Source organism: Kamptonema sp. PCC 6506, from assembly GCF_000180455.1.
Classification (GTDB): domain Bacteria; phylum Cyanobacteriota; class Cyanobacteriia; order Cyanobacteriales; family Microcoleaceae; genus Kamptonema; species Kamptonema formosum.
Window position 1 is genome coordinate 1 of the sequence record NZ_CACA01000030.1, and the last position, 46,897, is coordinate 46,897.

35 protein-coding genes, 1 tRNA gene, 1 rRNA gene and 1 pseudogene are annotated in these 46,897 nt (G+C 42.1%); 26 read left to right on the forward strand and 12 right to left on the reverse strand.

Annotation, left to right across the window (positions count from 1 at the left end; all coding sequences use genetic code 11):
- The 7 genes from OSCI_RS01655 to sufB form a co-directional block, all read right to left on the reverse strand.
- Positions 1–1,290, reverse strand: a 1,290-nt coding sequence (locus tag OSCI_RS01655; RefSeq protein ID WP_039961530.1) for an energy transducer TonB, incomplete at its 3' end; no start/stop codon positions are given.
- A gap of 570 nt (positions 1,291–1,860) precedes the next feature.
- Positions 1,861–2,340, reverse strand: a complete 480-nt coding sequence (locus OSCI_RS01660) for an NUDIX domain-containing protein (RefSeq protein WP_007353108.1) — start codon at positions 2,338–2,340, stop codon at positions 1,861–1,863.
- A 281-nt stretch (positions 2,341–2,621) separates the two neighbouring features.
- Positions 2,622–2,768: a hypothetical protein gene (locus OSCI_RS01665; RefSeq protein WP_019487600.1), complete on the reverse strand. Its 147-nt coding sequence runs from the start codon at positions 2,766–2,768 to the stop codon at positions 2,622–2,624.
- 87 nt (positions 2,769–2,855) lie between these two features.
- Entirely contained in the window at positions 2,856–4,115 is a 1,260-nt protein-coding gene (locus tag OSCI_RS01670) for a SufS family cysteine desulfurase (protein WP_007353110.1), read from the reverse strand.
- 204 nt (positions 4,116–4,319) lie between these two features.
- On the reverse strand, positions 4,320–5,660 hold the full coding sequence (sufD, locus tag OSCI_RS01675; protein ID WP_007353111.1) for a Fe-S cluster assembly protein SufD: 1,341 nt from the start codon (positions 5,658–5,660) through the stop codon (positions 4,320–4,322).
- Positions 5,657–6,448 (reverse strand): Fe-S cluster assembly ATPase SufC, encoded by a 792-nt coding sequence (gene sufC / locus OSCI_RS01680; protein WP_007353112.1) that lies wholly within the window; start codon positions 6,446–6,448, stop codon positions 5,657–5,659. The genes sufD and sufC overlap by 4 nt, the downstream gene beginning before the upstream one ends.
- A gap of 139 nt (positions 6,449–6,587) precedes the next feature.
- A complete protein-coding gene (gene sufB, locus OSCI_RS01685; RefSeq protein WP_007353113.1) occupies positions 6,588–8,027 on the reverse strand; it encodes a Fe-S cluster assembly protein SufB in 1,440 nt (479 codons plus the stop codon).
- Between the two features lie 332 nt (positions 8,028–8,359).
- On the opposite strand from sufB, the gene sufR reads away from it, so the two are divergent.
- The 21 genes from sufR to cheB all read left to right on the forward strand — a co-directional run bounded on the left by sufR (position 8,360) and on the right by cheB (position 35,425).
- Entirely contained in the window at positions 8,360–9,022 is a 663-nt protein-coding gene (gene sufR, locus OSCI_RS01690) for an iron-sulfur cluster biosynthesis transcriptional regulator SufR (RefSeq protein ID WP_007353114.1), read from the forward strand.
- A gap of 66 nt (positions 9,023–9,088) precedes the next feature.
- Positions 9,089–9,496 (forward strand): hypothetical protein, encoded by a 408-nt coding sequence (locus tag OSCI_RS01695; RefSeq protein ID WP_007353115.1) that lies wholly within the window; start codon positions 9,089–9,091, stop codon positions 9,494–9,496.
- 17 nt (positions 9,497–9,513) lie between these two features.
- Positions 9,514–9,813, forward strand: a complete 300-nt coding sequence (locus OSCI_RS01700; RefSeq protein WP_007353116.1) for a tetratricopeptide repeat protein — start codon at positions 9,514–9,516, stop codon at positions 9,811–9,813.
- A gap of 287 nt (positions 9,814–10,100) precedes the next feature.
- A complete protein-coding gene (locus tag OSCI_RS01705; protein ID WP_007353117.1) occupies positions 10,101–10,586 on the forward strand; it encodes a chemotaxis protein CheW in 486 nt (161 codons plus the stop codon).
- Positions 10,558–11,916: a CheR family methyltransferase gene (locus OSCI_RS01710; RefSeq protein ID WP_007353118.1), complete on the forward strand. Its 1,359-nt coding sequence runs from the start codon at positions 10,558–10,560 to the stop codon at positions 11,914–11,916. The genes OSCI_RS01705 and OSCI_RS01710 overlap by 29 nt, the downstream gene beginning before the upstream one ends.
- Before the next feature lie 91 nt (positions 11,917–12,007).
- Complete coding sequence (locus tag OSCI_RS01715; protein ID WP_007353119.1) at positions 12,008–13,651, forward strand: methyl-accepting chemotaxis protein; 1,644 nt, start codon at positions 12,008–12,010, stop codon at positions 13,649–13,651.
- Positions 13,652–13,876: 225 nt separating this feature from the next.
- Complete coding sequence (locus OSCI_RS01720) at positions 13,877–15,196, forward strand: methyl-accepting chemotaxis protein (protein WP_007353120.1); 1,320 nt, start codon at positions 13,877–13,879, stop codon at positions 15,194–15,196.
- Between the two features lie 40 nt (positions 15,197–15,236).
- Entirely contained in the window at positions 15,237–15,926 is a 690-nt protein-coding gene (locus OSCI_RS01725; RefSeq protein WP_007353121.1) for a chemotaxis protein CheW, read from the forward strand.
- The gene (locus tag OSCI_RS01730) at positions 15,923–18,892 is read left to right on the forward strand and encodes a response regulator (RefSeq protein ID WP_007353122.1); all 2,970 of its coding nucleotides are present in this window, start codon (positions 15,923–15,925) and stop codon (positions 18,890–18,892) included. The genes OSCI_RS01725 and OSCI_RS01730 overlap by 4 nt, the downstream gene beginning before the upstream one ends.
- Positions 18,893–19,079: 187 nt before the next feature.
- Complete coding sequence (locus tag OSCI_RS01735; protein ID WP_019487594.1) at positions 19,080–20,117, forward strand: chemotaxis response regulator protein-glutamate methylesterase; 1,038 nt, start codon at positions 19,080–19,082, stop codon at positions 20,115–20,117.
- A gap of 67 nt (positions 20,118–20,184) precedes the next feature.
- Positions 20,185–21,465: a SpoIIE family protein phosphatase gene (locus OSCI_RS32200; RefSeq protein ID WP_407635897.1), complete on the forward strand. Its 1,281-nt coding sequence runs from the start codon at positions 20,185–20,187 to the stop codon at positions 21,463–21,465.
- Between the two features lie 81 nt (positions 21,466–21,546).
- Complete coding sequence (locus OSCI_RS01745; RefSeq protein ID WP_007353125.1) at positions 21,547–22,137, forward strand: DUF6272 family protein; 591 nt, start codon at positions 21,547–21,549, stop codon at positions 22,135–22,137.
- 46 nt (positions 22,138–22,183) lie between these two features.
- Entirely contained in the window at positions 22,184–22,531 is a 348-nt protein-coding gene (locus OSCI_RS01750; protein ID WP_007353126.1) for a slr1659 superfamily regulator, read from the forward strand.
- A 167-nt stretch (positions 22,532–22,698) separates the two neighbouring features.
- Entirely contained in the window at positions 22,699–24,492 is a 1,794-nt protein-coding gene (locus OSCI_RS01755) for a mechanosensitive ion channel family protein (protein ID WP_007353127.1), read from the forward strand.
- Between the two features lie 316 nt (positions 24,493–24,808).
- A 5S ribosomal RNA gene (rrf, locus tag OSCI_RS01760) occupies positions 24,809–24,926 on the forward strand.
- Positions 24,927–25,065: 139 nt separating this feature from the next.
- Positions 25,066–25,938 (forward strand): carboxylating nicotinate-nucleotide diphosphorylase, encoded by an 873-nt coding sequence (nadC, locus tag OSCI_RS01765; RefSeq protein ID WP_007353128.1) that lies wholly within the window; start codon positions 25,066–25,068, stop codon positions 25,936–25,938.
- 94 nt (positions 25,939–26,032) lie between these two features.
- On the forward strand, positions 26,033–28,249 hold the full coding sequence (locus tag OSCI_RS01770; RefSeq protein ID WP_007353129.1) for a protein-arginine deiminase family protein: 2,217 nt from the start codon (positions 26,033–26,035) through the stop codon (positions 28,247–28,249).
- Between the two features lie 128 nt (positions 28,250–28,377).
- Positions 28,378–29,829, forward strand: a complete 1,452-nt coding sequence (locus OSCI_RS01775) for a methyl-accepting chemotaxis protein (RefSeq protein WP_019487593.1) — start codon at positions 28,378–28,380, stop codon at positions 29,827–29,829.
- Positions 29,830–29,908: 79 nt separating this feature from the next.
- Positions 29,909–31,357, forward strand: a complete 1,449-nt coding sequence (locus OSCI_RS01780; RefSeq protein ID WP_019487592.1) for a HAMP domain-containing methyl-accepting chemotaxis protein — start codon at positions 29,909–29,911, stop codon at positions 31,355–31,357.
- Between the two features lie 50 nt (positions 31,358–31,407).
- Positions 31,408–33,981, forward strand: coding sequence for a hybrid sensor histidine kinase/response regulator (locus OSCI_RS01785; RefSeq protein WP_324603632.1), 2,574 nt, complete (start codon positions 31,408–31,410; stop codon positions 33,979–33,981).
- A gap of 352 nt (positions 33,982–34,333) precedes the next feature.
- Positions 34,334–35,425 (forward strand): chemotaxis-specific protein-glutamate methyltransferase CheB, encoded by a 1,092-nt coding sequence (cheB, locus tag OSCI_RS01790; RefSeq protein WP_007353133.1) that lies wholly within the window; start codon positions 34,334–34,336, stop codon positions 35,423–35,425.
- 137 nt (positions 35,426–35,562) lie between these two features.
- On the opposite strand, the gene OSCI_RS01795 is transcribed toward cheB, so the two are convergent.
- On the reverse strand, positions 35,563–35,949 hold the full coding sequence (locus tag OSCI_RS01795) for a response regulator (RefSeq protein ID WP_007353134.1): 387 nt from the start codon (positions 35,947–35,949) through the stop codon (positions 35,563–35,565).
- Positions 35,950–36,609: 660 nt separating this feature from the next.
- Between OSCI_RS01795 and OSCI_RS01800 the strand changes: the two genes are divergently transcribed.
- Positions 36,610–40,908 (forward strand): PAS domain S-box protein, encoded by a 4,299-nt coding sequence (locus OSCI_RS01800; RefSeq protein ID WP_007353135.1) that lies wholly within the window; start codon positions 36,610–36,612, stop codon positions 40,906–40,908.
- Between the two features lie 103 nt (positions 40,909–41,011).
- A tRNA-Gln gene (locus OSCI_RS01805) sits at positions 41,012–41,083 on the forward strand.
- Positions 41,084–41,262: 179 nt separating this feature from the next.
- Here OSCI_RS01805 and OSCI_RS01810 read toward each other — a convergent pair.
- Together OSCI_RS01810 and purB are read right to left on the reverse strand one after the other, a co-directional pair.
- On the reverse strand, positions 41,263–42,000 hold the full coding sequence (locus OSCI_RS01810; protein WP_019487591.1) for a M15 family metallopeptidase: 738 nt from the start codon (positions 41,998–42,000) through the stop codon (positions 41,263–41,265).
- A gap of 106 nt (positions 42,001–42,106) precedes the next feature.
- A complete protein-coding gene (purB, locus tag OSCI_RS01815) occupies positions 42,107–43,402 on the reverse strand; it encodes an adenylosuccinate lyase (RefSeq protein WP_019487590.1) in 1,296 nt (431 codons plus the stop codon).
- Between the two features lie 119 nt (positions 43,403–43,521).
- Between purB and OSCI_RS01820 the strand changes: the two genes are divergently transcribed.
- Positions 43,522–43,770: a helix-turn-helix domain-containing protein gene (locus OSCI_RS01820; RefSeq protein WP_007353138.1), complete on the forward strand. Its 249-nt coding sequence runs from the start codon at positions 43,522–43,524 to the stop codon at positions 43,768–43,770.
- Between the two features lie 66 nt (positions 43,771–43,836).
- On the opposite strand, the gene OSCI_RS01825 is transcribed toward OSCI_RS01820, so the two are convergent.
- Positions 43,837–44,550, reverse strand: a complete 714-nt coding sequence (locus OSCI_RS01825) for a DNA cytosine methyltransferase (protein WP_007353140.1) — start codon at positions 44,548–44,550, stop codon at positions 43,837–43,839.
- Positions 44,551–44,564: 14 nt separating this feature from the next.
- Complete coding sequence (locus OSCI_RS01830; RefSeq protein WP_007353141.1) at positions 44,565–46,094, reverse strand: YifB family Mg chelatase-like AAA ATPase; 1,530 nt, start codon at positions 46,092–46,094, stop codon at positions 44,565–44,567.
- A 199-nt stretch (positions 46,095–46,293) separates the two neighbouring features.
- On the opposite strand from OSCI_RS01830, the gene OSCI_RS01835 reads away from it, so the two are divergent.
- Both OSCI_RS01835 and OSCI_RS29495 read left to right on the forward strand, forming a co-directional pair.
- Positions 46,294–46,641 carry a histidine triad nucleotide-binding protein gene (locus OSCI_RS01835; RefSeq protein ID WP_007353142.1) on the forward strand — a complete coding sequence of 116 codons (348 nt, stop codon included), beginning with the start codon at positions 46,294–46,296 and terminating at the stop codon, positions 46,639–46,641.
- Positions 46,642–46,789: 148 nt separating this feature from the next.
- Positions 46,790–46,897: pseudogene (locus tag OSCI_RS29495) on the forward strand (photosystem II q(b) protein); the annotation flags it as partial.

A 46,897-nucleotide genomic window follows, 5' to 3' on the forward strand; every position in this document is an offset into this window, starting at 1 on the left:
TTGAGGCGAACCGGTGGGTGATGGCTGAGTTGACGGCTGCGGTTGAGGCGATGGAGTTGGCCCGACAGGAAGTGAAGCGCAGATTTTCTCATCATACTTAAAGTCAAAAACCAACGGGTACAGCTTCGGATTGCTGCTTGCTGGAAATTTATAAGTGGTAGCAGCATTTCTGGCTGCCAGATTGAGAATGCTATAACCTTGTGTTGCTAACAGTTCAGGAACAGCAGCGATCGCACCTTCCGGCTTGACAACTACCCCATAAATAACTCTGTCCTCAAGTTTTTGGGAACAGGCTTCTTTGGGGTAAGCCACTGGTACAGAAACGTACCGCGTCGGTTCCAAATTAGGATAAGCCTGCTGAAATCTGAGCAACAGAGAATTATATGTATTGACAAAAGCGATATTCTTTTCATCTGTTGCTGAAGTTGAGCCGCCTTGAGTACCAGCGTTCGGCGTTTGTCTAGCCTGACGTTCCGCCTCCATCTTTTGCCGCATTGCAGTTACTAAAGGACTTTCTGCCAGCCGATTTCTCTTAGTCGGATCTTGCACTGTTGGCGAAGGCGTTGTCGCAGCAGGATTTGTCCCTGAATCTGGAACTGTTGGGGGAACCTGTTTCGGATCGGGATTTGCAGCCGTTTTATTTGGGTTAGAGGCGTTTCCCCCTTGGGGAAAGTCTTCGGGTGTGTAGATTCTCGGAGGGTCAAACTGCGGTCTTCTATTATCTGTATTTCCTAGCCGCTCTAGGTCGCTTTCCATTTGGGGATCTGTTCGGCCTGGGTTCGGTTCTGGCAGAGGAAATCCTTGCAACGGTGGGGGTGGAATCACAGGATTTGGCTGCGATCGCAGGGAAGGCGGATTGATGAATGAGGGAAAATTTGGGGTTGGCGCAAATGCAGTTTGATTAGAGGGTGGGGGCGAATTTAATGGGGGTAAAGGCGCTGTGGGCGAAACAAAAGATGGCATCCCCGGCGGTAAGGAAGGTAACTGAATATCAGGGGGTTCCGGGGGCAAGGGTGGTATTAAATTAGGGGGTGCTGGAATGGGTGATATTGAAAATTGTGGTGGGGAGATTGGGGAAGGTAATGTTTGCGGTAAGCGCTTCATTTCTTCGGGAGTTAATTCCAGTACCTCAACTTTGCCGGCAGACTTTGGTTGTGGGGAAAATATGGATAGTACAGGGGCGCTTACTCCCAGTATTCCGTGAATGCCTACAGAGGCGATCGCTGCCCACCATGTCGGTTGGCGCAGTTGTTCAGTTAGACCAGTAAAGAGGGATGGAGAGTAAGACATACTAAATTGGGAATTGGTAATTGGTAATTGGTAATTGGTAATTGGTAATTGGTCAAATCGGTTACAGAATCCGTTGCCTAATTGATAATTTTTCTGCTATTGGGAGTGTTAATAATAATTTTGGATAATGAAATCAGCATCTTAGCATGGTTTATCTGGGAGTTGCCGGAGCTGATTTTAGGATGAGAGAGCGGTCTGGACTACCCTTGAGGGAAATAGGGTAATTTTAAGTGGGGCGATCGCGCAGTAGGTAATCAACTACTAGAGTGGGTAATGCGATTGGTTCTACCACAAAATGGCGATCGCTCAACTCATACCCCTGGAATAGCGCCGAAACCTACTGGTAGACACAACTTACTATTAAAACTACTACATCAGACTAATAGAGCGCTGTTTCCAATTTTGTTACGCGATCGTCTCTCTGAGTTCAGCCATATAGCAGTTGCCAAGGCAGTTAGGACATTCTGAATTTAAAACCCTGATTCTAAACCCTTCTTCCGTCTTCCCTAGCCCCTAGCCCCTAGCCCCTAGCCCCTATTAAACCGCCTTGGCGGTTGCCATACATCTTGATTACCACCGATATCGATGGCGCTTAAAGGGCGCACCCTCGAAACTGAGTACCTCTAGGGGGTAAATGGGGGCACCGCTTGCCATGTAATAAATCATTTCCCGCACTTCCTCTCCCCGTAGGGACAGTCGATCTAATTCTTTGAGAGAATACCATTGTGCGCCCAAGGTATATTCGTCAGGTTTGCTTTTGGGGGGGGTGCTGTCTTCTGGGCGGGCGACGAAAATTACTCTAACACGAGATCTACCCTTGGGCATGACTGTATGCTCAAAGCGGAGAATTCCTTCGAGTACGATGGGGATACCTGCTTCCTGTAAAGTGTTTCGCTGTGCTGCTTCCAGCAGGTTCTCTCCTGGTTCGACTCGGCCCGCAGGAAGATACCACTGCTGCTCATGCTTGCGCTCGTGTACCATTAGAAAACGGTTTTCTAAGTGAACGACAACTAGGGTAAAATACCATGTAGGAATTGGCTCGCGAGCCATAGAATCTTAGCTCAGTTGGATGTAAAGATCGGTAAACATATCCTGCAACTATAGTAGGGCTTTGGTGCGATCGCCAGTTTTCTAATATAAGATTTAGGCGAAGCGATCGCGAAACCCATAAACAGGGGGTTTTGAGATTCCTCCGTTTTTGAAGTGCTGTTGCTGAAATTTGAGGGGTGCGATCGCTCTTTACCTTTGCTGAGTCTCCACTTTATAATCGAGTACCCGCACTCAGCGATCGGGATACTGAAAGTATACTGATGGCAATATTCCCCCTATCTTTATTCCTCACTCACCGTTGTACTTAAACCTGCGGCTAAGTAAATCTGATGCGCTACCAAATGCCAGATAATTCCAATACCAATTACTCCCAAACCAACTAACCAGACTTGCCAATCCAGACAAAAAGCCAAAACTACGGAAGACAAAAGAGCTATCCAAGTTATTCCTATTGGATACAAACGTTCGTAATATAGGATAGGCAACACCTAGCTTAAAATCATAGCACAATTTACTCAAAAATTACTACCAAAAAAATCGATTGCATCCTTTAAAGCTGCAATAAATACATCAATTTCTTCACGAGTATTGTAAAAATACAAACTCGCCCTTGCACTAGCTCTAATACATAAATAACGGTGCAAAGGCTGGGTGCAATGATTACCAGCGCGAATCGCAACTCCCGCTTGGTCTAACATCTCAGATAAGTCATGAGGATGCAAATCTCCAACATTAAAAGCGGCTAAAGCTGCTCGACCTTCCCCATTAATATCAGGCTTCGGGCCATACAGCTTAATATCGGGAATTTCGCGCAATTTTTGGAAGAGATAAGCAGTCAATTCTACCTCATAAGCATGAATTTTATCCATACCAATGTTAGTTAAATAATCGACGGCTGCACCCAGAGCAATCGCCTCCCCAATTGCCGGAGTACCCGCCTCAAACTTATGGGGTAAATCGGCATAGGTAGAATGGTCAAGAAATACGTCGGCAATCATCTCACCACCGCCCATAAATGGAGGCATTGACCGCAATAAATCTAACTTGCCGTAAAGAAACCCAATGCCTGTAGGAGCGCACATTTTGTGACCAGAAGCTACTAGCCAATCACAATCTATTTCTTGCACATCTACGCTCAAATGTGGTAAACTTTGACAACCATCAATTAAAACTTTTGCACCATAATGGTGAGCGATTTGGCAAATTTCTTGGACGGGATTAATGCAGCCTAGAGTATTAGAAACGTGAACTACAGATACTAATTTAGTTTTGTCTGAAATTAGCTTTTTAAATAGTTCTAAATCAAATTCTTGGGTGTCGGTAAGTTCTACAAACTTCAGCACCGCGCCTGTTCTTTTTGCCACAAATTGCCAAGGGACAATATTGCTGTGATGTTCCATCACTGAAAGGATGATTTCATCCCCTGGTTCTAGATTACTAAATCCCCAAGAATAGGCGACTAAATTAATCGCTTCACTGGCATTGCGGGTGTAGATGATTTCTTGACGAGAAGCAGCATTTATAAAGGCAGCAATCTTGTCTCGCGCCGCTTCATAAGCATCTGTAGCTCTACCGCTGAGCGTATGCGCTCCTCGATGCACGTTAGAATTATCTTGCTGGTAATAATCCCGGAGAACATTGAGGACAGCTAAAGGCTTTTGAGAGGTGGCTGCATTGTCTAAATAAACCAGCGGTTGACCGTTAACGTCCTGTTGTAAAATTTGGAAGTCGGGGCGAACTTTAGATGCTAGGGTTTTTTCTTGAGTGATAGTCATTTTTTTGGTAATAGGTAATGAGGAATTAAAACTTTATGCTTCAGTACCGCCGGAGGTTAAAACCCCCGTCTAATAGTTAAAGTCGGTTGAAACCGACTGAAAACTTTAGTTAAAAATCGCTTGATGTTTAGTCCTCTTAATAGGACTTTAGCGATGAGACGGGGTTTTAACCCCAGCGGGTTGACAGCTTAGCAGGGAGGAAAATTAAGTACGACTCGCGACAATACGAGCCAGCATTACCCGCACCGCAGCCACAGGTAACTGATTGAGAATTTCGGCTGCAAAGGCATCAATTAACAAATGCCGACTGGTTGTTTCATCTAAACCGCGACTTTGCAGATAAAACATCTCATCATCTTCTAATTGACTGACAGTTGCACCGTGCGAACACTTAACATTATCCGCAACAATTTCTAACTGAGGCTTAGTATCAACCCGTGCTTTTGGTGATAGCAATAAATTGCGGTTTAGCTGTCCTGCATCAGTCAATTGTGCAAGCTTCGGTACAAAAACTTTGCCGTTAAATACAGCATGAGCTTTATCATCAACAATGCACTTATGTAGTTGGCGACTCATGCCGTGAGGATAATTAAAACCGATTACACTGTGAGTATCTGCCAACTGTTCGCCGCCAATTAGGGTTAAACCATTTAGCGTTGTCTCAGTTCCCTCACCTGCCTGAGTAACTTCTAAATTATGCCGCGATATTTTCGCACCCAAGCTAATAGCATGGCAGGTATAACGGCTATGTCGAGATTGCGATATCGTACTCTTGCCAATATGAAAGGCATCTCCACCTTCCCGCTGAATGCGAAGGTGATTAACAGTAGCATTTTCACCAACTACTATCTCTGTCATCGCATTCGTGAAAGTAGAAACATTGCCAATGGTTGCATAATCCTCAACCAATGTGATACTACTACCTGGTTCAGCTATTACTAAACAATGTGGCTGGCACATCACTGGAGTTGCACCAGCAATAGTAAAAAATAGCAAATGAATAGGAGTATCAATCGCCTTATCTTGGGGTACAAATACCACCGCCGCATCCACTAAACCCGCTATATTTAGAGCAGAAAAAACTTCACTTTGCTGCTGGTGCTTACTCAAATGCTCTCTAATTCGAGCATGGTAAGGGCCAGGTGCATTAGATAAATTTCCGGCATAAAACTCTAGCGCCAAAGTTGGCAGTAGGGAGGATTGAACGCTGGATAATTGGGGGGCATAATAACCATTGACGAATACTAATCGTAATGGCAAATCCTCCTTAGAGCTGACGGGTAAAGTGATATCAGACAAACCAATATCTAACTGCTTATTTTCAGCTACCTGAAAAGGAATTTCTAACAACGGCGACAAATTTGTAAACCGCCATTCCTCATCTTTTGTAGTTGGAAAAGCAGCAGCAAGCACGTACTCTGTTGCTATATCCCGCAAATCTTTTAACCCGTAAGCGCAAGTTTCACGCTTACCTTTACCAAGTTGGCGAAACTGACTAACTAAATTAGGTAAAAACTTTTCTCGATTAATAACTTGTGTAGTCATCGCGCCGCCACCTCTGATGCTTCAGCTTCTACTACCCAATCATAACCGCGTGCTTCCAATTCCAGCGCCAAATCTTTATTGCCAGTAGTCAGAATTCGCCCGCCTTCCATGACGTGAACATAATCGGGGACAATGTAATTTAACAACCGCTGATAATGGGTAATTACTAACATGGCATTCTCAGCATTTGCTAAGTGATTTACGCCAGTTGCGACAATTTTCAGCGCATCGATATCTAAACCCGAATCAGTCTCGTCTAAAATTGCTAATTTCGGTTCTAATAGCGCCATTTGCAGAATCTCATTCCGCTTTTTCTCGCCGCCAGAAAAACCCTCATTCACGCTGCGGTCGAGAAAAGCTGGATTCATCTTGACAATCTCCAGCTTTTGCTCTACTAAATCTTGAAAATCAAAAGTATCAAGTTCTTCTAATCCCTGATGCTTGCGACGGGAATTGTAAGCTACGCGCAAAAAGTCAAGATTACTCACTCCCGGAATTTCCAAGGGATATTGGAAAGCCAAAAATACACCCGCTAAAGAGCGTTCTTGCGGTGATAATTCCAGCAAATTTTGTCCCAAGAAAATTACCTCGCCACCCGTGACTGTATAAGCAGGATGACCAGCTAAAATTTTAGAAAAAGTGCTTTTCCCAGAACCATTTGGCCCCATAATCGCGTGAATTTCACCTGCTTTAATTTCTAGGTTCAAACCTTTAAGGATTTTCGTCCCATCAACATCAGCCGTTAAATTCTGAACTGACAATATAACTTGACTATTTTCAACAATCATTTCTCTTTTTTTCTCCTTTGCGCCTTCTGCGCCTTTGCGGTTCAATTTTACTTCACTTAAGAAGCATTCTAGTAGTTGCTTTTTTCATCTAAATTAACCCTCTTGATGAGGATGAAGGTGGGCAAAGCCCACCCAACAATTAACCAACACTGCCTTCTAACTTCAAGCTCAATAACTTGTCAGCCTCCACAGCAAATTCCATCGGCAATTGATTGAAAACATCCTTACAGAAACCGCTAATCATCATCGAAATCGCATCCTCTGGGGAAATTCCCCGTTGTGCAAAAAAGAACAATTGATCCTCTCCAATCTTGGAGGTAGAAGCTTCATGCTCAACCTTCGCGGTGTGATTTTGCACTTGAATATAAGGGAAAGTATTAGCCTGAGCATTATCGCCAATCAACATGGAATCGCACTGAGAATAATTCCGAGAACCCTTAGAATTGGGGCCCATTTTCACCAAACCACGATAGCTATTGGATGATTTTCCCGCCGAAATCCCCTTAGAAATAATTGTACTGCGGGTATTTTTGCCAATATGCACCATCTTAGTACCGGTGTCAGCTTGCTGCTTGTGATTGGTCAGGGCTACTGAGTAAAATTCTCCCACAGAATTGTCACCTACGAGCACGCAACTGGGATACTTCCAAGTAATTGCCGAACCGGTTTCAACTTGCGTCCAAGAAATCTTAGAATTGACTCCCTGACACAACCCGCGCTTGGTGACAAAGTTGTAAATGCCGCCTTTACCATTTTCGTCGCCTGCATACCAATTTTGCACTGTTGAATATTTGATGTCAGCATTATCTAATGCTACCAATTCTACAACAGCGGCGTGTAATTGGTTAGTATCAAACATCGGGGCGGTGCAGCCTTCCAAATAGCTAACACTGCTACCTGCTTCGGCGATAATTAATGTGCGTTCAAATTGCCCAGAATCGCCGTTATTGATGCGAAAATATGTAGATAATTCCATCGGGCATTTTACGCCTTTGGGAATATAGACGAAGGAACCGTCGCTAAATACGGCAGAATTGAGGGCGGCGAAGTAGTTATCACCTACGGGGACAACACTACCGAGATATTTTTCTATTAGTTCGGGGTAGTCTTTGACTGCTTCGGAAATCGAACAGAAAATTACGCCATCTTTGGCGAGTTTTTCTCTAAAGGTGGTAGCGACGGAAACGCTATCAAAAACTGCGTCAACGGCAACGTTACTAAGCCGTTTTTGCTCAGACAAGGAAATGCCTAGTTTCTCGAAGGTTTCTAACAAAACTGGGTCAACTTCTTCGAGACTATTTAGCTTTTTAGGTTTTTGCCGGGGTGCCGAATAATAAATGATTTCTTGGTAGTTGATGGGGGGGTAGCTGACGTGGGGCCAAGTGGGCTCGGTCATTTTCAGCCATTGCCTATAGGCCTTGAGCCTAAATTCCAGCATGAAGGCGGGCTCATTTTTCTTGGAGGAAATCAGGCGGACGACATCTTCGCTTAGGCCGCGAGGGATGGTGTCTGACTCGATTTCGGTGACAAAGCCGTATTTATAGGGCTGATTGACTAAGGTTTGGACGGTAGCGCTCATTATCTTGTGTTCTCTAGTGTTCTGGACGATTCTCTGCGGATGGCAGACGGTGAAGGCCGTCTGGGTAGAGCTTGTTCTGGGGGAAGGCTCTGGGTTAAACAACAGATTTGTTGCTTAAGTATATTTTAAGCTACATTAACAACAGCGATCTTGTCAAAGTCAAAGAGATTATATTAAGAGTTACCAGGGATTACTTGTCATTGCGAGCCAAGCGAAGCAATCCCAGCCGCAACGAGATTGCTAAGCCCTAACAGGCCGGCTATGCCAACGCTTGGCTCGCAATGACGTATTTTCGTCAAAATGTGTAAATCCTGTATATTTTTGTAAACAAGATGATGACGACTACTCAGCAGCATTCCACGAAACAAGATATCCTGCAATATTTGCTTAGGGAAGGTAAGGGGACGGCCCTAGAGTTGGCGGAGTCTCTGGATGTAAGTCCGCAGGCAATTCGTCGCCACCTCAAGGACTTGGAAACTGAAGGGTTGATTCAGTATCAATCGCTACAGGTAGGGATGGGGCGACCCCAGCATATTTATGAGCTTACAAGTCAAGGGCGCGATCGCTTTCCTAACCGTTATGGCGAGTTTGCAGTTTCCCTTCTTGATACTTTAGCCGAAACTGTGGGCCGTGAGGGTGTGATCGCATTGTTAGAAAAACAATGGGAACGCAAGGCGATGGAATATCGCCGTCTGGTGGGAAAAGGTTCTGTAGAAGAACGGGTAGCGAGGTTGGTAGAACTTCGCAGGATTGAGGGCTACATGGCTGAATGCTATCCTGTAGATGATAGCGATACTCAGAATCAGGGTGCGGGGAATAAATTTATATTTATGGAACATAATTGTGCAATTTCTAATGTTGCTGAGACTTTCCCCAGCGTCTGTGGTAATGAGTTAGAAATGTTTGCAGAGGTGCTGCCAGATTGTACGGTACAGCGGACTCACTGGATTATTAATGGTGAGCATCGGTGCGGTTATTTGATTACCAGTAAATGAGCTAAAAGTGCCAATAGTTCACAATCATATCTATATCCATTACTAATTACTGAAGCTCGAATTACTATGCAACCTTTAGCGCAATTTTTAACAGCAGAAGAGTGTGCGGAAGTTGATATTGCTCTGCTCTCAGCAAAAGAGAAATTTTCGACACGGCTAGCGATTTATGCTTTGAGAGTGCTTAAACAAATAGCACAAGAAACAGGTTTAACTGTGGAAGCGATAACGAATCAGCAGGTAGCAAATTGGATTGAGAAGGATGAAAGTATTAAGCAAGAAATAGAAGTTGATGCTAGTTTTAAGAGCTTTTTTACTAATTTGGTGATTTCATCTTTGCGACCCTTAAAGCAGATTTCCCTAGAAACTGGGGAGTCAATGGATAATTTAACAGTCAAACAAGTGGTTGCGTGGTTTGAAAAAGATGGTAAGATTAGGAGAGAACAGGGTATTGATGCGGCGTTTTTGAAATTGTAAACGGAGCAAAGCTTTATATGGCTAGTCGTGCTGACAAATCTTCCAAGCTAATTGACAAAGCTACGGTTTTAGCCAAATCTGGCAATTGGGGAGAAGAGGCCAGGAAAATAAATAGTTCGATTATTGAGTTAGACCCCAAAAATGCTGATGCTCATACGCGGTTGGCGCGGTGTCATGTTTTATTGGGAAATCTCGATAGTGCGGAACAAGTCTATGAAAAAGTGCTGAAAATTTATCCTGAGAATTTAGTGGCTAAAAATAATCTGTCTAAGCTAAAAAAGAATCGACCTTTATTTACGGGAGATAAACTCCTCTAGTTAGTAACGATAAGTGAACGGGCGAGCGCCGGATTTGAGAAGGATACTAAGATTCGGCGCAAGCTAAAGGGCAGTTATTTTTAGATTAAAATTACGAGCGGGAGAAATAAACGGAACTATCCTGTTATTTCTCCTATAATTCCTATGAAAATTAACTTAAAGTCATGGGGTTTTTAAAATATTCTGTAAAATTTAGGGCGGACAAAAGTATATATAAAGAGGAAATCTCTCATATTTTTTAGTCGTCTTAGTAAATATTGATATTCTGCGATCGAGAGGTGCTGCCAATGCTAATGCTACTATTCTATGTAGGTAAAAACCTTTACGCACTTGATACTTCTCAGGTAGTTGAAGTTATACCTAGAGTAATTCTTAGGAAAACTTACCAAATGCCTGATTACGTGGCAGGTATGTTTCAATATCGCTCTGCGATTGTACCAGTCATCGATCTGTGCCATTTAATTCAAGGACAGCCAAGTTGCTCCTACTTAAGCACTCGAATTATCATGGTAAATTACGTTGGGAAAGATAACGCTAAGCGTTGTATTGGATTGATGGCGGAACGAGTAACGGAAACATTAAATAAGCCAGATAGCGATCTTGAAGATGCCGCCACCCACTTAAATGAAGCTGCTGGTTATTTAGGAGAAATGATTATGGATGATAAAGGTATGATTCAGCGTATTAGGTTAGAATATTTGCTGTCCGATCCCCAGCACCAATATTTACTAGCAGGAAAGAACGATGACCGTAACGCTCCAAGCTCAAATTGAGTCACTCCTGAAAGATAAAATGGGTTGGTCTGCGAGCATTCTTGGCTCTAAGGAAATTGCCAGAGCTGTAAAAAAACGGATGCTAGCTGAGGATTCGCCCGATCTACAAACTTATCTACAGCAATTGCAAATATCAACCCAAGAATTAGAAGAACTAATTGAATTATTAATTGTACCGGAAACTTGGTTTTTTCGAGATTGGGAACCATTTACTTTTTTAGAGCGGTATGTCAAAGCAGAGTGGCTACCAATGCAATATCACCGCATCTTGCGCGTACTCAGCGTACCCTGTTCTTCGGGAGAAGAGCCTTACTCAATTGCTATGACCCTCCTCAAGGCCGGTTTGACACCTAACCAATTTCAAATTGATGCCGTAGACATTAGTAAAAGATCCTTAGATAAAGCTCGAGAAGCCGCGTACAGCCCCAATTCATTTCGGGTAAAGAATCTAGAATTTCAGAATCTCTATTTTACCAAAGTTGCCAATAAATATCACTTGCATGACCTAGTTAGAACTGCTGTTAATTTCATGCAAGGAAATCTAGTTGCTCCGAATTTTACGAACGGCAAAAATCCTTATGATGTCATCTTCTGCCGCAACGTCTTAATTTATTTTGACGATGCAGCTAGAGCTAAAGCAATTGGCACTTTAAATAGTTTATTGAAAAATGAAGGGCTGCTGTTTTTAGGACACGCCGAGCAAGCACAGATATTAGCATCTTCGTTTATCTCAGTACAACATCCTTTTGCTTTTGCCTACCAAAAAAAAGACAAAAATAAAGGCAGAGCGAGAAATGAAGAAAGAGTGCAAATTAGAAATAAGCACTTAACATCTACCTCAGATTTTAGTCCTCGCTCAGAGCGAAAAAACAACTTTCCTCAATTCAGGGAGAACGATTTCACAGTCAAAAGACAAAATGCTACACTCACAAATCAGGAGTCTACAGAATTGAGAACTGCTTTCTCGAACGGTCAAAAAATATCTGCTAAAGAAATAATTTCTGGTCAAAACTTAATTAACCTGCCAGTTTCCAACCTTGAAAATGCACGGAAGTTAGCCGATACAGGACAGTTAAGCGAATCTGGTAGAATTTGCGAAGCTTATCTCAAAGAAAACAGTACCAGCGTTGAGGCTTATATCTTACTAGGGCAAGTTTATCAAGCTAAAGGGATGGAAAATCAGGCAGAGCAATGCTTTCAAAAAGCAGTTTATCTTGAACCTAACAACTCTGACGCACTCCTGCATCTGGCTTTACTTAAAGAACAGGGTGGGGATCTTGCTAGAGCAGCCGTCTTACGGCAACGTATCCAGCGCCTGCAAAAGCCTTAGATAAGTAGACATCGGTTAGCTAAACTGATAAAGTTTGACTGACTACTGAAAACTGATAACTGACAAACAATAAAAATTGGCTCAAAATTAAATGCTTGGAAACTTAAAATTAAGAGAACGTCTACTCGTTGGATATGCAATACCCACCATTGTGTTCATCATATTTGCCACAATGGTTTTTTTTAATAGTCGGCAAACAGCCGAAACTTTCCAAAGTGTAAATACAGCCCAAAATATGATTATTGAAACCGATGATATGATTTTGAGGGTTTCGTTGATGGCTAGGCAAGTTCGCGGTTATCTACTGGTTGGCAATGCTGAGGGTGCTTTACAATCTTTTGATAAAGAAGAAAATAATTTTGAGGAGGCAGCTAACCGTGCCCAAAGGCTCATCAAAACAATAGGAGAGCGAGAACAGGAACAAAGATTTGCAAGAATGCTTGAAATCAAAAATCAGTTTCAAGAGTTGGCTAAAAGAACTTTCGTTCTGAAAGATCAAGGTCAGCAAAAACAGGCAGTAGATTCGTATTTGGCAGAATCTAAAAACATTCTTGGAGAATTCGACAAATTGCTCCGGGAATTTCGCCAAGAACAGCTTGACATATTGGCAAAACATATTGGGCGCACAGAAAGTGCTCTTAGTTCCCTAAAAATTGCATCTATAGTCATTCCCATAATAGCTTTAGCTATAGCTTTGACGGTGGGATTTCTAATTTCACAAATTGTAGAGGGAATAATTAGCAGAGTTGCTCAGGTACAAGGACAGGCAGAAAAGGTGGCTACTGGGGATCTGAGCACGAAAGTGGAAGTTTTTGATAATACTAAGGATGAAATTGGAAAATTACAGCTTGCTTTCGTTAAAATGACTGAAAACCTGAATTCATTAATCCGCCAAGTTCAACAATCCGGAATTCAAATTACCTCTTCTGCCACCCAAATTGCAGCTTCAGGCAAGCAACTAGAAGCAACAATCACCGAACAAGTTGCTTCCACCAATCAGGTAGCCGCTACAGCCAGAGCAATTGCTACCACTTCTGGACAATTGGTAAAAACAATGGATGAAGTTGAACATACATCTAATATAACTGCACAGTCGGCTGGTGAGAGTCAAAAAGATTTGATGCAGATGGAAAAAACGATGCGGAAGTTGGCAGATGCTACAGGGAGCATTTCTAACAAACTTGGAGTAATTAGCGATAAAGCCAATAACATTAATAGCATCGTTACTACGATTACAAAAGTAGCGGATCAAACAAATTTACTCTCATTAAATGCGGCCATTGAAGCGGAAAAAGCTGGGGAATACGGAACTGGGTTTGCGGTGGTGGCGCGTGAAATTCGCCGTTTAGCTGACCAAACGGCAGTGGCGACATTAGATATCGAGAATATGGTCAAAGAAATGCAAAGTGCTGTTTCTACAGGGGTAATGGAAATGGATAAGTTTACCAAAGAAGTAGAGCTAGGAGTGGAAGATGTTCGTAATATTGGCACAAAATTAGATACAATTATTGACCAAGTGCAAAACCTAACTCCTCGCTTTCAACAGGTGACAGGCAGCATGGAAGGGCAGTCACAGGGGGCGCAGCAAATTAGCGAGGCAATGGTGCAGCTCAGTGAAGCTTCATCGCAAACAGCTCAATCCTTGCGTGAGATTAACGGTGCTATTAGCCAATTAAATGAGGCGGCACAAGGCTTGCGTCAAGAAGTCTCTCGTTTTAAAGTTGCAAGTAGTTGACTTTAAAAAATCAATACAAATGTAGAGTTTGATAGCATTAAACTTCCCAGGCAAATTATCATGTTTGACAAAATGAACTTCCGAACACGCCTCATCTTTACTTATTCGATTCCCGCAATATTATTCATATTGTTGAGTGGGCTAGTATATGTAAATGCTTCTCGCTCACTTGAACTTTATAAGCACACAAGAATAGGGCGGAATACCCTTCTAGGGACAAAGGAAATGATGTTGAGAGCTTCCATGATGGCTAGACAAGTTCGCGGCTATCTACTTGTGGGAAATGCTGAGGGTGCTTTACAATCTTTTGAGAACCAGAAAAATCTGTATTTGGAAGCTAGGAAAGAGGTAGAAATACTAATTTCAGACAATTCCAATGCCCAACAAAAAGAAAAATTCACTAAGATGATAGAGCTAGAAAATCAATTTGAAGAACTATCGAAAAGAACTTTCCGTTTGAGAGATGAAGGTAAGCTACAAGAGGCGGTAACTACATATCTGGCAGAATCGAAAAACAATTTAGGAGAATTCGACAAAATAAATGAAGAATTTACCCAAATCGAGCAAGAATCTTTGAAATCGATGAGTGAGGAAACAGAAAGAGCGATTAAGTTAATAAGTTTATCATCTATAGCCATTACAGCCATAGCCCTAGTGGTGGCATATATGATCTTTAACCTAGCGAAAAACTTGAGTGCATTAATTCAACAGATACAGCAAGCAGGGATTAAAATTACTAGCTCTAGCACCCAAATCGCAGCTTCTGGGAAGGAACTTGAAGCAACCATGACGGAACAGGCGGCCTCCACTAATGAGATAGCTGCCACAATCAAGGAGATTGCTGCAACATCTTCACAACTGGTGAAGACTATGGATGAAGTTGAATATACATCGCAAGCTACGGCTCAGGGGACGGTGAATAGTCAAAAAGAATTAATACAGATGGAAAAAACTATGCGGATATTAGCAGAGGCAACTAATACGATTTCCTCAAAACTGGGGACAATTAGTGATAAAGCTAATAATATTAACAGCATTGTTACTACTATTACAAAAGTAGCGGATCAAACTAATTTACTCTCGCTTAATGCGGCAATTGAAGCGGAAAAAGCTGGGGAGTACGGAACGGGGTTTGCTGTGGTGGCGCGTGAAATTCGCCGCTTAGCCGATCAGACAGCAGTGGCGACATTAGATATTGAGAACACGGTAAAAGAGATGCAAAGCTCAGTTTCAACAGGGGTAATGGAAATGGATAAGTTTACTAAAGATGTAGAGCGAGGTGTGGAAGATGTCCGTAATATTGGCACAAATTTAGAGTCGATTATTGGGCAAGTACAAACCTTAACTCCTCGCTTTCAACAGGTCAGTACCAGCATGGAAGGACAGTCAGAAGGGGCAAATCAAATCAGTGAAGGAATGGTGCAGCTAAGCGAAGCTTCTTCGCAAACTACTCAATCTCTACGTGAGATTAACAATGCGATCGCAGACTTGAATGAAACGGCACACGGCTTACGTCAGCGAGTCTCTGGTTTTAATGTTGGTTAGAGATAATGATTCTACAGTAAATTAGGTAGAAATGAAAGTAATGAGTAATGATTGCTGGAACAAAATAGGAGTTGAGGGCGATCGTTCCTGCGAGCAACTCAAAGCAGTAATACACTGTCGGAACTGCCCCGTTTATTCTGCGGCTGGACGCAGTTTATTAGAAAGGGAAGCACCACCAGAGTATGTAAATGAGTGGACAGAGGTACTAGCAAAAAGTCATCCAGATCATTATCAAACACCACTTGGCGGGACTATAGTTCCTTCAGGAGAAACTATATCAGTTGCGATCTGTCTACTAGGTGGTGAATGGTTAGCTCTGCCAGTAAGGTTGCTTCAGGAAGTAACAGATCCCTGTGTTATTCATACCTTACCTCACCGCAACAGCGAACTTTTTATGGGTTTGGTCAACATTAGAGGTGAAATTCTAATGTGTGTTTCCCTCCAGCATCTTCTTGACCTGCAAGCTAACGTTAACTCTTCAGAACGTCCCACTTCTGTTGCTGCTAAAAGGATGATAGTTGTGGCAAAAAAAGATAATCGCTGGGTTTTTATCGTTGACGAAGTTTGCGGTATTCATCGCTTCCAGCTCGGAGAATTACAAAATACACCCGTAGTGATTTCAAAAGCATCAGAAGCTTATACAAAAGGGGTAATTCTGTGGCAGGGGCATAAGGTGAATTACCTCGATGCTGATTTATTATTTTATACCTTAAATAGGAGAATATTATGAGCGAGAGTACAATGCTAGATGTATTCCAGCAAGAAGTGGAAGCCCAAATAGCCATATTAAATCAGGGTTTCATCTCTCTGAAAACTGAACCGCAGTCTGGTCAAAAGCTGGAGCCATTGATGCGTGTTGTTAATGCGATCCAAGGAACCGCTAGGCTTGTTGAAATTGATGCTGCTATTAACCTGGCTCAAATTATAGAAAATTGCCTCGATCGCGTCCAAAAGCAAAGCTTTATACTAGGTAATACTGAAATTGACGTACTACTAGAAGGAGTTGATTTACTTTTCAATATTAGCCACCTCAAGGAAGAAACTTTAGAGAGTTGGATTTTAGAAAATCAAGAAAATATCGATACACTTACAAATAGTATTGACACTCTACTTACATCAAGCGTGCAATCAGTTTCTCAGCCAAAAGTAGAATTTAAAAGTTTGCCTACAAAATCAGAAATCCCAAGTTTAGAAGTAGGTTTAGAAGATGATAGTAAGAGCCAACAGATAACAGTTTCCCCTAATATACCTGCTGCTATAAAATCTTCCCCCATTTCTAATCCAGAAGAGATCGGAGATGAACAAGTAACAGTTACTAAATATAGTCAAGATGCTCTAGAGCTAGATGAGATCTCAACCATCGGTGACACTTCAATGGTGGAGTTATTTAAGCTGGAAGTAGAGGCCCAAGCCGCTGTTTTAAGCGAGGGACTGCTAGCCCTGGAAAGTCAACCAGGCTCTCCTAAAGTTTTAGAGTCTTTGATGCGGGCAGCCCATTCTGTTAAAGGAGCTGCACGTATTGTTGCCCTGGATGCTGCTGTTAATTTAGCTCATGTTATGGAGGACTGTTTTGTAGCAGCACAAAACCAAAAGATTACTCTGGAAGCAGAGGGAGTTGATGTGTTACTGCATGGAGTCGATCTGCTGACAAATATCAGTCAGCAAGGGCAAATTTGGGTTAAGGAATATCAGCAGGATATTGAAACTACCAGAGAGGAAATTTATGCTCTTTTGACACCCGGAAACTCACCAGTTCAAAGGACTCAAAGCTTACCTTCACAGCAGAAAAATCAGGGACAAACAATTGGCATACAAAAACAAGAAATCGTTGTTGCCACTCCCGGTACTATCCAAACACAACCAAAGACTGAAAATAAGTTCGATGAAACTAACTCCATTATTAATCCAATATCTGGCTATATAGATCAAGCAAAATTGCCCGCAGCAGATAGTAGTGCTAGCGATCGCGTTGTACGGGTAAGTGCCGAAAACTTAAATCGGATCATGGGTTTAGCTGGCGAATCTCTAATCGAAGCAAATTGGCTTCAGCCTTTTGCAGATTCCCTAACTATTCTCAAGAAACGGCAACTAGAATTGTCAAAAATTTTAGAGGTTTTTCAACAAAATTTAACAGTTAATCACCATCAAGATACAGAGAGCTATTTAGAAGCCGCTCGAACAAAAGAGCGAGAATGCCGTCAGATTTTGAACGATCGCCTGATAGAATTAGAATTATATGCCCGTCGCACTAGCAATCTTTCCGATCGCCTCTATCAGGAGGTAATCCAATCTAATATGCGCCCTTTTGCCGATGGTGTGCAGGGATTTCCCCGCATGATCCGAGATTTAGCTCGGAAGCTCAATAAGCAAGTAAAATTTGAAATTATTGGCAAATCTACACCAGTAGATCGTGATATTATCAAAAAACTAGAAGCGCCCCTCACCCACATTTTAAGGAATTCTATAGATCACGGTCTTGAGCTTCCTGAAGAGCGCATAGCCGCAGGTAAACCAGCAGAAGGAACTGTGCGGTTAGAAGCAGTCCATCGAGGAGGAATGCTATCAATTACCATCACTGACAATGGGAGAGGAATTAACTTTGATTGGCTGCGCCAAAAAATTCTTAATAAGAACCTAGCAACACCCGAAATAGTAGCTCAGCTCAGTGAAAGTGAACTGATGGAATTTCTATTTTTACCAGGATTTTCTACCGCCAAACAAGTCACAGAAATTTCTGGTCGCGGTGTGGGTTTAGATATTGCTAAAAGCATGGCGCACGAAGTTGGAGGAACGGTCAGAGCAAGTTCTACTTTGGGAAAAGGTACGACTTTTCACTTCCAATTGCCTTTGACTCTCTCAGTTGTTCGCACCCTGTTAGTAGAAATATCCGGCGAACCATATGCCTTTCCTTTAGCGCGGATTGAGCAAATTGTCAATGTGAATAAAGAAGAAATTTCCTCAGTGGAAAATCGGCAATATTTCACTATGGACAATAAGAATATCGGCTTAGTAGCTGCTTATCAAGTTTTAGAATTGAAGCAACCTCCGCCTCCTTCTAATACTTTGTCTGTGGTTGTGATCAGCGAACAATCAGATTATTACGGACTGGTGGTAGATCGATTTTTGGGCGAACACGATTTAGTGGTAAGACCATTAGATCCCCAGCTCGGTAAAGTTCAGGATATTAGTGCTGCGGCTCTAATGGGAGACGGTTCTCCTATCCTAATTGTTGATGCTTCTGACTTGATGCGTTCAGTTGATAATTTGCTTAACAACAGTCAATTGAACCGTGTTATTAACAGTTCTGATAAATTTGTTGTAGAGGGCCCCAAGAGTATTCTGGTCGTGGATGATTCAATTACGGTGCGAGAAATGCAACGAAAATTGTTACAAAACAAAGGTTACAATGTTGATGTTGCGGTCGATGGAATGGAAGGTTGGCACGCGGTTTCTACAAATCACTACGATTTGGTAATTAGTGATGTTGATATGCCGCGCATGAATGGAATCGAATTTACCACCAAGATTAAAAATAATCCTAAATTCAGTTCAATTCCAGTGATTATTGTCTCCTATAAAGACCGTGAAGAAGACCGTATACGTGGCTTAGAAGCTGGAGCAGATTATTACTTAACGAAAGCTAGTTTTCAGGACGATACATTGGTAAACGCCGTTTACGATTTAATTGGTCATTAGTTAGTGCTTGGTGGTTAGTGTTTAATTGTTGATTGTTGGGTATTAATACTACTAATCTAGCAATTATGTAAAACCATTTATAACACTGCGAAGAGGCAGCAGTACGATGAGCGTAAGTCTGATAATTCTAACAACTAACCCTAACAACTAACAACTAACAACTAACAACTAACAACTAACCAATAATATGAGAATTGCAATTGTAAACAACATGGTGATGGCAGTAGAAACGCTACGGCGCGTCTTGATGACTGTCAAAGAATATCAAGTGGCTTGGATAGCTCGTGATGGTGCTGAAGCAGTTAGCAAATGTGCCCAGGATACTCCTGACATAATTCTGATGGATTTGCTCGTGCCGATCGTGGATGGAGTAGAGGCAACTCGCCAGATTATGAAGAATTCTCCTTGCGCGATTGTAGTAGTAACAGCTAGCGTTGAAAAAAATGCTTCTAAAGTATTTGAAGCAATGGGATATGGAGCATTAGATGCCGTTAGTACACCAGTTTTAGGAGCTGGCGGTAATCCAGAATCAGCTCAAGCTTTGCTTGCTAAAATAGTGACTATTGGTAAACTAATTGGTAAATCAGCACCAGCTTATAAATCTAGAATCCCTATCCAAAGTCCTAAATCTATATTTTCACCTCTAGCATCCCGAATTCCTCCCTTAGTTGCGATCGGTTCTTCTACTGGAGGGCCAAATGCTCTCGCAAAGATCCTTTCTCATTTACCAGCAAACTTTGGTGCAGCAGTAGCTATCATCCAGCACGTAGATGCACAATTTACTCCTAGTTTGGTAGAATGGCTGAATGAACAAACCCCTCTGAGTGTGGAGTTAGCATCCGAAGGTAGTCGTTTAGAAGTAGGAAAGGTATTAATTGCCGGGACAAACGATCACCTTTCATTACAACCAAATTTCAACTTAAGTTATACGAAAAACCCAATTGATTATCCCTATCGCCCTTCAGTTGATGTATTTTTTAAAAGTGTTGCTCATTACTGGCATCGGCAAGGAACTGCTGTGCTACTAACAGGAATGGGCCGAGATGGAGCGGAAGGGCTAAATTTATTACGGGCAAAAGGATGGCATACCATCGCCCAAAATCAGGCAAGTTGTGTGGTTTATGGAATGCCGAAAGCCGCAGTAGAATTAGGCGCTGTGGTGGAAATTTTACCCCTAGATGCTATCGCTTCTACTTTAATTAAGCAATTAGCAATGAACCGTTAGTTACTTCTTCTTACTTTTTATATTCTGGTCAATATCTCAAAAGGAAGTGAATTCAATGATAGCAGAAATGATAGAAGATCCGATTACCGTCTTGCTCATCGACGACCAGCCAATGATCGGCGAAGCGGTTCGTCGAATGTTACTTCCCGAAAAAGATATCACATTTCATTACTGTAACGACCCTACTCAAGCCCTAAAAGTGGCTAGAGCGTGTCAGCCTACTGTCATTTTACAAGACTTAGTTATGCCAGAAATGGAGGGACTGGTTTTAGTGCGCTTTTTGCGAGCAAAAAATGCTCCCACGAGATATGTTCCCTTAATTGTTCTTTCTAGTAAAGAAGAACCGCTAATCAAAGCTAAAGCTTTTGCATTAGGTGCTAATGATTATGTAGTTAAACTCCCCGATAAAGCGGAACTGATCGCCCGTATTCGATATCATTCTAAAGCTTATGTAAATCTTCTCAAGCGCAACGAAGCTGAAGCTATCCTCCAAGCGGAAAACTTTCGGATGGCTAAAGAGCTAGATATGTTGCGTCAAATGCAACAGATGATTCTACCTACATCGGACGAACTAGACGCGATTGAAGGTTTAGAAATTGCAGGGTTTATGGAACCTGCTGATGAAGTAGGTGGCGACTACTATGACGTTCTTTATGTAGACGGTGTTGTTACTATTGGGATCGGTGATGTCACGGGACACGGACTCGAAAGTGGTATTTTGATGGTAATGACGCAAACAGCAGTCCGCACTCTTAAAGAAATTCGAGAACTCGATCCAGTTAAATTTTTAGATGCACTCAACCGCACTATTTATAAAAATGTGACTCGGATGAATTCTGAAAAGAATTTAACATTAGTCATTCTTACTTATACAAAAGGTAGAGTCAGCATCAGCGGTCAGCATGAGGAAACTCTTGTAGTGCGAAAAGGCGGTCATGTTGAACGCATTAATACGATGAATTTAGGTTTTCCTATTGGATTAGATGAGGAAATTATTGAGTTTATCAATCATACTACGATTGAATTAAAAGAGGGCGATGGAATCGTGCTTTATACGGATGGAATCCCGGAAGCATATAACATCCAGAAAAAACAATATGGGCTTGAAAAACTATGTGAAGTTATTAGTAAAAGTTGGGATGGCTCTGCCGAAGAAATTAAGCAAGCAATAATTGACGATCTTAAAGAATTTATTGGTTTACAAAAGGTTTTTGATGACATTACTTTAGTGGTGATCAAACAACAAGAACAATATGAGGAGATGGAAGCATTGGAGGAAGAGGAACCTATAGAGGAAGTGACGGAAACGGTGAAGGCAAAGAAGAAATTCAACTTTTTTGGGAAATGATATTCCCAGATAGAAGGCGAACATTTTGTTGTCAAAGTTTAAGCTTAAATCTGTTTTATCTTACTTAATTAGGTAGTAGAAATGAACCAATTTTTTGGATGCTTTATTGATAACTTACCCCAGCATGATTCTTTGGAACTGATCTTTACTCAAAGTTCTCTGCTCAGCGAACAAATATGGCGCAATCATCGTTTATCTGCTCATTTTGTAGCTAATTATTTCGCGAATCTTTTGCCAATTGATGAAAATGAGGCTCAGGGAGAAGAACGCATCAAAGCCATACAAACTGCTGTGAGTTATATTGGGAATGAACTATTAGAAAATGCGATGAAGTTTAACGAATTTAGCAGGCACGAGCGAGTTCAGTTTGGTATTCATTTTGTGAAAGAAATAGAGATAGTCACTCCGATCATTTTTACTAAAAACAGTATTACTTATGAAAAAGTTGAGCAATTTCAAGCTTTTATTGAAGAATTACTATCGGCAGATCCTAATGAGTTATATATTCGGCAGGTTGAAAAAGCAGCCGAATCCGAACAAGATGAAGCTTCTGGCTTAGGCTTGCTGACCATCATCAATGATTATTCAGCCAAATTAGGCTGGAAATTCGAGCCAAAATCTACCGATCCACAAGTTATCCTAGTTACTACAATGGCTCAAATTGTTGTATAATATTAACTAATAAATTTAGACCGCTGAAGAAAAAAATAGACAACTTATGAGCAATCAAGAAGTCAAGGGTGAGGACTATAAAGTTGAATACGATCCAGCATCGTCAACAGTTTATTTTAAAGGGGAAATCAGTCTAGGAGGCCCCAAGGATTATGCTCCAATTGTTAAGTTGCTTGATGAAGCGGCTAGTTTAGCATCCTCAACCTTAACATTAAATGTAAAAGAATTAGGATTCCTCAATAGTTCAGGGATCAGTATGCTGTCAAAATTTGTACTGGGTATGCGGAAAAAGAAAACTCAATTGATAGTTTTAGGTTCAAAGACAATGCCTTGGCAAGCTAAATCACTGAAAAACTTAGAGCGATTGCTTCCAGGTTTAAAACTGGTAGTGTAATAAGGTAAAATAGTTAGGAGCGCTCGCCATTTTTCTGAGAGTTTTTATAGATTTATCAATTTCAAATTTGAAGAATTTAGGCTATTAGTCGCTCCAGCTAATAATATTAATTATTGTTGAGTTCCCGGTTCAAAAATTAAAGTAATTTATTTGAGGTAGTAACTTCTATGTTAGAAAATCTATTCCATCAATTTGAAACGCTGAATATAGCGGTCAAGTTCCTGTTTATTTTGCTAATTAATGCTCTGGTAACAGGAGTATTATATGTATTCTTGTTTTATATTCTGCGCCCAATTTTTCGTAAGCTTGAGCAGGATATTGCTCTAGTTACCTTAAGTGTTTCCTCTTATCCCATCCTGATCGTCTGCGCTATTTATAGTCTAAAGTTTACTGTTGGAACATTCGTGTCTGCCGATCTTCTTGCTGCACTAGAACATCTCCTAACACCGATTTCAATTGCCACTATTAGTTATTGGTTAGTGCAATTATTTATTGAAGTTTTTATCTATTACCTAAAAGAATACACTAAAAAAACTGAAGCGATGTGGGATGATGTCTTGCTTCCCATCCTCTCAGCCGTTGTCCCTGTGATTATTTACCTGGTTGGCAGTGTGCTTTTGCTTAGCTCCTTTGGGGTTGATTTAAGTGGAATTTGGGTAGCCTTGGGTGGCGCTACTTTTGTTCTCGGTTTTGCACTTCAGGATATTTTATCTAATTTTTTTAGTGGGGTTGTTTTACTCATAGATACTCCTTTTAGATTTGGTGATATTTTGCTCCTTGAAGATGGCTCAATTGGAATGCTGCGCCGGATTGGTATTAGGGTAACTCAGCTTTATATATTTAGTAACCATTGTGATGTTTATATTCCCAATAGTGTTTTGCAGGGTCAAAAACTAACTAATTTAAGCCGTCCTACTTCTTTATACTATCACTCTCTCGAAATAGAAATACCCTCTGAGGGTAATTTTGAGGAATCGAAGAAGCTGATGCAAGCAATTGTGTTAGCTCATCCAGATACGTTAGGGGACATAGATGCTAAATTGGAGGTAATTAATAATTACTATAACGCTGAAGAAAGTGATGTGAATCTATGGGAACAACAAGAAATTGGCAAATTGCGGTTACTGGCTGAACAAGAAGTAAATTTAAAATTAGAGGAAATTGAACAAGCTCTTGAATCTTTAGTTGTGACTGTGCAATTTGCAGAAAAAGGAGGTTTAACTCAAGATGAAAGAGAAAATGTTCAACAGGAATACCAAGCAATTTTAGAACTCATAGGTTTTCAAATGAGCGAGGAAACGGAAGGTCGCAGTGCTGTTGTTAATTTTGAAGAATATAATGAAGAGGGACTGATTGAGCTAATTAGAGAGTGGTATCGAATTTGGCTCAGAGATCCTAATTTGCTGGATGAGGATCAATTCTTCATTTCAGATGAATGGGAACGAAAGATTAATTTGCTCAAGCGGAGGGCGCAACGATTATCTCAAAAAATTTCTAATCCTCAAGCTGACGAAACTCGTTTGGATGATTATGTGATAGAGATAATTAAATGGCTGAAAGAGAAGTTGAAAGTGCCGAGAAAAAAATGGCAAGAACCGCAAATCAGGATGATCGGAATGAATCACGAGGAGTCTTCGGTGTATCTTGAATTAAATATTAGCTTTTTTGTGGATGATATTAAACTGGAAGATGGGAAAAGGGGCGATCGCGTTAGAAGCCAAATTTATCAAGAAATCTTCCGCTGTCTCCAAAATACTTACATGAATTGGAATGGTATTAAAGAGATAGGTGAGACACAGGAGAATGGGAATGCTGTCGATGCTAGCATTACTCAGAGTCCTGTCAGCAGTTTTGTACAGACTGGACTCGATTCCACGACTGCTAAACAAGGCTTTGCATTTTACTTGTCGGTAGGTAGGAATAAATCTGGGGCCAAGTCGGGAAAAGCTCTTGATAAGTAATGCTGGACTTTGGTGATGCGATCGCGATCGCTCCCTCCTGAGTAGGTTAGCTAAGGCAAGATCGGGTTAAATCGCCTGTAGAACCGCAGCAGCGATCGCTCCTTACTAGGCCAGCTAAGCTAAAAAAGCAAAACCTATTACTGGAGAGAACTTCAGCCAATTTTAAAAAACCTTTCAAAAAGGGGTTGACAGAGCGGGGAAAACTTGGTAGTTTATTAAAGGTGAAGCGTAAAAAGATGTAAAGCTACTGAAACAGAAAGAAGTAAGTAACGCATCTAGCTCAAGCCCCAAAAGCATTGAAAGTTTAAAAAGCTTTCCTGGTGCCAATGGCGCGGTGGAACCACACCGATCCCATCCCGAACTCGGATGTTAAACGCTGCTGCGGCGAAGATACTTGGTGGGTAACTGCCTGGAAAAATAGCTCGGTGCCAGGATAATATAAAACTAAGGCTCTTTTCCAGCAATGAAGGAAAAGAGCTTTAGTGTTTTGGTTAGTTGTTAGTTGTTAGTTGTTAACTGTTAACTGTTAACTGTTAACTTCCTTCTTCCTTCTTCTTCCTTCTTCCTTCAATAATGATTAAACCTTTTTCTCCGCTTCCTCCTTGGATTGTATTGGATTCGCTGTTACAAAGTTGGCTGGTAGAGGATATTGGTAGAGGCGATCGCACCACATCCGCTTTATTTCCCCCCCAAAGCATCCAGAGCACAGCTAAATGGATAGTTAAAGAGTCAGGAATCATTGCGGGATTACCGATCGCCGCCAGAGTATTTCACCTTTTAGATAATAGCGTCAAATTTATCCCCCAAGTTTCAGAAGGAGAGTGGTGTGAAAAAGGAAAAATTATTGCAGAAATTGCGGGCAATTTTGATGCCTTGTTAACAGGAGAAAGAGTAGCATTGAACTTAGCTATGCGTCTCAGTGGCATTGCTACTTTTACTCGAAAATATGTAGATCGCATTGCAGATTTACCTGTACAACTGGTAGATACTCGCAAAACAACACCGGGGTTGAGAATATTAGAAAAGTATGCTACTCAACTCGGTGGGGCTCGAAATCACCGGATGGGATTAGACGATGGAGTAATGATTAAAGACAATCACATTGCTGCTGCGGGGGGAATTGGAGAAGCGATCGATCGCATTCGAGCAACTATTCCCTATCCTTTAACAGTAGAAGTAGAAACAGAAACCCTGGCAGAAGTAGAAACAGCTTTAAAACATGAAGCAGATATAATTATGTTAGATAATATGTCTGTTGACTTAATGCGTCAAGCAGTGGAACTCGTTCGTCAGCATAGCAACCGCATCAAAATTGAAGCCTCTGGTAATATTACCTTAGAAACAATTAGAAGTGTAGCTGAAACTGGAGTAGACTACATTTCAACCAGTGCTCCTATTACTCGTTCAACTTGGCTAGATTTAAGCATGAAATTTGTTAATAGTTAACAGTTAACTGTTAACAGTTAACTGTTAACTAACTGAAAACGGCTATGAGTGCGTAATCCTGCTAAGATTTAGCTTAGTAGCTGAGGATAAACTAATGCGCTGGATTCGGTACGTTGCGATCGCCCTCGTCAATGCCTTCGGTGTCGTGGTTGGTATCGTCTGGGTTGCTGTCCCCCACACACTCGCTCAATCTTCGATCGACTCCACGATCCAAACCTACCAGCTTCAAGAGACGACTCCGAGTGTGCGATCGCTACCGGAACTTTACAAAATTCGCGATCGGCTCAAAGCTGACCTAAATAAACTCACCCAAAATAGCGATCGTACTCTGTTTCCAGAACCCTGGAGAGAGGAAATCCAGCGCCAACAGTCTGAAAATTCGCGCCGAAACCTCCAAGCGGTTGAAGCTAGCATTCTGATTGAAGAAGAAGCAAATAATACTTGGCAGCAAGCTGCTAAACTTGCAAGGCAAGCTGTGGAAATTGGACGCATACCGAGCCCTAACGCTGCTACCTGGGAGCGATCGCAACATTTGTGGCAAGCAGCAATCGAAATTTTGCGCCAAATTCCTCAAGAATCTTTCCTCGCGGATAAAGCAATTGAAAAAACTATCGAATATCAGGGATACGTTGCGATCGCCACTTATGAATGGCAATTAGCGCGATCGATTGAGGAAGCTAAAAATAGAGATCGGTTAGAAAAACTGGCAAAAGCAAATGTTAGCAAATCCGCCACTGTTACCCCACTATCTATCCCCTCAACTAGCGTCACACCCCCTCTAGGTTTTTCCTTTTTGGGGGATACAAACAGAGATGGTATAATTGACCAGCGAGACGAACAGAAACGTGAAAAATGGTCTTTTTCTAGCGGGGCCCTGATACTATTTAATCATGATGATGACGATCGCAAAGGAATTCCCGATTGGCAAGATCGAAAAGTAAATGGAGAGCGCGATGTACAAGATTTAGCTCCCATTACCTTGAAACTATCAGAAGAATTTGTGGGTTCTCAAATATTTCTCACCGCTGACACCGCCGCCCTCCGCCACGTTAATATTTTTCAAAAGACCAATGACGGCTGGAGAATTGTAGATATTTCCGGCAAAGAGCCCCTAGTTTTTGACCGCGAGATGGTCTTGGGTGTAGAAGCTAAACAGTTTCGAGATCGCAACTGGAGTGGCGTAATTGCCCTGAAAGCCACCGCCGTTAAAAATGGTAAAGAAATGGCTGCGGACACAATTCAAATGGGAGTATCGCCCTGGATCGTGTCGCCCAATACAGCACCAGTTAAGGAAATTCATGTCAGCGATCGCGGCGTGCAAAATTCGGACTTTGTAGCTCAAATTAAGCAAGCCATAGAACCCACAGATACGAAAACAAAAATCATTCCGGGTGACAGTATTTGGCTGCAAGAAACTAAAGAAATTGGCTATGTTCAAATTCCCGACAAATCGGGGATTCGCACCTTCAATTCCGCCCTAAAACGTGGAGGTGACAATCAGAGTAAATCACTCTTAGGTCGCGACTTCGGAACTTTTGAAATCGGTCAATCGCGAGGGCTAGATCCTCTCAACCAGTGGGCAGATGGGTATGGTAATTTAGAAGTAACACCGCCCCTGGCTGGATATCCAATGGGTCGAGTTTATTATGGCAATTCTGGCACAGCAACACTCAATCCAGAGGTAGTTGATTTTATTAAAGCTCAGCAAGTTCAAGGGCCACCAGTTGATATTGATACTTCTTGGCTTTTAATTCGCAATGCTGATGAAATCATCAGTTTTATTCCCAATAATTCGGGTCAACCATTATTAATGGTTGTCAGTCCTGAAGCGGGAGTAAAATTGTTGGAAGAACTCGCTAAAAAAGGCTACAATGATGCAATAGTTAATCGCGATTTAAGCACTCAAACAACTGTTCGTGCTGCTTTGAATAATAAATCGCTAATTCAGCATAATCTCTATTTGCAACAGGAAAAAATCAACCCACTGTTGTCAAAATTGAAAAAAGAGTTTCAACTCACCGACGATCGCATTATCCAAGTTCCAGCGATGTTCGGTTACAGCGGTTATGCTTGGTGGCCCAATATGGTTAACTCTGTAGCAGTAAACGGTCAATTGTTAGTTTCTAACCCTCGCGGCCCAATGATTGACGGCCAAGATTACACTCAGGAGAAATTTCGCCAATTAGTAGCACCTTCCGGGATTACGGTTAACTTTTTGGAAGACAAGTATTATCACGAACTCAGAGGTAATACTCACTCTGCTACTAATACGATACGTCAGGGAGAAGTCAAGCCTTTTTGGGAGTTTTAGTCGCGATCGGGAGAAAGCAGAAGGGTTTAACGATCTAGATAATGTTTACAGGGTAGAAACAACGATGCGGAAGTATAATGATAGTCCACCTCACAGATTAAATTACTTAACTCAAGGAAAAACGGCGGATGTTTAATCAATTAAGAATGAGAAATCGAATGTTACTTGGGTATGCAATTCCGGGATTTATCTACCTGGCATTGTCTGTATTAGCTTACATAACAGCAAATCAAGTATTTTATGCTTTTAAAGAAGTTGAGAGGGTGCAGAATATTATTATAAATACTAACAATATGTATAGAGGTTCAGATCAAGCAGTGCGGAGCTTTCGCGGCTATATAATCAACAGAGATAATAATTTTATAACTCAATATCAAACAGGATTGGACTTATCTCGTAGTGCGGCTAATAGCATAAAGCCACTAATCAAAAACCCGGAACAGAGAACCCGATTAGACAAAATGGTTGAATTTGTTAATGAATATGCAGTTTTTAGTAATGAAATCATCGCTTTATTAAAGCAGAATAAAAGAACTGAAGCTTTAACTTTATTTAACCAAGGAAAAGGGACTCAATTTATTAATCAATTTGAGGCATTGAGCATTGTATTCACAGAATCTGAACAATCTATTCTAAAAGCAGAAATGACAGAAGCAAAAGCTTCTTTAAACTTTTTAATCGTCTTGTTGATAGGAGGTTCAGCTTTTTTGGTACTGTTTGGTGTACTTATTGCTTGGTTAATTTCTTCAGGTATTGTCAAAACAATTGATCGGGCAATCAATGCGATCGCGACTTCTTCAACTGAGATTGCAGCAACAGTGGAGGAACAGGAACGTATGGCAACTCAGCAAGCAGCTTCAGTTAATCAAACTACCACGACAATGGATGAATTGGGTGCATCTTCAAGAGCAACTGCACAGCAGATAGAAAGTGCTGCCAATGAAGCAAAGGAAGCTTTAAACCTGGCTGGAGGCGGAACAAAAGCTGTAGGCAAAACCTTAGAAGCGATGGCAACACTAAAAATTAAAGTGTCGGCTATGCAAGGACAGATTATGCAATTGAGAGAACAAACCGATCAAATTGGTAATATCTCAACTTTGGTAAGCGATCTGGCAAATCAGACTAATATGCTGGCACTAAATGCAGCAGTTGAAGCAGTGCGAGCAGGGGAACATGGCAAAGGGTTTGCAGTTGTTGCAGCAGAAATTCGCAAACTAGCCGATCAGAGTAAAAAATCAGCGGATAAAATTAATCTTCTGGTTGGTGATATTCAAATGGCGATTAATTCTACAGTAATGGTGACAGAGCAGGGAACTAAAACAGTTGAAGCAGGAGTAAATATTGCGGAGGAAACAGCCCAAGCTTTTGTAGGTGTCGCAAATGCAATTAACAATGTGGTTTTGAGCTCTCAACAAATTTCTATGAATGCTAAACAGCAAGTAATTGCCATCGAACAGGTGGTTGATGCGATGAATTCTCTTAATCAAGCAGCGGCCCAAACAGCTAGCGGGATCGGTCAAACTAAAGTGGGTACACAGAAATTAAATGAAGCCGCACTAGACCTTAAAGCCGTAGTCTAGATACTTGCGATATCTACCATTTGGCATTTTTAATTACCCCATTCCTTGTTAAAACTGGAGCGCATTACTAATTGATATAATGAAATTAAGCACAAAGCTCTATTTAGGCTTTTTTATAATCCCAGCAATGATTTTGATGGCGATCGCTATTTATTCTATTTCTTCCTTTGAACGGATAGATCGGCAAATCGCCACCATCTATGATGACCGGGTTGTGCCTTTGCAACAGATCAAGCAAGTTTCAGACAGTTATGCCATCGTGATTATCGATAGCTTTAATAAAGCTGAGGTGGGTTTAATTACCAGTGATGATGCACTCCAAGCTATTAATAAAGCTCAGATAATCATTCAGGATAGTTGGAATGCTTATCACAATACTAATTTAACTTTGGCAGAGGAAGCTATTATTGCTGAGACCGAGGATTTATTCATTCAAGTCAATAGCAAAATAGCTCAGATCGAGCCAGTGTTAAAAAGTCAAAATACATCTCAATTAGATGCCTTAGAGAGGTCTTTATATAACTATACTGACCCTTTAACTACCCAGCTTCAAGAGTTGATAAATTTGCAGATCCGGGTAGCTAAAGAAGAGCGAGAAAAAGCTAATTTAGTTTATGCAGAAATCCAGCTTGTTTTTAAAATATTATTGGTTATTTCACTATTGATTGCTTCTCCTATTGGCTTTATCTTCAGCCGTTCTATTCTGACTGCATTTAAACATACTCTCAATGCCCTTGTGGCAACTTCAACAGAGATGGCTGTTGCTGCCGAAGAACAGGATCGAATTGCCGCACAGCAAGCCTCTGCTGTGAATCAAACTACTAGCACGATGACTCAATTAACGGCTTCCTCAAAAGTTGCGGCCCAGCAGGCTGAAGCAGCCGCAGAGGGTGCTAAACAGGTCTTAGATTTAGCTTCCGGAGGAACTCAGACAGTAGCGCGATCGCTCTCAGAAATGGTTGCTCTTAAACAAAAAATGGTAGTGATGCAAGCGCAGATTTTCCAACTGAGCGAACAAACCGATCGAATTGGCAGTATTTCAAGTTTAGTTAGCGATTTAGCTAACCAAACAAATATGCTGGCACTCAATGCTGCGATCGAGGCTGTACGCGCCGGGACTCATGGTAATGGATTTGCGGTTATTGCTGCCGAGATTCGCAAGCTAGCAGATCGAAGTCAGAAATCGGCTACTAAGATTAACGATCTGGTTGAAGATATCCAGAAAGCAATTCATTCAACAGAAATAGTAACGAGGGATAGCACGAAAACACTTGAAGAGGGAGCTAAAATATCCCAAGATACAGCAGAGACTTTTAGTGGTGTCAAGGCAGCAATTGATGAGTTTGCTGTCAACGTTCAAACTATCTCGCTCAATGCTCAACAACAAGCGATCGCGATTCAGCAAGTAGTAGAAGCTATGAGAGTTCTCAATACAGCAGCAGCCGAAACTGCAAGCGGTATCCGCCAAGTCAAAATCGGTACGCAAAACCTGAATGAAGCGGCCATAGTTCTTAAAGCTCTAGTTTAACTAACTGTTGGTTAAATGTTAGTAATTACCAATTACCAAATACAAAAATGATGATCGAAGATGAAGAACTAAGAAATGTCTTTAAATCTGCAAGCGAAGAGCATTTACAGAAACTTGACGACGGATTTCTGTATTTAGAGAAACATCCAGATGACTCAGCCAAATTAGAAGAATTGCTGCGAGAAACCCACTCACTCAAAGGCGATGCTGGTATGTTGGGCGTTAAAGATGTGTCAACATTAGCTCATCAAATGGAGCATATTTTGGGAAGCGTTAAACGAGGCGAAACAGTTTTAACTCCCGAAATTAGCGATCGCCTTTCTCAAGGTTTGGAAGCCCTTCGCCAACTCGTCAATGAAGCCGTAACAGGAGAATCTTCCGGTATCAATGCCTTTTATATCCTCGCCTCGATGATGGGCGCTTCCACTTCACAGCAGAGGAATAGGGAAACGTCAGAAAGTCAGCAGCATGAAAAGACAAATGTAGAAGAACAAACCATCACGCCACCGGGAAAAGAAATTATAAATCAAAATGTTGAGGAGGTTGTAAGCGATAATTTTTTGCTTTCACCGATAAATTCTGTAGAGACGGTTTTAGCCGATAACTCTTCACTTTTGGAGGCGAATGCTGTAGAGGTGAATTTAACTGATAGCTCTTCGCTATTACAGACAAACTCATTAGAAATTACCCCTAATTCTGTAGAGGCAGGTTTAGCGGATAATTCTTCGCGATCGCAGACAAACTCACTGCAAAACTCACCCCTTCCAGCTTCTCCCACTTACCGCATTGAAACTATTCGCGTTCCCACGCAAAACCTTGATGCTTTAATGACGCAAGCAGGGGAACTCACAGTTACTAAAATTCGACTCGCTCACCGATTATCCGAAATCGAAGAAATTACAACTTTATGCGAAGATTGGAGCCGAGATGCCTTTCTCAATCGCTTTGTGCTTAACCAGGTGGAAACCCCAACCAATATCTCTGCACAAAATGGTGCAATGGCGCAATTGCAGAAATATCACCAATACGCCGAAGAACGTTTAGAAAATTTGGGGATTCTCATCAATAGCTTGAGAACTGAAATCTATGAAGATACTGCCAGATTAGATTTAATTGCGGGGGAATTAGAAGAAGGAATTCGCACTTTACGGTTGCTACCTTTGTCTACTATTTTCAATATATTTCCTCGGATGGTTAGGGACTTAGCCAGACAGGAAGGCAAGCAAGTAGAATTAATTATTGTAGGCGGCGAAACCAGAGCCGATAAACGCATTCTGGAAGAAATGAAAGATCCTCTGATGCACATGATTCGGAACGCAATCGATCATGGCATTGAAACACCAGCGGAACGCGAACAAAAAGGTAAACCCAGTCTCGCAACCCTTCAACTCAGAGGCTACAATACTGCTACTAATATCATAATTGAAGTCATCGATGACGGCAGAGGATTAGATATCGAACAAATTAAAAAAACGGCAATTAAACGCGGTATTTACACAGAAGAAGAACTCGCTGTAATGACAGCCAACCAAATTCAAAGCCTAATTTTTTCTTCGGGTTTTTCAACTCGCACATTTGTTACCGAGGTCTCTGGCAGAGGCGTAGGTTTAGATGTAGTTCGTAGCAATGTAGAAGCTCTAAAAGGAACTATTCAAGTAGAATCAACAGTCGGACAAGGATGTACTTTGCGGCTGTCTCTAGGCACTACTTTAACTACTGCTCATGTGCTAATTGTAGCTGTTAACGGAATTTATTATGCCTTACCTGTGGAATTTATTCAGACAACTCGACTGGTATCACAGTCTGATATTTTCCCCCTTGAAGGCAGGGAAACAATAGTTTTAGATGACCATCCAGTATCAGTTGCTAAACTTGAAAACTTGATCCAAATAAATAATAAAGCATGGCAGTTATGGAATAATAAAAAGGGAGAGAGACAAGGCAATACTAACCATAACACTTCCCGTCCACACTTATCAAGCACTAATCATAAACAAATGTTTTGTATTATTCTAAAAATCGGTGAGGAACGGTTGGGATTATTCGTGGATGCTCTGATCGATGAACAGGATGTCGTACTCAAACCCCAAAGTCATTTGCTCAAACGAGTTCGCAACGTTGCAGGTGCAACTATTTTAGGTACTGGCGAAGTTTGTATGGTGTTAAATCCTCAAGATTTGATTAAGTCTATACGGAAACAAGCTGTATCCCGTACCTCGTTACTTAGTTTAACTGATGCCGGAAGCGAGGCTGTCACGACAAAGCAAGTTATTCTGCTAGCAGAAGACTCCATTGCTACCCGCACTCAAGAAAAGCGGATTCTCGAAGCTGCGGGTTATGAAGTTGTGACAGCGGTAGATGGATTGGATGCTTATAATAAGTTAAAAACTCGCACTTTTGATGCTGTGGTCTCAGATGTACAAATGCCTAATTTAGATGGTTTAGAGCTAACTACTAAGATTCGTCAGCATAGAGAATATAGCGAATTGCCCATTATTTTGGTTACGTCTTTAGCTTCGGATGAAGATAAAAAAAGAGGTGCAGAAGCAGGGGCAAGTGCCTACATTACTAAAGGAAATTTCAATCAAGAAGTATTGTTGCAAACTTTGAGCAGATTGGTGTAAGTAGTCGGACATAAATAAACACTATAAATTGTAAGGTGGGCGCTCGCCTCTCTCAAGAATTAAAAATGGAAAATTAAAAATTGAAAATTTAATTAATTTCATTTTTAATTTTTAACGTTTAATTATGTCCGACTACTTAGCACTCATTATTATAGTCGAATTTCCGATATGATTTTAGCTGTGAATACAGGAATTACATATCGCTAACGTCCAGCAACCGTCTCAACGCTAAGAATACCGCTCCGAGAGCGATGCTACAAACAATTTTGGGTAATTTTTAGAATATCTAAACTTACTCTGCGACTGTAGGATACAGTAGTAACTAGCACTGAAAAACCAGCCAAAATCGACTATGATGGCTCCTATTCGGGTTCTGTTAGTAGAGGATTCCCCCGTTGTCCTCATTGTCCTTAAAAGAATATTTGCCTTGTCACCTGAAATTGAAGTTGTTGGAACCGCTTGCAACGGTTTAGAGGCATTGGAAGCGATCCCCAAAGTCCAGCCAGATGTGATCTGTACTGATTTTCACATGGCTCAAATGGATGGTCTGGAATTCATCAAGGAAGTGATGGCTAAGTTCCCGCGACCGATTTTAGTAATCAGTGCTTCAGTTCAGGCAGAGGATACTTATAATGTATTTCAGTTGCTCGAAGCTGGAGCAGTCGATGTTTTTCCTAAACCTACAAGCGGATTAGTCTCTGATTATGAAAGGCTCAGGCTGGAATTGACTGGAAAAATTAAAATCCTCTCAGGGGTTAAGGTATTCACGCGGCATCAAAGGAAAGGAGGAACTCTTGAGCAGGGGAAAGGGGGAGAGCGGATAATTACCAATTACCAATTACCAATTACCAATTACCAACAACCAATTACCAATTACCAATCCAGAGTTATTAAAGTTTTAGCTATTGGCGCTTCTACTGGTGGCCCCCAAGCTTTGCACAAGATTATTTCTCAGTTACCAGGTAATTTTCCAGTGCCAGTAATTTGCATCCAGCACATCAGTGAAGGATTTTTAAAAGGTTTGGTAGATTGGTTAGCTTCTGGGTCTAAACTACCAGTTAAAATTGCTAATAGTGGGGAAAAACCGCAATCAGGTACTATTTATTTCCCCCCGGAAAAACGCCATTTAGAGTTAGACAAAGTAGGTCGATTTATTTATTCTACTGCGCCGCCTGTAGGGGGGCATTGTCCCTCCGTGACGGTGACATTTAAATCAGTGGCTAGTTTCTACGGTCGGGCGGCGGCGGGTGTGCTGCTGACGGGAATGGGGAGAGATGGTGCGGAGGGAATGTTAGCGATCGCGCAAGCTGGAGGTCTGACAATCGCCCAAGATGAAGCTAGCTGCGTAGTCTTCGGAATGCCAAAAGAAGCGATCGCCCTCAATGCTGTCCAGCACGTATTGCCCATCGGCGAGATCGCTCCTTTGCTACTCAGTAAGATCTAACTAGGGGCTAGGGGCTAGGGACTAGGGGAATAAGGGAATAAGGGAATAAGGGAATAAGGGAAGAGAATCAAGGGTGGAAGGAAATCAGAACTTCCTAGCCACCTTGGTAGTTGCTATAGTTAACAAACAGTTAACCGTTAACAGATATTGACAAACTTACCCACAACTACGCGCAGTTTCTCAGCATCGAAAGGCTTGGTCAAATATTCCGTTGCCCCCGCCAAACGTCCCTGTACCTTATCAAAAGCTCCATCTCGCGCCGTCAGCATCACGATCGGTAATTTATGAAACTGAGGTAAACTGCGTACCGTGCGGCAGAGTTCCAACCCATCAATACCCGGCATCGAAACATCCAACAACAACACGGCTACCTTTTCATGGTAAATCATCGACAAAGCATCCACTGCATTGTCCGTTACCAACACCCGAAAATCTTTGCCTAACGCCTGTTTCACAAGTCCTTGCATAACAGTGCTATCATCCACTGCTAAGATAGTCGGCATCAAACTTTCACTTCCAGGCATATTTATTCCCTCACTCTATTTATAGTTCGCGATATAACTAACTACAGTTGATATAAATGCTTAGAATACCTATTTACCATTCGATAGCGGTAAATTGTCTATTCACATGATATGATGTAATAGCCATCGTCAAGAACTAGCTGATAATTCCCTACTAGAGATTGAAATCAAACCGCGATTGAAATTAAAAGATACTAGGCTGGCTCATCCCTGTTCTTCCCAAGCGTTCGCTCCTCTATGCCGCTACACTAGCACTATAATTATATTAAATTATGTAAATAAATTTAACACTTCTGCAATCTTCTCACTTAAACGTAGCAGTTACCACCTTGAAACTCGGTAGAGGCTGGCTGAAATTGGTAGAGATATTGTTGGCGATCCTCACTCCTGAGCCGATAACCTAGCGGTCGTAAACTAAAGATGGGTCAGTTAGAATATAATCAAAATAATAAAAAAATTAAAAAGAGTTTTCAATTGTATCTATATTTGGTATCAGTGGTGTTCTTGCTCAAACGAGTATAACTTCCAGGGTCATTCAAGGCGTTAGAGGCAATCTCAGTTTCACTCGTCCCAACTCTTCTCCAAAATACAGAATTAAACCTAATGCTTGTCCAAAAGTTATTAAAAAAGGTAGATTTCCATTTGGAGGAGAAGTTATAAATGAAAGCACTATCGCTAAGTAATCACAAAGTGTTCAGGCTCGACGACCTCCGTCTATACCAGCTCCTTGGCTCTGCTCCCGAAGCTTCCTTCGACGATCTGACGATCTTGGCTGCTCATTTATGCCAAGCTCCGATCGCTTTCATCAGCTTTATTGATGCTAACCACCAGTGGTTAAAGTCAGAAGTTGGCATGGAGGAAGGAACCGCACACCGCTACCTAGATTTCTGCGAACACGCCATTAGGCGGAATGAGGAGAGACAAGAGGGAGAGCAGACTTCCCCTTTGCTCCCCCAAACAGAGACAGCATTCGCAAGTGCAAATACTCACAACCACTTAGCGATCGTGCCGGATGCCTCAACAGACAAGCGGTTTGCCAATCACCCTCTCGTCACCTCCAACCCCGGCGTAAAATTTTATGTGGGTCTGCCGATTGTCGCTCCCGAAGGACTAACTGTAGGCATATTGTCTGTCATGGACTTTACGCCGCGAGAATTGACAGAAAATGCTAGAAATGCACTTCAAGCATTAGCTCGGCAAGTGGCTGGCATGGTAGACTTACGGCGTAAATTAGTCAATCTGGGAGGCAAAGTTCTCAGGCTCGAAGACATCATCAACGATCGCAAAGAAGTTTGGGAGGTAGTGCGATCGGAGCGCGATTTCTTTTCCACCGCACTTAACACCGTCGGTGCATTAGTCGTGATTCTCGATACAAATTTTAAAATTGTCCGCTTTAACCGCACCTCCGAGCGCGTAACTGGCTACTCAGCTTCCGAGGTAGAAGGCAAATATCTCTGGGCATTATTCGAGGTTGCTGAGACTTCAGAATTAAAATCTACTTTTGAGGCGCTTCGCAATAATAAAGACAGCAAGTTAGATAGACAACTACCCAAACAATACGAAAACTACTGCCAAACAACCGACGGCTCTCGCCGCTGGATTGCCTGGTCAAATACAACGATCGAAGACGCAAAAGGTACTGTAAAATATATAATCTGCACGGGGATCGACATCACAGAGCGGCGAGCGGTGGAAGCGGAAATTCACAAATCCCAAAAGTTACTCAAATCGATCGTCGAAAATATTCCCCATACAATTTTTGTCAAAGAAGCGGAAAAACTGACATTTGTTAGCTTCAATCAAGCCGGAGCAGAACTGATCGGCTATGAGAAAGAACAATTAATTGGCAAGAACGATTATGATTTCTTCCCCAAAACAGAAGCAGATTTTTTTATAAGTAAAGACCGAGAAGTTTTAGCCAATGGTCAGATGTTAGATATCCCGGAAGAACAGATCCAAACTAAAAATAAAGGTTTGAGAATACTACATACCCAAAAAATACCTATTTTCGATGAAACAGGCAAACCAGAATATTTATTAGGCATTTCTGAAGACATTACCGAAGGCAAACAAGCAGAGGAAACTCTGATCTTGCTGGAGCGTGCGATCTCAGCCAGCAGCAACGGCATCGTGATTACCGACAATACTCAACCAGACAACCCAATTATTTACTGCAATGCAGCCTTTGAAAAAATGACAGGCTACTCCCGCTCAGAAGTAATTGGACGCAACTGCCGATTTTTACAATCTACAGATGCCGAAAGTGAAAAAGCCCGCCAAAAAATTCGGGAGGCTCTGCGCTTGGAGCAAGAATGTCATGTAATTTTAAAGAATTATCGCAAAGATGGGACTTATTTTTGGAATGAACTAGCAATTTCCCCAGTCAGAGACTCAAGGGGTCGCTTGACGCATTTTGTTGGCGTACAAACTGATATCACCGATCGCAAACAAGCAGAAGAAGCACTCAAAGAAAGTGAGGAACGCTACCGCTTGTTAGCAGAAAACTCCACAGATTTGATTTCTAGGCACACACCAGAAGGAATTTACCTCTATGTTTCCCCAGCTTGCCATACTTTACTGGGATATACGCCGGAAGAAATGCTAGGACGTTCAGCTTACGAGTTTTTCCACCCAGAAGATTTAGCCGCGCTGCAAAAAATCCATCTCCACACCTTAAACTCTAGAGAAATTTACACAATTAGCTACCGCATTCGCCGCAAAGATAGTAGCTATATCTGGTTTGAAACTACTTGTCACTCGATTTGGGATCTAAATAGCGAGAGAGTACAACAACTGGTAGCAGTCTCGCGAGACATCACCGAACGCAAGCTTACAGAGGCTTCGTTGTGGGAGCGATCGCGCCTGTCAATCTTGGAAGCTGAGGTAGGCGCAGCATTAGGAGGTGGTGGGACAATATCCGCAATCCTGAATCTGTGCACAGAGGCGATGATACAGCACCTTGACGCTACAGGTGTAGGTATCTGGACTTTTAACCAACAGGCCAAGCAGTTAGAGTTGCAGGCTTCGTCAGGAGTGGGGACGGGGGATTGGGCGAACTTCTGGTATCCTGAAGAAGGCAAAAGGCAGAAGGCAGAAGGCAGAGGAAAGGGGGAAGAGCAAACGCAGGAATTGTTGACTCTTTTAACTCAAAATGGCGTTGGCGTTGCCTACCCGCAAGGTTTAACCTTGCCAGGAACGAACTCATCTCTGGACGCTCAAAACTCTCTAAACTCTTCTAATTCAAAACCGGTAAGCATTGCGGGTACAACGAAACCATCTCAAAACCGGGAAGCATTGTCTGGTGGGAAGCAATCTCTGACCAATCAAAACTCCTTTGCTTCCGCAGCAGTCCCGATTACTTATCCGTTAATTGTGGAAGAACGGTTAGTGGGGGTAATGGCTCTGATCGCTAGTAAACCTGTGACGGAAGGGGTGCGAGAGGTACTGGGGTGGGTAGCTTTAGCGATCGCAGTGGCGATCGATCGGGTGAAAGCGCGGGAAGAACTTAATAGCCGCCGCGAGGGTTTGCTGTTCCGTCTGGCGAGTCAAATTCGGGATTCCCTCGACCTCGATACTATTTTGGGAACGGCGGTGAATGAGATTCGCAGTTTGTTACAGATCGATCAGTGTCATTTTCTGTGGTATTTGCCGGGAGGGACGCATCAGTTGAGCTTTGCTGTCACCCACGAGGCGGGGAATCCTAAATTACAGCATCGGCTTTTGGAGTATCCGCCGGCACAAGTGAATTTGCTAGCCGAGAAAATTCGCGATCGCCAGACGGTAAGGATTGATGATGTAGAATTGGACACTGATTTAGACCCCGAAATCCGGGCTTTTTTACGCACTACCCAGATCTCATCGCAACTGCTGCTACCATTGGAAACGCGATCGGGTCAATTGGGGGCGGTGGTTTGCAATCACTACAGCGGCCGCCGGGATTGGAAGGATTCGGAAGTGGAATTACTGCACGCTGTGGTCGATCAATTGGCGATCGCGATCGACCAAGCAGAACTTTATGCTCAAACCCGCGCTGCGGCCTTGGCGGCTCAAACTCAGGCTTTCCACCTCAGCGATGCTTTGCAGAGTTTGCAGCAAAAAGAAGCTCAGCTCATCCAGAATGAAAAAATGTCTTCTCTGGGTCAAATGGTAGCAGGTGTCGCCCATGAGATTAATAATCCCGTTAATTTTATCTATGGCAATCTGACTTACTGTGAGGAGTACGTTAAAGATATCTTGCAAGTGTTACGCATTTATCAGAAACACTACCCCAATCCGGTTCCAGAAGTTAAAACTTTGACCGAAGCGATCGATCTAGATTTTTTGGTCGAGGATTTGCCGAAAATCTTATCTTCAATGGAGATGGGTGCTGAACGGATTCGCCAGATTGTGCTCTCTCTGCGGAATTTCTCGCGGTTAGATGAGGCTGAAATGAAGCCGGTGGATATCCACGAAGGAATTGAGAGCACTCTACTGATTTTACACAACCGCTTGAAATCTAAGGGTAAGAATTCGGGAATAGAGATAATTAAGGAATTGGGGATTTTGCCGAGAGTAGAGTGTTATGCGGGACAATTGAATCAAGTGTTTATGAATGTGATTGGGAATGCGATCGATGCTTTGGAAAATCAACCAGAACCTCGGACAATTAGGATTATTACTGGGGTGATGGCTGGGGAGGAGTTTTCTCAATCTGCTTTCCCCAATCCTGAATATGTGGTGATTCGGATTCAGGACAGCGGGGCAGGAATTAGCGATAAAGTCAAAAATCGGCTGTTTGACCCCTTCTTTACTACGAAGCCCGTAGGTAAGGGTACAGGCTTAGGCTTGTCGATTAGCTATCAGATTGTGGTAGAGAAACACGGCGGCATTTTCAAATGTATCTCCGAGCCGGGGCAAGGAGCGGAGTTTTGGATTCAGATCCCGGTGCGGCCGCCATACCATCTCCGACCTCAAAGTTAAGCAGGAGTGGGAATTGGCGCAGTTTTGGAGAAAATTTTAATTTAGATCGGCAAATTGCTTGACACCTGCTGTGTAAATGCTAGAATGACAAAGGTTAAGTCATTGGGGCGTCGCCAAGTGGTAAGGCAGCTGGTTTTGGTCCAGCCATTCAGAGGTTCGAATCCTTTCGCCCCAGTTTTAGATGATTCCTCTTTTATCACTAGAGGGAGAGAAAAGTTTCAGCAGCAAGCAAACTTGGAACAGAAAAAGATCCGATGAGAGTAGGACTTACGCGAAAAACCCGGTTTCTGACCAAAATCGTCGCTTTTTTCGAGAAATATTGACGCAGAAACCGGATTTTTGACGGAGCGTGCGTTAACGAATTGCTTGCAGAGGTACATCAAGAAGTGAAAACTTTTCCCAATCTTCTGAATCAAAATGCCACCATTCAGTTGATAGAGATACAAATCCCTGGGCTTTCATCACCCTTTCAAGTAATTGACTATTTTTCCTAGATTGAACGCTGCCACCTAAATAATCTCTATGAGCTTTTTCAGTAAAATCATCGAATCCTGTAGGCATTTCTAGTTCTTTACCACTGCGATCTACGAGGGTAAGATCGACAGCCGCACCCCGATTGTGTCGCGAACCTCTAGCAGGATTGGCAACGTAGCGCGAATCTGGCATAGCTGCCCACATTTGCTTAGTAACTGATAGCGGTCTGTAGCAGTCATAAACTTTTAAACTGAGTCCTATTTTTTGCACATTTTCTTGAACTCGCGACAGCCTTTGAGCAACACTTGCTCTTAATGCACATCGTGCGACAGAATACAGCTTTCTCTTTAAGAAATTATTGGTGGTCGCATAGCGGATATCTAGGCGTATATTAGGGTTTACTGTGCGGATATCGATCGTTCTTGCCCAACTAGGAACTTGATAAAGTGGCATACTTTCAGTTGGTTTCGAGATGGGTGAAGCTTCATCATTTATTACTGTAGGTGGATCGGTGGCTCGGACAATAGTCAAGTTTATACTTATTACAGATAACAACACGACCAGAAATATTATTAAATATTTACCAAAGTTACTCAATCCAAAGTTACTCAATTTCATAGTTAATGGTTAGTTATTGGTTGTTAGCTGCGATCGAAAAAGTTAATAAAAAATAAAAATGAAAGCATTGTTATCTTTCATTTTTAATTTTTAATTAGATCGTTACTCAGATCCCTAAGCGCTGATAAATTTGGTCTAAATGCCTTAGTTGATACTGCGGATCGAAGCAATCTTCAATTTCTTTTGCTGTCAAACAAGCAGTAACGTGACTATCTTTGGCAATTAGATCGTGGAAATTTCCTGAGTTTTTGTTCCAGGCTTCATGAGCACAGGATTGGACAATTTTATATGCTTCTTCCCGGTTCATTCCCTTTTCTACCAGGGCTAAAAGTACCCGCTGGCTAAAGATAACTCCTCCGTAAATATTCATATTCCGCTTCATGTTTTCTGGATAAACCAGCAAGTTTTTTACTAAGTCGGTAATTTCCGATAACATGAAGTGCGTTAAGGTCGAAGCTTCTGGCAAAATTATTCGTTCTACGGAACTATGAGAGATATCACGTTCGTGCCATAAAGCAACATTTTCTAGAGCTGCTACGGCATGACCTCTGATAATTCTTGCCAGTCCTGTCAGCCGTTCAGAGCGGATAGGGTTGCGTTTATGAGGCATAGCTGACGAGCCTTTTTGCCCTTTAGAAAAGAATTCTTCAACTTCCAGAACATCTGTTCGTTGGAGGTTCCGAATTTCTACTGCAAAACGCTCGATAGATGCAGCGATCAGAGCTAAAGTTTGGACATATTCGGCGTGGCGATCGCGCGAAATTACCTGAGTAGATGCAGTATCAGGTTCTAGTCCCAGATTTTGGCAGGAAATAGCTTCTACTTTGGGGTCAATATTGGCATAGGTTCCGACTGCACCGGATATTTTACCAACAGCAATAGAGGAGCGAACTCGCACCAATCTTTCGCGATTACGGCAAACTTCTGCCAACCATCCTGCTAGTTTAAAGCCAAAAGTAATAGGCTCAGCATGAATCCCGTGAGAGCGTCCCACCATCACAGTATCTCGGTGTTTTTGAGCCTGATAGCGAATAGCTTGACTCAAACATTCTAGGCGTTCTAGTAAGATATCAGCACTCTTTACCAGTTGCAGAGCTAAAGCAGTATCTACAACATCAGAACTCGTTAAACCGAGGTGAATATAGCGGCCTGCATCGCCTACATATTCATTCACATTTGTCAAAAATGCGATGATATCGTGGCGGACTTCGGCTTCAATTTCTAGGACGCGCTTAGGGTCAAAATTAGCCTTAGCTTTGATTTCTTCGACTGCTTCGGCGGGGATGTAGCCGAGTTCGGCTTGTGCTTCGCAGACTGCGATTTCTACTTGCAGCCATGTTTTGAGCTTGGCTGTGTCTGTCCAGATTTCGCCCATTTCGGGCAGAGTGTAGCGATCGATCACGGTTGGGGCCGCAGAATACAACTGTCTTATTGTACGTCTGATGGGCAGGCAATTGATCTTTACAAATATGTGACACATCGTCCGTAGACTGATAGTCCATATAAATTCACAATTGGCACATGAATCAATCGAAAAAAAAGATTCTTCGTGCTTTAGGTCATCTCGTAAGGCAACGCAGGACAGCTTTGGGAATTTCGCAAGAAGAACTGGGACTGCGGGCTAACTTAGACCGCACTTATATATCTGGAGTCGAACGCGGAGTAAGAAATCCCTCCCTGACAGCACTTACAAGTCTTGCTAAGGGTCTAGACCTAACCGTTTCTAATCTTCTTAACAATCTAGAAATAGTGGTGGAAAACATAGAATGAGCAATCAAGATTTAGCAAGCACAATTAAAGCTCAATTGAGACAAGACTCAACCCAATTAAAAGTTTTTAATCTTCTGTCTGACCAACAATGGCATTGTCGAGAGTGTGAAGGAAAACAGATAGCCTCATCTCAATATGCTGGCGGTGGCGGTATTCAAGAATTGCAACGGAAACATGAGGATAGCCAATTTCATCAAAAGCCTCGCAAATTGCTTTTTTAACAGCACCTTTCTGTATTGTCAAAATTCCTGGGACATTTTCCATAACAACATACCAAGGATGTATTTCAGAGACAGCGCGGACAAACTCTTTGAATAGACGATTGCGAGGATCGTTGGGGTCACGTTTTCCCGCAACGGAGAAACCTTGACATGGTGGCCCACCTACAACAAGATGGACTTTGGGGGAATTGATTTGACTTAACCATTGTTGGGGAGAAAAGCTTTTTATATCCCCACAAAAGTGATGGCACTTAGGAAAGTTTTTTTGATGAGTCGCAGAAGCGATGGGATTAGCTTCAACACTTGCTACAGGTTGAAAACCTGCTTGTACTAAACCTTGTGTCATTCCTCCTGCACCGCAGAAAAGATCGACAAAGGTATAACCTGATGCAGGCAACAACGGCGATTTGATATCAATGAATATCTTGTATGGATCGCTGTCATCTGTTTCTAGTTGACGTTTAATGCGTTCATAACGTCCTAATTTTACTTGTTTTTGTCTTGGGGCTGAAATTGGATTTTCGTCACTAGAAAACAAAGACAATTGTATTGCTTCCATCTTACATTTTATTGTTACTGCATCCTATCTATTGTACGATACTGAATCGCCTCCGCAACATGATTACTTTTCAAACTTTCATCCCTCCCTAAATCTGCAATAGTCCTCGCCACTTTCAAAATGCGATCGCTGGCCCTCGCAGACAGCCCCAATTTCCGAATTGCCCCTTCTAATAAATTCCGAGAAGCATCATCTAACTGGCACCATTTATTAATATGACGGCTCTGCATTTCCGCATTACAACGCAAATTAGATTCTAATTTAAACCTTTCCCGTGCTCGCGATCGCGCCTCCTGTACTCTTACTCGCACTGGTTCCGACTCTTCCCCCGTAGACTGACGGGTGATTTCCTCTGGTTTCAAACGATTCACAGCTACTTGTAAATCAATTCTATCCATCAAAGGCCCAGAAAGTTTTGCCCAGTATTGCTCTCTTTTTTGCGGCGAACAAGTACACTGTTGAATAGGATCGCCGTAATAACCACAAGCGCAAGGATTGGTACTAGAAACCAAGGTAAATTGTGCGGGAAATACAACAGATTGTCTAGTCCTAGAAATTGTAACTTGACCATCTTCTAGCGGCTGCCGTAAAAACTCCAAAACATCCCGTTTAAATTCCGTCAATTCATCTAGAAAAAGCACACCTCGGTGAGCTAAAGAGATTTCCCCCGGACGAGGAAAACTCCCACCACCAACAAGAGAAGGGCCAGAAGCAGAATGATGAGGACTGCGAAAAGGGCGATCGCTAATTAGCCTTCCTCTATCCTTCAGCAACCCCGCCACAGAATGAATTTGAGTTACTTCTAAAGCTTCATCAAAACTCAGTGGTGGTAAGATTCCAGGTAAACGTCTTGCTAACATAGTTTTACCACTACCAGGCGGCCCAACAAAAATTAAATTATGCCCACCAGCGGCAGCAATTTCTAGAGCCCTACGAGCATGAGCCTGTCCTTTTACATCCTTTAAATCTAAAGTATTAAATTGTGTAGTAGCTAATTCTTTCCTAGCATCTACTTCCATCGGTGAGTAGCAGTTTGGATTATTCAAAAAATCTGTAACTGCAAATATATTCTCGAAACCATAAACAGATAAGCCTTCAATCAATGCGGCCTCTTGTGCATTCGCAGCAGGCAAAATCAATCCCGCAATACCCATTTTTTTTGCCGCAGCAGCAATGGGCAAAACTCCAGCAACAGGGCGCAAACTTCCGTCCAGAGAAAGTTCTCCTAAAAATAAATAATCTCCTAACAAATCTGCATTAACTTGTTCCGAAGCTGCTAAAATTCCCACTGCGATTGACAAATCAAAGCTTGGCCCTTCCTTTCGCAAATCTGCGGGAGTTAAATTAATCACTATACTCCGCATTGGAAACGCATAACCAGCATTTTTCAGAGTTGCTTTTACCCTTTCTTTGGCTTCTTGGACAGCAGTATCAGGTAGACCCACCACCACAATTTTAGGCAGTCCTCCCGATACATCAACCTCAACGCCTACCTTTACAGCGTCTATGCCAACAATAGATGCGCTCCAAACCCTAGCTAACATTATCCTCAATCCTTATGCGCGTGTCTTCGATCACCTTGTATTATGTCGCATTTTTGTTCGCTGTAGCGCCACCTCTAGGTAATTCTATTACGGACTAGAGGCAACACTATAAATAATTTTGCATAAATTATATTATGATTAACAATAACAATTGAAGATTGAGAAATGACTTTATCTTCTTCCTTCTTACTTTAAACCCATGACAACTCACGATACCCTTTTCACCAAGATTATCCGCCGAGAAATTCCCGCAGAAATAGTTTATGAGGATGACTTGACCCTTGCTTTCAAAGATATCAATCCTCAAGCACCCGTCCATATCCTTGTCATTCCTAAAAAGCCTATTCCCAAACTAGCCGATGCTGAATCCCAAGACCACGCACTCATGGGTCACTTATTGCTGACTGTCAAGCGGGTTGCTGAAGCGGCGGGACTCAGTAATGGCTACCGCGTTGTCATTAATACTGGTGCTGACGGCGGCCAGACTGTAGACCACCTGCATCTTCATATTCTGGGGGGCCGTCAGATGGCATGGCCTCCGGGTTGAAGATTCATAAGTTAATCTAATCAATTTCACAACTAAATTTAATGTTAAAGGGGGTTTACAAACCGAAATAAAAGCGTTAATCTTATTTACATGGCGGAACACAAAACCGCTCTGAACCTTGAAAAATACATAAAGCAATCATAAGCACATGACAACTACCTTACAACAGCGCGAAAGCGCTAACGTTTGGGAGCGCTTCTGCGAGTGGGTAACATCCACCGACAACCGGATTTACATCGGTTGGTTCGGCGTTCTG

Excerpts from the sequence above, each read along its gene's own strand:
- OSCI_RS01715 (WP_007353119.1), top strand. The coding sequence starts at position 12,008 with ATGCTTGGAAACTTAAAATTAAGAGAACGTCTACTCGTTGGATATGCA.
- OSCI_RS01820 (WP_007353138.1), top strand. The coding sequence starts at position 43,522 with ATGAATCAATCGAAAAAAAAGATTCTTCGTGCTTTAGGTCATCTCGTA.
- OSCI_RS01745 (WP_007353125.1), top strand. The coding sequence starts at position 21,547 with ATGAACCAATTTTTTGGATGCTTTATTGATAACTTACCCCAGCATGAT.
- OSCI_RS01825 (WP_007353140.1), bottom strand. The coding sequence starts at position 44,550 with ATGGAAGCAATACAATTGTCTTTGTTTTCTAGTGACGAAAATCCAATT.
- OSCI_RS01670 (WP_007353110.1), bottom strand. The coding sequence starts at position 4,115 with ATGACTATCACTCAAGAAAAAACCCTAGCATCTAAAGTTCGCCCCGAC.
- cheB (WP_007353133.1), top strand. The coding sequence starts at position 34,334 with ATGATGGCTCCTATTCGGGTTCTGTTAGTAGAGGATTCCCCCGTTGTC.
- OSCI_RS01755 (WP_007353127.1), top strand. The coding sequence starts at position 22,699 with ATGTTAGAAAATCTATTCCATCAATTTGAAACGCTGAATATAGCGGTC.
- OSCI_RS01785 (WP_324603632.1), top strand. The coding sequence starts at position 31,408 with ATGATCGAAGATGAAGAACTAAGAAATGTCTTTAAATCTGCAAGCGAA.
- OSCI_RS01730 (WP_007353122.1), top strand. The coding sequence starts at position 15,923 with ATGAGCGAGAGTACAATGCTAGATGTATTCCAGCAAGAAGTGGAAGCC.
- OSCI_RS32200 (WP_407635897.1), top strand. The coding sequence starts at position 20,185 with ATGATAGAAGATCCGATTACCGTCTTGCTCATCGACGACCAGCCAATG.
- nadC (WP_007353128.1), top strand. The coding sequence starts at position 25,066 with ATGATTAAACCTTTTTCTCCGCTTCCTCCTTGGATTGTATTGGATTCG.
- OSCI_RS01795 (WP_007353134.1), bottom strand. The coding sequence starts at position 35,949 with ATGCCTGGAAGTGAAAGTTTGATGCCGACTATCTTAGCAGTGGATGAT.
- OSCI_RS01735 (WP_019487594.1), top strand. The coding sequence starts at position 19,080 with ATGAGAATTGCAATTGTAAACAACATGGTGATGGCAGTAGAAACGCTA.
- OSCI_RS01710 (WP_007353118.1), top strand. The coding sequence starts at position 10,558 with ATGACCGTAACGCTCCAAGCTCAAATTGAGTCACTCCTGAAAGATAAA.
- OSCI_RS01660 (WP_007353108.1), bottom strand. The coding sequence starts at position 2,340 with ATGGCTCGCGAGCCAATTCCTACATGGTATTTTACCCTAGTTGTCGTT.
- sufB (WP_007353113.1), bottom strand. The coding sequence starts at position 8,027 with ATGAGCGCTACCGTCCAAACCTTAGTCAATCAGCCCTATAAATACGGC.
- OSCI_RS01720 (WP_007353120.1), top strand. The coding sequence starts at position 13,877 with ATGATGTTGAGAGCTTCCATGATGGCTAGACAAGTTCGCGGCTATCTA.
- sufR (WP_007353114.1), top strand. The coding sequence starts at position 8,360 with ATGATGACGACTACTCAGCAGCATTCCACGAAACAAGATATCCTGCAA.
- OSCI_RS01750 (WP_007353126.1), top strand. The coding sequence starts at position 22,184 with ATGAGCAATCAAGAAGTCAAGGGTGAGGACTATAAAGTTGAATACGAT.
- OSCI_RS01800 (WP_007353135.1), top strand. The coding sequence starts at position 36,610 with ATGAAAGCACTATCGCTAAGTAATCACAAAGTGTTCAGGCTCGACGAC.
- OSCI_RS01770 (WP_007353129.1), top strand. The coding sequence starts at position 26,033 with ATGCGCTGGATTCGGTACGTTGCGATCGCCCTCGTCAATGCCTTCGGT.
- sufC (WP_007353112.1), bottom strand. The coding sequence starts at position 6,448 with ATGATTGTTGAAAATAGTCAAGTTATATTGTCAGTTCAGAATTTAACG.
- OSCI_RS01835 (WP_007353142.1), top strand. The coding sequence starts at position 46,294 with ATGACAACTCACGATACCCTTTTCACCAAGATTATCCGCCGAGAAATT.
- OSCI_RS01775 (WP_019487593.1), top strand. The coding sequence starts at position 28,378 with ATGTTTAATCAATTAAGAATGAGAAATCGAATGTTACTTGGGTATGCA.
- OSCI_RS01780 (WP_019487592.1), top strand. The coding sequence starts at position 29,909 with ATGAAATTAAGCACAAAGCTCTATTTAGGCTTTTTTATAATCCCAGCA.
- sufD (WP_007353111.1), bottom strand. The coding sequence starts at position 5,660 with ATGACTACACAAGTTATTAATCGAGAAAAGTTTTTACCTAATTTAGTT.
- OSCI_RS01705 (WP_007353117.1), top strand. The coding sequence starts at position 10,101 with ATGCTAATGCTACTATTCTATGTAGGTAAAAACCTTTACGCACTTGAT.
- OSCI_RS01725 (WP_007353121.1), top strand. The coding sequence starts at position 15,237 with ATGAGTAATGATTGCTGGAACAAAATAGGAGTTGAGGGCGATCGTTCC.
- OSCI_RS01830 (WP_007353141.1), bottom strand. The coding sequence starts at position 46,094 with ATGTTAGCTAGGGTTTGGAGCGCATCTATTGTTGGCATAGACGCTGTA.
- OSCI_RS01695 (WP_007353115.1), top strand. The coding sequence starts at position 9,089 with ATGCAACCTTTAGCGCAATTTTTAACAGCAGAAGAGTGTGCGGAAGTT.
- OSCI_RS01700 (WP_007353116.1), top strand. The coding sequence starts at position 9,514 with ATGGCTAGTCGTGCTGACAAATCTTCCAAGCTAATTGACAAAGCTACG.
- OSCI_RS01810 (WP_019487591.1), bottom strand. The coding sequence starts at position 42,000 with ATGAAATTGAGTAACTTTGGATTGAGTAACTTTGGTAAATATTTAATA.